Annotated in this window: 51 protein-coding genes (1 of these 51 cut by a window edge); 24 read left to right on the top strand and 27 right to left on the bottom strand. The window is 73.4% G+C overall.

Annotation, left to right across the window (positions count from 1 at the left end; all coding sequences use genetic code 11):
- Positions 1 to 255: 255 nt before the first annotated feature.
- The 4 genes from ppk2 (BMW85_RS26255) to BMW85_RS26240 form a co-directional block, all read right to left on the bottom strand.
- On the bottom strand, positions 256 to 1,182 hold the full coding sequence (ppk2, locus tag BMW85_RS26255; RefSeq protein ID WP_091086297.1) for a polyphosphate kinase 2: 927 nt from the start codon (positions 1,180 to 1,182) through the stop codon (positions 256 to 258).
- 74 nt (positions 1,183 to 1,256) lie between these two features.
- Positions 1,257 to 2,498 carry an MFS transporter gene (locus BMW85_RS26250; RefSeq protein WP_091086295.1) on the bottom strand — a complete coding sequence of 414 codons (1,242 nt, stop codon included), beginning with the start codon at positions 2,496 to 2,498 and terminating at the stop codon, positions 1,257 to 1,259.
- 169 nt (positions 2,499 to 2,667) lie between these two features.
- Positions 2,668 to 3,321 (bottom strand): GntR family transcriptional regulator, encoded by a 654-nt coding sequence (locus BMW85_RS26245; protein WP_091086292.1) that lies wholly within the window; start codon positions 3,319 to 3,321, stop codon positions 2,668 to 2,670.
- A 50-nt stretch (positions 3,322 to 3,371) separates the two neighbouring features.
- The gene (locus BMW85_RS26240; protein WP_091086291.1) at positions 3,372 to 4,052 is read right to left on the bottom strand and encodes a TetR/AcrR family transcriptional regulator; all 681 of its coding nucleotides are present in this window, start codon (positions 4,050 to 4,052) and stop codon (positions 3,372 to 3,374) included.
- A gap of 78 nt (positions 4,053 to 4,130) precedes the next feature.
- Between BMW85_RS26240 and BMW85_RS26235 the strand changes: the two genes are divergently transcribed.
- Entirely contained in the window at positions 4,131 to 5,549 is a 1,419-nt protein-coding gene (locus BMW85_RS26235; protein ID WP_177240891.1) for an MFS transporter, read from the top strand.
- Positions 5,550 to 5,893: 344 nt separating this feature from the next.
- A complete protein-coding gene (locus BMW85_RS49735; RefSeq protein ID WP_091086286.1) occupies positions 5,894 to 6,130 on the top strand; it encodes a hypothetical protein in 237 nt (78 codons plus the stop codon).
- A 31-nt stretch (positions 6,131 to 6,161) separates the two neighbouring features.
- Here BMW85_RS49735 and BMW85_RS26225 read toward each other — a convergent pair whose 3' ends face one another.
- The 3 genes from BMW85_RS26225 to BMW85_RS26215 all read right to left on the bottom strand — a co-directional run bounded on the left by BMW85_RS26225 (position 6,162) and on the right by BMW85_RS26215 (position 7,885).
- Positions 6,162 to 6,893, bottom strand: coding sequence for a dienelactone hydrolase family protein (locus tag BMW85_RS26225; protein WP_091086284.1), 732 nt, complete (start codon positions 6,891 to 6,893; stop codon positions 6,162 to 6,164).
- Between the two features lie 222 nt (positions 6,894 to 7,115).
- Positions 7,116 to 7,409: a TraR/DksA C4-type zinc finger protein gene (locus BMW85_RS26220; protein WP_091086282.1), complete on the bottom strand. Its 294-nt coding sequence runs from the start codon at positions 7,407 to 7,409 to the stop codon at positions 7,116 to 7,118.
- A gap of 104 nt (positions 7,410 to 7,513) precedes the next feature.
- Positions 7,514 to 7,885, bottom strand: coding sequence for a hypothetical protein (locus tag BMW85_RS26215; protein ID WP_143082407.1), 372 nt, complete (start codon positions 7,883 to 7,885; stop codon positions 7,514 to 7,516).
- A 116-nt stretch (positions 7,886 to 8,001) separates the two neighbouring features.
- On the opposite strand from BMW85_RS26215, the gene BMW85_RS26210 reads away from it, so the two are divergent.
- The 6 genes from BMW85_RS26210 (at position 8,002) to BMW85_RS26185 (ending at position 14,051) form a co-directional block, all read left to right on the top strand.
- Positions 8,002 to 8,502, top strand: coding sequence for a SigE family RNA polymerase sigma factor (locus tag BMW85_RS26210; protein ID WP_091086276.1), 501 nt, complete (start codon positions 8,002 to 8,004; stop codon positions 8,500 to 8,502).
- A complete protein-coding gene (locus BMW85_RS26205) occupies positions 8,499 to 9,260 on the top strand; it encodes a hypothetical protein (RefSeq protein ID WP_091086274.1) in 762 nt (253 codons plus the stop codon). The genes BMW85_RS26210 and BMW85_RS26205 overlap by 4 nt, the downstream gene beginning before the upstream one ends.
- 99 nt (positions 9,261 to 9,359) lie before the next feature.
- Complete coding sequence (locus tag BMW85_RS26200; RefSeq protein ID WP_091086272.1) at positions 9,360 to 11,159, top strand: SpoIIE family protein phosphatase; 1,800 nt, start codon at positions 9,360 to 9,362, stop codon at positions 11,157 to 11,159.
- A 167-nt stretch (positions 11,160 to 11,326) separates the two neighbouring features.
- Positions 11,327 to 11,638 (top strand): STAS domain-containing protein, encoded by a 312-nt coding sequence (locus BMW85_RS26195; protein ID WP_091086269.1) that lies wholly within the window; start codon positions 11,327 to 11,329, stop codon positions 11,636 to 11,638.
- Entirely contained in the window at positions 11,635 to 13,647 is a 2,013-nt protein-coding gene (locus BMW85_RS26190) for a SpoIIE family protein phosphatase (RefSeq protein WP_091086268.1), read from the top strand. The genes BMW85_RS26195 and BMW85_RS26190 overlap by 4 nt, the downstream gene beginning before the upstream one ends.
- Complete coding sequence (locus BMW85_RS26185; RefSeq protein ID WP_091086265.1) at positions 13,644 to 14,051, top strand: ATP-binding protein; 408 nt, start codon at positions 13,644 to 13,646, stop codon at positions 14,049 to 14,051. Before BMW85_RS26190 ends, BMW85_RS26185 begins: the two co-directional genes overlap by 4 nt.
- On the opposite strand, the gene BMW85_RS26180 is transcribed toward BMW85_RS26185, so the two are convergent.
- The gene (locus BMW85_RS26180; RefSeq protein ID WP_091086263.1) at positions 14,046 to 14,648 is read right to left on the bottom strand and encodes a TetR/AcrR family transcriptional regulator; all 603 of its coding nucleotides are present in this window, start codon (positions 14,646 to 14,648) and stop codon (positions 14,046 to 14,048) included. The genes BMW85_RS26185 and BMW85_RS26180 overlap by 6 nt on opposite strands.
- Positions 14,649 to 14,742: 94 nt before the next feature.
- On the opposite strand from BMW85_RS26180, the gene BMW85_RS26175 reads away from it, so the two are divergent.
- Positions 14,743 to 15,777, top strand: coding sequence for a glycoside hydrolase family 113 protein (locus BMW85_RS26175; protein ID WP_091086260.1), 1,035 nt, complete (start codon positions 14,743 to 14,745; stop codon positions 15,775 to 15,777).
- On the opposite strand, the gene BMW85_RS26170 is transcribed toward BMW85_RS26175, so the two are convergent.
- Positions 15,778 to 16,434 carry a helix-turn-helix domain-containing protein gene (locus BMW85_RS26170; RefSeq protein WP_091086258.1) on the bottom strand — a complete coding sequence of 219 codons (657 nt, stop codon included), beginning with the start codon at positions 16,432 to 16,434 and terminating at the stop codon, positions 15,778 to 15,780.
- A 224-nt stretch (positions 16,435 to 16,658) separates the two neighbouring features.
- Between BMW85_RS26170 and BMW85_RS26165 the strand changes: the two genes are divergently transcribed.
- Together BMW85_RS26165 and ppk2 (BMW85_RS26160) are read left to right on the top strand one after the other, a co-directional pair.
- Positions 16,659 to 17,498: a universal stress protein gene (locus tag BMW85_RS26165; protein WP_091086255.1), complete on the top strand. Its 840-nt coding sequence runs from the start codon at positions 16,659 to 16,661 to the stop codon at positions 17,496 to 17,498.
- 38 nt (positions 17,499 to 17,536) lie between these two features.
- Complete coding sequence (gene ppk2, locus BMW85_RS26160) at positions 17,537 to 18,346, top strand: polyphosphate kinase 2 (protein WP_091086253.1); 810 nt, start codon at positions 17,537 to 17,539, stop codon at positions 18,344 to 18,346.
- Here the strand turns inward: ppk2 (BMW85_RS26160) and BMW85_RS26155 are convergent.
- From BMW85_RS26155 to BMW85_RS26145, 3 genes are all read right to left on the bottom strand, one after another.
- On the bottom strand, positions 18,324 to 19,082 hold the full coding sequence (locus BMW85_RS26155; RefSeq protein ID WP_091086251.1) for a hypothetical protein: 759 nt from the start codon (positions 19,080 to 19,082) through the stop codon (positions 18,324 to 18,326). The two genes, ppk2 (BMW85_RS26160) and BMW85_RS26155, sit on opposite strands and share 23 nt — an antisense overlap.
- Before the next feature lie 80 nt (positions 19,083 to 19,162).
- Positions 19,163 to 19,789, bottom strand: a complete 627-nt coding sequence (locus tag BMW85_RS26150; RefSeq protein ID WP_143082406.1) for a CBS domain-containing protein — start codon at positions 19,787 to 19,789, stop codon at positions 19,163 to 19,165.
- Positions 19,774 to 20,454 carry a CBS domain-containing protein gene (locus BMW85_RS26145; RefSeq protein WP_177240890.1) on the bottom strand — a complete coding sequence of 227 codons (681 nt, stop codon included), beginning with the start codon at positions 20,452 to 20,454 and terminating at the stop codon, positions 19,774 to 19,776. The genes BMW85_RS26150 and BMW85_RS26145 overlap by 16 nt, the downstream gene beginning before the upstream one ends.
- 210 nt (positions 20,455 to 20,664) lie before the next feature.
- On the opposite strand from BMW85_RS26145, the gene BMW85_RS26140 reads away from it, so the two are divergent.
- The 6 genes from BMW85_RS26140 (at position 20,665) to BMW85_RS26115 (ending at position 26,542) form a co-directional block, all read left to right on the top strand.
- On the top strand, positions 20,665 to 21,639 hold the full coding sequence (locus BMW85_RS26140) for an Acg family FMN-binding oxidoreductase (RefSeq protein ID WP_091086244.1): 975 nt from the start codon (positions 20,665 to 20,667) through the stop codon (positions 21,637 to 21,639).
- A gap of 106 nt (positions 21,640 to 21,745) precedes the next feature.
- Complete coding sequence (locus tag BMW85_RS26135) at positions 21,746 to 23,119, top strand: cytochrome ubiquinol oxidase subunit I (protein WP_091086242.1); 1,374 nt, start codon at positions 21,746 to 21,748, stop codon at positions 23,117 to 23,119.
- A gap of 14 nt (positions 23,120 to 23,133) precedes the next feature.
- Positions 23,134 to 24,105, top strand: coding sequence for a cytochrome d ubiquinol oxidase subunit II (gene cydB, locus BMW85_RS26130; RefSeq protein ID WP_091086240.1), 972 nt, complete (start codon positions 23,134 to 23,136; stop codon positions 24,103 to 24,105).
- Between the two features lie 83 nt (positions 24,106 to 24,188).
- Positions 24,189 to 25,001 carry a hypothetical protein gene (locus tag BMW85_RS26125; RefSeq protein WP_143082405.1) on the top strand — a complete coding sequence of 271 codons (813 nt, stop codon included), beginning with the start codon at positions 24,189 to 24,191 and terminating at the stop codon, positions 24,999 to 25,001.
- 93 nt (positions 25,002 to 25,094) lie between these two features.
- The gene (locus BMW85_RS26120; protein ID WP_091086237.1) at positions 25,095 to 25,988 is read left to right on the top strand and encodes an ABC transporter permease; all 894 of its coding nucleotides are present in this window, start codon (positions 25,095 to 25,097) and stop codon (positions 25,986 to 25,988) included.
- Between the two features lie 83 nt (positions 25,989 to 26,071).
- Positions 26,072 to 26,542, top strand: a complete 471-nt coding sequence (locus BMW85_RS26115) for a VOC family protein (protein ID WP_218155930.1) — start codon at positions 26,072 to 26,074, stop codon at positions 26,540 to 26,542.
- A gap of 13 nt (positions 26,543 to 26,555) precedes the next feature.
- On the opposite strand, the gene BMW85_RS26110 is transcribed toward BMW85_RS26115, so the two are convergent.
- Positions 26,556 to 27,137 carry a helix-turn-helix domain-containing protein gene (locus BMW85_RS26110; RefSeq protein WP_177240889.1) on the bottom strand — a complete coding sequence of 194 codons (582 nt, stop codon included), beginning with the start codon at positions 27,135 to 27,137 and terminating at the stop codon, positions 26,556 to 26,558.
- A 92-nt stretch (positions 27,138 to 27,229) separates the two neighbouring features.
- On the opposite strand from BMW85_RS26110, the gene BMW85_RS52355 reads away from it, so the two are divergent.
- Together BMW85_RS52355 and BMW85_RS26100 are read left to right on the top strand one after the other, a co-directional pair.
- Positions 27,230 to 28,885 (top strand): bifunctional NAD(P)/FAD-dependent oxidoreductase/class I SAM-dependent methyltransferase, encoded by a 1,656-nt coding sequence (locus BMW85_RS52355; RefSeq protein ID WP_342743437.1) that lies wholly within the window; start codon positions 27,230 to 27,232, stop codon positions 28,883 to 28,885.
- Between the two features lie 57 nt (positions 28,886 to 28,942).
- Positions 28,943 to 30,253: an FG-GAP repeat domain-containing protein gene (locus BMW85_RS26100; protein WP_091086232.1), complete on the top strand. Its 1,311-nt coding sequence runs from the start codon at positions 28,943 to 28,945 to the stop codon at positions 30,251 to 30,253.
- On the opposite strand, the gene BMW85_RS26095 is transcribed toward BMW85_RS26100, so the two are convergent.
- From BMW85_RS26095 to BMW85_RS26045, 11 genes are all read right to left on the bottom strand, one after another.
- Positions 30,243 to 31,097 carry an alpha/beta fold hydrolase gene (locus BMW85_RS26095; protein ID WP_091086230.1) on the bottom strand — a complete coding sequence of 285 codons (855 nt, stop codon included), beginning with the start codon at positions 31,095 to 31,097 and terminating at the stop codon, positions 30,243 to 30,245. The two genes, BMW85_RS26100 and BMW85_RS26095, sit on opposite strands and share 11 nt — an antisense overlap.
- Positions 31,094 to 31,717 carry a PadR family transcriptional regulator gene (locus BMW85_RS26090; RefSeq protein WP_091086228.1) on the bottom strand — a complete coding sequence of 208 codons (624 nt, stop codon included), beginning with the start codon at positions 31,715 to 31,717 and terminating at the stop codon, positions 31,094 to 31,096. Before BMW85_RS26090 ends, BMW85_RS26095 begins: the two co-directional genes overlap by 4 nt.
- 46 nt (positions 31,718 to 31,763) lie before the next feature.
- Positions 31,764 to 31,961: a hypothetical protein gene (locus BMW85_RS26085; RefSeq protein WP_143082404.1), complete on the bottom strand. Its 198-nt coding sequence runs from the start codon at positions 31,959 to 31,961 to the stop codon at positions 31,764 to 31,766.
- Between the two features lie 143 nt (positions 31,962 to 32,104).
- Positions 32,105 to 33,277, bottom strand: coding sequence for a mannose-6-phosphate isomerase, class I (manA, locus tag BMW85_RS26080; protein ID WP_245775068.1), 1,173 nt, complete (start codon positions 33,275 to 33,277; stop codon positions 32,105 to 32,107).
- 88 nt (positions 33,278 to 33,365) lie between these two features.
- Positions 33,366 to 34,592 (bottom strand): cytochrome P450 family protein, encoded by a 1,227-nt coding sequence (locus BMW85_RS26075; protein WP_091086221.1) that lies wholly within the window; start codon positions 34,590 to 34,592, stop codon positions 33,366 to 33,368.
- 3 nt (positions 34,593 to 34,595) lie between these two features.
- Positions 34,596 to 35,687, bottom strand: a complete 1,092-nt coding sequence (locus BMW85_RS26070) for an NAD(P)/FAD-dependent oxidoreductase (protein WP_091086219.1) — start codon at positions 35,685 to 35,687, stop codon at positions 34,596 to 34,598.
- Positions 35,684 to 36,625 (bottom strand): cucumopine synthase-related protein, encoded by a 942-nt coding sequence (locus BMW85_RS26065; RefSeq protein ID WP_091086216.1) that lies wholly within the window; start codon positions 36,623 to 36,625, stop codon positions 35,684 to 35,686. The genes BMW85_RS26070 and BMW85_RS26065 overlap by 4 nt, the downstream gene beginning before the upstream one ends.
- Positions 36,626 to 36,715: 90 nt before the next feature.
- The gene (locus tag BMW85_RS26060) at positions 36,716 to 38,131 is read right to left on the bottom strand and encodes an RICIN domain-containing protein (protein ID WP_091086214.1); all 1,416 of its coding nucleotides are present in this window, start codon (positions 38,129 to 38,131) and stop codon (positions 36,716 to 36,718) included.
- A gap of 24 nt (positions 38,132 to 38,155) precedes the next feature.
- Positions 38,156 to 38,977 (bottom strand): carbohydrate ABC transporter permease, encoded by an 822-nt coding sequence (locus BMW85_RS26055; RefSeq protein WP_218155929.1) that lies wholly within the window; start codon positions 38,975 to 38,977, stop codon positions 38,156 to 38,158.
- Between the two features lie 20 nt (positions 38,978 to 38,997).
- Positions 38,998 to 39,948, bottom strand: coding sequence for a carbohydrate ABC transporter permease (locus BMW85_RS26050; RefSeq protein WP_091086211.1), 951 nt, complete (start codon positions 39,946 to 39,948; stop codon positions 38,998 to 39,000).
- Positions 39,945 to 41,231, bottom strand: a complete 1,287-nt coding sequence (locus BMW85_RS26045) for an ABC transporter substrate-binding protein (RefSeq protein ID WP_091086210.1) — start codon at positions 41,229 to 41,231, stop codon at positions 39,945 to 39,947. Before BMW85_RS26045 ends, BMW85_RS26050 begins: the two co-directional genes overlap by 4 nt.
- A 216-nt stretch (positions 41,232 to 41,447) precedes the next feature.
- Between BMW85_RS26045 and BMW85_RS26040 the strand changes: the two genes are divergently transcribed.
- The 4 genes from BMW85_RS26040 to BMW85_RS26025 all read left to right on the top strand — a co-directional run bounded on the left by BMW85_RS26040 (position 41,448) and on the right by BMW85_RS26025 (position 46,221).
- Positions 41,448 to 42,524 carry a LacI family DNA-binding transcriptional regulator gene (locus tag BMW85_RS26040; RefSeq protein ID WP_091086207.1) on the top strand — a complete coding sequence of 359 codons (1,077 nt, stop codon included), beginning with the start codon at positions 41,448 to 41,450 and terminating at the stop codon, positions 42,522 to 42,524.
- A gap of 33 nt (positions 42,525 to 42,557) precedes the next feature.
- Entirely contained in the window at positions 42,558 to 43,550 is a 993-nt protein-coding gene (locus BMW85_RS26035; RefSeq protein ID WP_091086387.1) for a hydroxyacid dehydrogenase, read from the top strand.
- Complete coding sequence (locus BMW85_RS52050) at positions 43,550 to 45,193, top strand: heparinase II/III domain-containing protein (protein ID WP_091086205.1); 1,644 nt, start codon at positions 43,550 to 43,552, stop codon at positions 45,191 to 45,193. The genes BMW85_RS26035 and BMW85_RS52050 overlap by 1 nt, the downstream gene beginning before the upstream one ends.
- Before the next feature lie 116 nt (positions 45,194 to 45,309).
- The gene (locus tag BMW85_RS26025; protein WP_177240887.1) at positions 45,310 to 46,221 is read left to right on the top strand and encodes an ornithine carbamoyltransferase; all 912 of its coding nucleotides are present in this window, start codon (positions 45,310 to 45,312) and stop codon (positions 46,219 to 46,221) included.
- 2 nt (positions 46,222 to 46,223) lie between these two features.
- Here BMW85_RS26025 and BMW85_RS26020 read toward each other — a convergent pair whose 3' ends face one another.
- The 3 genes from BMW85_RS26020 to BMW85_RS26010 are packed head-to-tail and all read right to left on the bottom strand — an operon-like array spanning position 46,224 to position 48,648.
- Positions 46,224 to 46,904: a GvpL/GvpF family gas vesicle protein gene (locus tag BMW85_RS26020; protein ID WP_091086201.1), complete on the bottom strand. Its 681-nt coding sequence runs from the start codon at positions 46,902 to 46,904 to the stop codon at positions 46,224 to 46,226.
- 2 nt (positions 46,905 to 46,906) lie between these two features.
- Entirely contained in the window at positions 46,907 to 48,127 is a 1,221-nt protein-coding gene (locus tag BMW85_RS26015; protein ID WP_245775067.1) for an SRPBCC family protein, read from the bottom strand.
- A gap of 5 nt (positions 48,128 to 48,132) precedes the next feature.
- Positions 48,133 to 48,648 (bottom strand): hypothetical protein, encoded by a 516-nt coding sequence (locus BMW85_RS26010; protein WP_091086195.1) that lies wholly within the window; start codon positions 48,646 to 48,648, stop codon positions 48,133 to 48,135.
- 184 nt (positions 48,649 to 48,832) lie between these two features.
- Between BMW85_RS26010 and BMW85_RS26005 the strand changes: the two genes are divergently transcribed.
- Positions 48,833 to 49,181 carry the 5' portion of an SRPBCC family protein gene (locus BMW85_RS26005; RefSeq protein ID WP_091086192.1) on the top strand. 815 nt of this gene lie beyond the right edge of the window, so the window shows 349 of its 1,164 coding nt (coding positions 1-349); its start codon is at positions 48,833 to 48,835; its stop codon lies off the right edge, out of view.

The following is a 49,181-nucleotide window of genomic DNA, read 5'->3' as shown; positions in this document are numbered from 1 at the left end:
GGAGGGGGAGGGGGAGGGGGCCGGGGTCGGTGGCGTCGCGGGCCGGGTCGCCGGGGCGGAGGTGGAGTCGCCGGCGGGCCAGGTGATGCGTCCGGGGACGGCGGCGCAGCCGGCCAGGCTCCCGACCAGAGCCGCGATCAGCAGCGTTCCGCGCACCGGCATCGACCCTCCGGGAGTGAGCAAAGGCATGGCCGAAAGAGAACTTATCGGACATCCAGCATCGGCCGGACACTCGGCTCGACGGGCCGATGGGGGCTACGGGGAGTCCGGCAGGGTGTGGTCCTCGTCGAAGATGTCCCCGGCCGAGATCACGATGAGCGGGTCCGGGGTGCCGACGACCTCGCGGTCCTTGCCCTCGTAGTCGAAGAGGCTGAGCACGTGCCGCATGGCCTCCAGCCGGGCGCGTTTCTTGTCGTTGCTCTTGATGACCGTCCACGGGGCGCGCTCGGTGTCGGTGTGCAGGAACATGTCCTCCTTCGCCCGGGTGTAGTCGTCCCACTTGTGCAGCGAGGCGAGGTCCATCGACGACAGTTTCCACTGCCTGACCGGGTCCACCTGCCGGATGATGAAGCGGGTGCGCTGCTCGGCCCGCGACACCGAGAACCACAGCTTGACCAGGTGCAGCCCCGACTCCACCAGCAGGTCCTCCAGCCGCGGCGTCTGCTCGATGAACTCCAGGTACTCCTCCTCGGTGCAGAACCCCATGACCCGCTCCACGCCCGCCCGGTTGTACCAGGAACGGTCGAACAGCACGATCTCCCCCCTGGCCGGGAGGTGGGCGATGTACCGCTGGAAGTACCACTGGGCGCGCTCGCGCTCGCTCGGCTTCTCCAGGGCGACGACGGTCGCGCCGCGCGGGTTGAGGTGCTCCGTGAACCGCTTGATCGTGCCGCCCTTGCCGGCCGCGTCGCGTCCCTCGAAGAGGATCACCAGCCGTTGCCCGGTGTCCTTGATCCAGTACTGCAGCTTGACCAGTTCGATCTGCAGCAGCCGCTTGTCGCGCTCGTACTCGTCGCGGGACAGGCGGGAGCCGTACGGATAGTGCTGGCGCCAGGTGTCGACCGGGCGGCCGTCGGCGCGCAGCAGCACCGGGTCGTCCTCCTCGCGGTCGTCCACCCACAGGCCGGGGGTGGCGTCGAGCAGGTCCGGCAGCGGAGTGTCGCCGCGGGGGCTGGTGTCCATGGCGCTTCTCTTCACGTAAAGCGTGCAATGTATGCGCGTCCGCAGGTGGAGACCGGAAATCCGGGCCGCCTGTCCTACCCGCTCGTCCCTGCGGGCGCGGTCACCCGGGCGCCGGTCGCGACCAGGGCGAGGCAGAGCAGCGCCGCACCGGCCACCGCGGTCAGCATGACCGGGTACGACAGCCACGCCGACAGGGAGGCGAGCAGGGCGGGCAGCAGGAATCCGGCGTAGGCGAGCGTGTAGTAGACGCCGGTCAGCCCGGCGGGGTCGTCCGGGCCGGCCATGCGCTGGATCTCCAGCAGGCCGGAGACCACCGCGATGCCGTAGGCCGCGCCCAGGACGGCCGCCGCCGCGGCGGCGAGCCAGGCGGACAGCAGCACCGCGTTCGCCGCGCACAGCGCCGTGCCGGCGAGCATCGCCGTCATCGCCGCCACCGGCGCGCGTCCGGCGCGGGCCGCGGCGTGCAGCTTCTTGGCCACGGGCTGCACGGCCAGGCCCATGCCGAGGGTCAGGACGGTGAGGCCGGTCGCGTACGCGAGGCCCCAGTCGCCCACGCGGAAGCCGACGAGCTGCGGCATGACGGCGTAGGCGAGTCCCGCCGAGCCGAACACCCACGGCGCCATCGGCAGCACCACCAGCCTGAACCGCCTCCTGGCCGGGGCGGGGACACGCAGATCCGCCGGCAGCGCCCGCAGCAGGCCCCGCCGCGGGGAGACCGCGCCCCGGAGCGGCGGCCGAGTTTCCGGCACCCTCAGGAGCAGCACCGGCACCGCCGCGGTGAGCAGGACGTGGACCGCGTACGGGGTCACCATCGGCCACGGCCCCCACTGCGCCAGCGCGCCCGCCACCCCCGCGCCGAGCGCGAACCCGGCCGTCTGGCAGAGCGAGGCGCGGCGGGCCGGCAGCGCCCGGTCGGCTCCGCTGGACAGCTCCTTGACCCAGCTCGTGCCCACAGCCATGGCGATGCCGACGGCGACGCCGGTGAGCAGCCGGCCCGCGTAGATGGGCCAGGCGCTCCCGCCGCCGAAGCAGAGCACCAGGCTCGCGACGGCCGAGGCGGCGGTGCCCGCCACCAGCACCGGACGGCGTCCGCGCCGGTCCGACACCGGCCCGGCGAGCAGGAGGCCGGGGACGAGGCCCACGACGTACGCGCCGAGGAAGGCATCGACGCTGAGCGCCGAGTAGCCGCCCAGCCGGCGGTACATGAGCAGGAGCGGCGTGAACTGGTTGCCGCCCCAGCCGCAGACGAACATCGCCAGCGCGACGGCCCGCCAGGCGGTCGGCCGGGGCGGTACGGACGAAGGGTTACGGAGCATGCGAGAAAGGGCTTTCACGGGAACGAGCGGACGGCCGGGCCGGAAAGGGAGTAAGCGGTCGGCCGGGCCGAAAGAGGGACGGGCGGACCGCCGGTCTGGAAAGAGGGCAAGCGGATGGCCGGGCCGGCAGGGGGACGGGCGGGCGGCTGGGTCCGGAGGGGGACGGGCGTCAGCCGGTGGTGGGGGAGCCGTGGGTGGCGGTGAGGTGGGCGAGCAGTGCCGCGCCGAAGGCGGCGGCGTCGCCGTCCACCAGGTGGCCGAGCAGGGTCTCGTGCTCGTCGGCCAGCAGCGACAGCCGCTCCGGCCTGGGCCCCAGCGCGGACACGCTCATCCGGCGCTGCCGATCGCCCAGCGTGGCGTAGAACCGGCCGGCCAGCCGGTTCCCCGACGCCTCCACGACGCACCGGTGGAACGCCTCGTCGGCGGCGGCGAACCCGCCGACGTCCGCCGCCGTGGCGAGGGCGCGCTGCCGCCGCAGCAGCTCGCGCATCCGGTCGAGGTGCCCGGCGGCCAGGCCGGTGCGGGCGATGCGCTCGGCGGCGGAACGTTCCAGCGCCAGCCGCAGCTCCAGCACGTCCGCCGCCTCGCCCGGCGGCACCGGCACGACCACGGCGCCGCGCTTGGGGTGCAGCGCCAGCAGCTCCTCCGACTCCAGCCGCAGGAACGCCTCGCGCACCGGGGTCCTGCTCACCTGGACCCGGCCGGCGATCTCGCCCTCGCTGATGAGGCTGCCGCCGGGCAGCTCGCCGGAGAGGATCAGCTCCTTGGTCAGTGTGTACGCGGCCTCGGCGGCGGAGGGGCGTTTGGCGACGGCATCAGGCATACGCCCAGCGTACCGGCATGTATACATGCTTGTATCTATGATGCCAAGGGTCAGGGTGCCGTCGCGGTGGCCTGGGCGAGGAGCCCGTCGACGAAGGCGCGCAGCGCCTCCCGGTAGGTGTCGCGCGCGGCGAGCGCCGGCCACTGATCGCCCAGGGCGGCGAGGCGCGGCAGCCGCGACAGGTCGGCGCCGGCGAAGAAGGCGGGCCGCCCGTCGCCGGCCGGCCGCCGCCCCTCCGAGTGGGTGCGGACCAGGATCTCGCCCACGGTGTAGTACCAGATGGCGCGGAAGACGTGCACGGCCTGCTCCGGCGTGCACCCGTGGTCGACGGCGCCGGCCACGACCGCCTCCACCATCCGCAGCGCTGATTCGCCGAGGCGGCCGAGGAAGCCGTCGGTGGTGAGGACCTCCGCCGCCCACGGCCAGGCGGCGAGGGAGTCGTGGATGGCGACGGCCGCCGCCACGATCCGCTCGCGCGGCTCGGCGGGCAGGTCGGGGCTCAGGGTCTGGTCGGCGTGCTGGTTGAGGAGCTGGATCAGCAGGTCCTCGCGGTCGCGTACGTGGTGGTAGACGGTCGTCGCGCCGATGCCCAGCTCGGCGGCCAGCCGGCGGACGGTCAGCTTCTCCCAGCCGTCCCTGTCGATGATGCGGCGGGCCGCGGCCAGGATCTGCTCGCGGGAGGTGAGCGGCGGCCGGCCGGTGCGGCCGCGCGACGATTCGGTTCCGGACACCGTCCCATTCTGGCGTCCCGTTCTGGTGTCCCCGTTCGCGTGTCGACGGCGGGGCGCCTGCGGTGCTACTTTCGGAACATGTTCCAAAAGTCCATGAGAAGAGCCGGGCCGGGGATCACCCTGGCCGCGGTGGCCGTCGTGCAGTTCATGGTGTCCCTGGACCTGTCCGTCGTGAACGTCGGGCTGCCGAGCATCGCGGCCGGTCTCGGCTTCAGCGGCGTGGGCCTGACCTGGGTGATCCACGCCTACGCGCTCACCTTCGGCGGCCTGCTGCTCCTCGGCGGCAAGGCCGCCGACCGGTACGGCAGGAAGCGGGTCCTGCTGTCGGGGCTCGTCCTGTTCGGCCTCGCCTCGTTGCTCGGCGGTCTCGCCCAGGCGCCCGGCCACCTGGTGGCCGCCCGCGCCGCGCAGGGCGTCGGGGCCGCCGCGCTGGCCCCGGCCGCCCTCGCGCTGCTGACGGCGGCGTTCCCCGCCGGACGCGCGCGGGTGCGGGCCTTCGGGGTGTGGAGCGCCACGAACGCCGCCGGCGGCGCGCTCGGCGTGCTCATCGGCGGCCTGCTCACCGAGTACGCCGGTTGGCGCTGGGTGATGTTCGTGAACGTGCCCATGGCGGCGGTCGCGCTCGCCCTGGCCTGGCGGGTCGCGGCCGGCCCCGCCCCGGTGCGCGGCGGGCGGCCGGACGTCCTCGGCGCGGTCCTGGTCACGGCGGGCATGACGCTGCTGGTGTTCGGGGTCGTACGCACAGGGGAGCACGGGTGGGCCTCGCCGGTCACCGTGGTGACGCTGGCCGTCGCCGTGGCGCTGCTGGCCGCGTTCGCGCACGTCGAGCGGACCACCGCCCGCGAGCCGCTGATCCGGCTCGGCCTGTTCGCCAACCGCTCGGTCGCCGCCGCGAACGCCTACAACCTCCTGCTCGGCGCGGCCATGGCCGCCGCCTTCTACTTCGTCTCCCTCTACCTGCAGCGGGTGCTCGGCACCGGGCCGGCCCTGACCGGGCTGCAGTTCCTGCCGTTCGCGCTCGCCGTGGCCGCGGGCGCCGCCCTCGGCGTGCGGCTCGGTTACCGGCTCGCGCCGCGGGCCCTCATGGTGTTCGGCGGGCTGCTCACCGCGGCCGGGTTCGCCTGGTTCGGCCTGATCAGCCCGGACGGCGCCTTCCTCACCGATGTCCTCGGGCCCTCGGTGGTCGCCGGCGCCGGGTTCGGGCTCTGTCTCGGGCCGGTCGTCTCCACCGCCACGGCCGGCGTCGCGGCCCACGAGAGCGGCACCGCGTCGGGCCTGCTGAACAGCTCACGTCAGCTCGGCGCCGCGCTCGGGCTGGCCGGCCTCGGGACCGTCGCGTACGGCCGCGCCGGCGGGGCGGCCGGTCCCGCGGCGCTCGCGGAGGGGTACGCGATCGGGCTCACCCTGGCCGCCGGGCTGCTGCTCGCCGCCGTGCTCATCGCCGGGGCCGTCCTGCCGCGCACGGCCCCGGCAGCGGCCGAGCCGTCCCCGTCGTGACGGCCGGACGCTAGGTCCGTTTTCACGGCGAATCTCAGTAATTGGTACGGCTTGTCGGAGTTGAGATGAATATCACCTTGGCGGCGCCGACCCCCCGCCCCACGGGAGAAGTTGTCCCTCGTGGGATGTAAGGAAACGTACTCACGGGATGACGATCCTTAGCCGCCCCGCGCCCCGCGCGCCGCGCAAGGCCGGCTCGCGGGGCATACTGCGAGGTGGCGCGCCTCCCGAACGCGCTGGGACGGCGACGGATGCGGAAGCGCCGGGTGTGACCCGACGTGTCCTGGGCAAAAGCCCTCCTGATCGCATGCCCGTACGACGATTCCCTCACCGAAAGGGCCACCATGACCGCCGACCAGCCCCTCGTCTGCCCCACCTGTCAGGGCGTGCTCATCGCTCCCGACAACAGCGCCTACACCGCCGCGCGCGGCCGGCTGATCGTCAGCAACGGCTACTGCCAGGGGCACCGCGCCGAGCCGCAGCAGCCCCCGGCGCCGGCCGAGACCCCCGCGAGCACCACCGCCACCGTGCACCTGCGGCGGCCGGCGCCGGTGCCGGCCTCCGCCACCCCCGCCCCCTGACGCCCGCGTCCGGAGGCGGGGCCGGAAGGCCCTACGTCAGGTGCCGGGCGAAGAACCGCAGCGCGCTGCCGGTCTCCGGCTCGGGGATCTCCCCGTGCCCGCCGGGGTTCGCGTGCAGCGTCTTGCCGGGCGAGGCCAGGGCGTCGAACAGCGCCAGGCCCTGGTCCCGTGGCACCCTGTCGTCGTCCCACTGGAGCAGGAACAGCACCGGGACGGCGACCTTCGCGGCGTTCTCGGCCAGCCCGTCCGCGCCGAGCAGACCCAGCACCGCGGCGCCGATCCGCGGCTCGGCGGCGACGAGGGGGACGCCGAGCGCGCAGCCCATCGACATGCCCCAGTAGCCCGCCGGCCCGTCGCCGACGGCGTCGAGCTCCCGCAGGGCGGTGAGGACCGCCCGCCATTCGGGCACCGCCTGCCCGGCCAGGAACGTGTGCATCGTGGCGAGATGCCCGCTCACGTCCTCGCCCGCGGCCATGCCGGCCCGCAGCCCGGCCGTGATCCGGGCGAACTCCTCCGTCTTCGGCCGCTCGCCGTGGTGGGGCGCGTCGATCGCGGCCGCCGCGAAGCCGCCCTCGGCGGCGAAGCGCCGCGCGCGGGCCACGACGCCCGGAGCCTTCTTGTGCTGCCCGCCGCCGTGCCCGATCAGGATCAGGGGACGGGGGCCGGTGGCGTCCTGCGGCGTCCAGAGCACGCCGGGGATCTCGCCGAGGGTGAACGATCGTTCGGTGACGCCGTCCGACGACGTCGCAGGAGTGAAGCGCAAAGCGGTTCATGCCTTTCGGGATGACTGCTGCGGGCGCTCCCTAGGCCATGCGAGGGAGGGAGCCCCGATCTGTCACAACGTTGATCGGTCTCACCTCCTCAGGTCGCGGGCGATGCACGGCGACGCCGAACGTATCACGATCTTTCCGGCGGCTGTACTCGGGACGGGCGCGCGAGACGAGCGCGACGGTCCCGAGTACAGCCGCCGGTCACCGGCGGGCCGTCAGGCGGCCCGGGTCGGGGTCTCGGCGCAGCCGTCGCAGTGGCGGCGCTGGGGCCGCCGCATGAGCTGCTCGAACGGGATCAGCGCGCCGCATCGCAGGCAGGTGCCGTAGCATCCGCGGTCCATGCGCTCCAGCGCCGCCTCGATGGCGGCCGCCCGTCGCGCCGACCGGGAGTCCCGGAGGCGTCCCGCGGCGGCGAGCTGGTCGTGCAGCAGGGTACGCAGACTCTCCAGCCGCTCCAGGTGCTGGTCGTAGTGCCGCATGAGGTCGTGAAGGGATCCAACGCCGGCCATGACGAAGATCGGCTCCTTCTCGGAAGGGGAAACCACGGGGAAGGGCCACGACCCGCGAACGGCGGGCGGCCCGGAAGGAACGCAGAACGTAGGGCGGGAACCGGTCAGATCAGGGGCGGACTGCGCGAGCCTGCGGCGCAGTGGCCGAGCTGCTGGGGGCCGCGCAGGGCGGCCGCCTCGGCGCACGGCCCGGGCAGCAGCGCCATGTGCGCGTCGGCGGCGCGGTCACCGCGCGGCCAGAGCGACAGCATGTGGAGCTCGCGGGCGGTGACGTGATGCATGGGCGGCAGGCTCGACAGGCGGGCGTCCAGCCCGTCGGGGGTCCAGCCGGAGTGGGAGACCGACGCCGACGCGTGCGCGGCGCCCGCGGGAGAGCCGGCGTTCGTGCAGACCATGAGCACCATGGCCAGCAGAACCAGGCCCATCACGCCGAGACGTGCGATGGCCCCGGGTGCACTCCGCCACGGTCCCGTCATACCGGTGACCATAGCCCAGAAGGCCCTAAAAGGCATGTACATCCGCGAGTCGCTGTCAACCGAAACGCCGTCCCGGCCGGTAGTCATCGGCGGAACCGACAAGACGGAGCTGACTGATGGACGACGGGTTCGCCGAGTACGTGGCGCAGCGTCACCTGCGCCTGTGCCGGATGGCATACCTCCTCGCCCGGGACTGGGGCACGGCCGAGGACCTGGTGCAGACGGCGCTGGCCAAGGCGTGGCTCGCCTGGCGGCGGATCGAGGGCAACCCCGATCCGTACGTCTACCGCATCATCGTGAACACCCACTCCTCCTGGTGGAGACGGCGCTGGCGGGGCGAGATCCCGGCCGCCACGCTGCCCGACACGGCGGACCCGTACGACCCGGCCGCCCTGCTGGAGGACCGGGCCGCGCTGTGGAACGCGATCGGCACGTTGTCGCCGCGCCAGCGCGCGGTGATCGTCCTGCACTACTTCGAGGGCCGGACGCTCGCCCAGGTCGCCGAGATCGTCGGCTGCTCGCTGGGAGCGGTGAAGAGCCAGCTCGGCCGGGCGCTCACCCGGCTGCGCGTCGATCCGGACATCCAGACCATGACGTTGGAGAGGACCTCGCGATGAGCCACACGGAAAGCGACCTGCGCGCGCTGCTCGACGAGCGCGGCCACCACCCGGCGGGAGGCGAGCCGGCCGTGAGCCTCGACGCGATCGTCCGGCGGGGCCGCCGCATCCGCCGGGTCCGCCGGGCGCTGGCCGCGGGCGGCGCGCTCGCCGCCGCCGTCACGCTGGTGTTCACCCTCCCGATCGTCCGGCAGGAAGCGCCGCCGGTCTCGATGACCGCGAGCCGGCCTGCGGACACGGCCAGGATGGGCCGCGTTCCCGAGCCGCCCCCGACGTACAAGGTGGTGCTGTTCACCGAACGGTTCGAGCTGCCGCTCATCCACACCGAGCGGTTCTCCACGGTCGGCGCCTCCCGGACCGTCACCTTCTCCCCGGTCAGCAAGTACACCGCGTACAGGGTGGTCTGCGAAGACCCGCGGGCCTGGGTCGTCACGATCATCGCCACCAAGAGCGGGGAGCCGGGCGGCACGACCGGACGGTGCGGGGAGAGGGGCGGCGGCGGGCACCACGACGAGCTGTCGGCGCCGTCCGGCTGGCTGAAGCGCCCCCAGTCCCTGGAGATCTGGGTCTTCCCCGCGGACGCCCCGATCAGGAAGGTGATGAAGCCGGCCGCCGGCTGCGACCCGACCGGCTGCGCCGAGATCGACCAGGCACGGGCGCTGATGGATCCCGAGGTGCGCGACCGCCTGGCCGCCGAGGTGAGGGAGCAGCCGGGCGCCTGGGCCGTCGGCGTCTACGACGCTCCACGGAAGAAGTAGCGCCACGGCGACACCGCGTCACGCGGGCGCAGCCGACGGTAATGGGCTCAGGCCGGGCGGGTAGTGGAAGCGGGAGGTGAGCCGAAGGAGATCCGGACCATGGACGGTGCCGGCGACAGGAGCGGCCCGCGGGCCACGCACACGGAGGACGTACGGACAGACGGCGGGCAGGCGGAGGACGGGCAGGCGGAGGACGAGCGCGTGGAGAGCGGTCGGGCGCCGGGCCGGACGGCCTCGGACTGGCCGGCCTGGCGGCTGCCCGAGCTCGCCGATGCCGGCATGTACGTCGTGGACGACCGGGGCCTCATCGTCGCGGTCAACGCCCAGGCCGAGCGGCTGGTCGGCCGCAGGGCCACCGACCTGCTCGGCCGCGACGCCCACGAGCTGCTGCACCGCGACAGCCGCGGCGGGTCGATCCCCCGTATCCGGTGCATGGTGCGGCAGGCGTTCCTGTCCGGGCGCACCCTGCACAGCGAGCTCGCGTGGTTCGAGCGCGGCGACGGCTCCCTGCTGCCGATGGCCTGGACCGTCGCACCCTGCGAGCTCGCGCCGGGGGAGCGGGGCGCGCTGGTGATCTTCCACCAGGTCGACCCGGCCGCGCTCCCCGGCCCGTGGGCGGCCGACGCCGAGGGGCCGATGTCGGAGCTGGACCGGCTCGCCCTGCTCGCGGAGACGACGGCCACCCTCACCTCCACCCTCGACGTCCAGGAGATCCTGCGCCAGCTCGTCCGGCTGGTGGTGCCGCTGCTCGCCGACTGGGCGGTCGTGGACCTGCTCACCGAGGAGGGCGGCGTGGTGCGGCAGCTCGTCGTACACCACGAGAACGGCGAGCTGGTCCACCACGAGGACCTGGAGAGGGCCATGCCGCCCGTGCCGGAGGCGTCCTCGATGCCGCTGTCGCGGGCGCTGCGCGGGGTCACCGGGGCCCTGGCCGGGCCCGGGACCTACCGGGGACGGCCCGACTCGGCCCTCGCGGTCGTCCAGCAGGAGCTGTTCCAGGCGACCGGCATGCACTCGGCGAGCATCGCGCCGATCCGCGGCGTCAGGGAGACGGTCGGGGCGCTGACCCTCGGCCGCGCCTCCCAGGCCGAGGCGTTCACCCGGAGCGAGCTGCTGCTGGTGGAGGACATCGCGCGCCGGGCCGGCCTCGCGCTGGACAACGCCCGCCTGTACGAGCGGCAGCGCCGGGTCGCCGAGACCATGCAACGTCACCTGCTGCCGCAGCTCCCGTCGGTGCCCGGCCTGCGGATGACCGCCTGCTACCGGCCCGCGCCGCGCGCCTCGCAGGTCGGCGGCGACTGGTACGACGCCTTCCCCCTCCCCGGCGGCGCGACCGCCCTGGTGATCGGCGACGTCGTCGGCCACGACCTCGACGCCGCCGCCGGCATGGCGCAGGTCTGCAACATGCTGCGCGCGTACGCCGGCGGCCAGGACGAGCCGCCGCACGCCATCGTGGACCGGCTCGACCAGGCCGTGACGCGGATGGTCCAGCCCGTCATGGCCACCATGGTCCTCGCCCGGCTAGAGCCCGGGCCGTCCGGCCGCTGGACGCTGCGCTGGACCAACGCGGGCCATCCGCCGCCGCTGCTGGTGGGGCACGACGGGCGGGCCCGCTACCTGGAGGACGGCAACGGCCTCCTGCTCGGCACCGGCTTGCGCGAGCCGCGGCCGGAGGCCGCCGTCGAGCTGCCGCCCGGCTCCACGCTGCTGCTCTACACCGACGGGCTGATCGAGTCGCCGGGCCGCATCCTCGACGAAGGGCTCGACAAGCTGGCCGCCTACGCCGCCGGGCTGGTCGGGCGGCCCCTGGACTCCCTCTGCGACCTGCTGCTGTCGGGGGTGCGGCCGGGCGACAACGACGACGACGTCGCCATGCTCGTCCTGCGCCTGCCCCGCTGAGCCGGCGCCCCGCGGGCCCTGCGCTGCGACGTACCACTGACAGAGGGCGATGGTTGCGGAAGAATACGCCTGGTGCAACCCGTGTGAGACGCAGAGTCGCGGAGTCGGTAGGTCGTGGCGTTCATGCCGGTTTCATCTCTCGAACGGTATTGGAGGGGGTAAACGCCATGCATGAGGCGTCGGTCGACACCAACGACGACGGCGCGCTGCGCGTGACGCTGCGCGGCGAGATCGACTTCACGAACTCGACCGAGATCCACAAGATCATCACGGACGCCGTGTCCGAGCGGCGGCCCGCGGCGGTCCGCGTCGACCTGGCCGGGGTGACGTTCATGGACTCCACGGGGATCGGCGTGCTCGTCGACGCCATGCGCGTGGCCCTGGCCGCGCAGGCCGACTTCCGCGTCGAGAACCCCACCCGCCGCATGCTGGACCAACTGCGCACCACGGGGCTGCTGACGGCGTTCGGCCTCGAATGATGGACCCGCTTGAGGGCTACCGCGGGCGGCTGGCCGACCTCGACGCCCGCCTCGCGCGGGCGCGCTCCCACCCCGAGGTGCTGCTGGCGCGGGCGAGCGGCCTGCTCGCCGGGCGGACCGGCTGCCGGGTGGGGGAGGCCCACGCCTACCTGGTGCGGCTGGCCGCCGAGCGGCGGCGGCCCGTCCACGAGCTGGCCGCCGAGGTGCTGGCGGCGCTGGAACGCGTGCCGCCGCGCGGCGAGGCCGGGCTGGCCGCCACCGTGGAGGCGGCCCTGCCGTCCCGCCGCGGCCCCGCCCGCCACGCCACCCTGCCACCCGCCCCGCCCCCCACACTGTCCCCGGCCCTGCCGCCCACGTCGCCGCCCACGTCGCCGTCCGCCCCGCCGTCCGCCCTGCCGTCCACCGGGCCGTCCGCCCTGCCGTCCACCGGGCCGTCCGCGCTGCCGCGGCGGGCGTGGGTCGAGGCCGTGCGGCAGGTGCTCGACGCCCTCCCCGAGCGCCACATCCTGATCCTCCCCGAGTACGACGCGACGGGCCAGGTCGCCGACTACGTCATCGCCGCCGCCGCCCCGTCCGTGGTGGACCTGTCGGGGCGCGGCGGCGCGGAGATCCTCGGCCGCCGGATGAGCGAGATCTACCCGTCGGTGGTCGGCGGCCCCATCTGGGACGCCTGGCGCGAGACGCTGCGCGACGGCAGGCCGCGCGAGGTCGGCCCCGTCCCCTACACCAGCTCGGCGGAGCGCGCGCCCGCCGAGGTGCTGCTCACCGTGAAGGTGTGGCCGGTCGGCGGCGGCCTGCTGCAGAGCTGGGTCCGCCACGACGAGGAGACGCGGCTGGCCGAGCGCATCGCCCAGACCGAGCGTCTGGGCAACATGGGCTGGGCGGAATGGGACCTGGTCGCCGGGCAGACCCGCTGGTCGGCCGGGCTCTACCAGATCTACGAGCGCGACCCCGCCGCCGGGCCGCTGCCCCGCGAGGAGAGCGAGGCGCTGGTCCTGCCCGAGGACCTGCCCGTGCGCCGCGAGGCGGCGGAGGCGTTCGGGCGTGGCGAGGCCGTGGACGCCACCTTCCGTATCGGGGTGGCGGGCCGCGTCAAGCACGTCCGCATGGTCGTGGACGCGGTCCGCGACGCGGCGGGCGTCCCGGTCAAGGTGTACGGGATCCTCCAGGACGTCACCGCCCGCGAGACCAGCCGGCTCAGGCTGACCGAGGTCGAGGAGCAGCTCCGCGAGCACCAGCGCATCCTCGCCGCCGAGCACGAGCTGGCCGGGCGGCTCCAGCAGATCGTGCTGCCGATGCCGCGCGAGCCGATCGACCTGCCCGGCCTGCGGGTCGCGGTCCGCTACCTGCCGGCCGAGCAGGCCAGCAGGGTCGGCGGCGACTGGTATCACGCCGCGCCCGCCGGCGACGGCGCCGTCCTGCTGGCCGTGGGCGACGTGGCCGGGCACGGGATCGAGGCGGCCGCCGCGATGGCCCGGCTCCGCCACGCCCTGGCCGCGCTGTCCGTCACCACCACCCGCGACCCGGCCCGGCTGCTCGCCGCGCTCAACCGGCTGCTGTTCGCGGGCGACCCGACCGGCCCGCCGCGCGGCGGGGTGCCCGTGACGGCCACCGCCGTCGTGGCCCGCTACGAGCCGGCCACCGGCCGCCTGGTGTGGGCCCGCGCCGGGCATCCTCCGCCGTTGCTGGCCCGCGCCGGCCGGACCGTCGAGCTGGACCGGCCCGGCGGGCCGCTGCTCGGCGCCTTCCCCGACGCCCGCTACTCCACCACCTCCACCCGTATGCGCCCCGGCGACGTGCTGCTGCTCTACACGGACGGCCTCGTCGAGCACCGCCGGCGCAACCTCGACGAAGGGCTCGCCCCTGTGCTGGCCGTCCTCGACCGGATCACCGCCGAGCCGGCCCCGCACCCGCTGGCCGACCTGCTGAAGCAGCTCCGGCACGCCAACCCCGACGACGACACCTGCATCCTGGCCGCGCGCCCGCTCCTTCCTGGAGAGGCGCGATGAACGAGCAAGGGCACTCCGAGACGCAGCCGTCCGGCCCACAGGACCTGCTGGCGCGCGAGTTCGACCGTCACACGCTGGTCCGGCTCCGGCACGAGGTGGAGCGCGCCTGCCGTGGATGGGGGCTGACCGGCCTGACGTTGTACCGCTTCGTCGTCGCGGTCAACGAGATCACCACCAACGCGGTACGCCACGGCGGCGGGCACGGCCGGCTGAGCCTGTGGCAGCAGGGCCCCCGGCTCTTTTGCAGGGTCGACGACCAGGGGCCGGGCGGCGCGGCCGAGCCCCGCCTGCCGCCGCCGGACCATCCGCGTGGCCGGGGCCTCTGGCTGGCGAGGAACAACGTCGAGCGCTTCACCCTGCGCTCCGACGCCCAGGGCACCTCCATCGTGATGGAGACGTCATGAGCCGGCCGGGCCGCGCCTCGCCACCAGCGGCAGGAACACCTCGTCGACGATCTCGACGAGGACGTCGTCGGGCGCGGTAGGGACGCCGCGCACCACGAACTCGTTGCGCAGCAGCACGATGGCCACGGTGGCGACCCGCGGGTGCAGCGCCTCCGGGGCGGCCTCGCCGCGGGCGACCGCGCGCCCGAGTATGGTCAGCCAGGTGGCGGCCGTCGTGTCGGTGGACTGGTCGGGCAGGCGGGTCAGGAGCTCGCTCGCGCCCCCGGCCGCCGCCATCAGCTCGCGCAGGATCATGCCGAGCGGTGAGCTCCAGTGCCGGTTGGCCCGGCGCAGCATCTCCAGGGCGTCCTCGCGCAGGTCGCCGGTGTCGGGAGGCTGGACGGTCGCGGTCAGCAGGCGGTAGGCGTCCACGCCGAGGGCGAGGCGGTTGGGCCAGCGGCGGTAGAGGGCGTTCTTGTTGGTGCCGGCGCGGGCGGCGACGCGGTCCATCGTGAAGCCGGCGTAGCCGGACGCGGCCAGCTCGTCGGCCGCGGCGCGCAGGATCGCCTCCTCGAGCGCGGCGCCGCGGCGGCGCGGCCGCTTCGTCGAATCGCTCACGTCCGTACCTTAGCGGAACGGGGTTGTGTCCTGTGCCGCTTGGGTCTACGGTACTGGCCGTACCCTAAAAATGAGCAGAGAGGGGTGTGCGGTCATGCGCGCCAAAGGCATCAGCTACGAGACCGGCTTCCTGCACAAGGGCAAGCTCTCCCGCCGGGAGTTCGACCACGACATGGTCCGTCGCGAGCTGCGGATCATCCGCGACGACCTGCACTGCACCGCCGTACGCGTGATCGGCGGCGATCCCGACCGGCTGGAGTTCGCCGCCACCTGCGCCGCCGAGCTCGGCCTGGAGGTCTGGTTCTCGCCCTACCCGCTGGAGCTGACCACGGCGGAGTGCCTGAAGCTGTTCGCCGACTGCGCCGAGCGGGCGGAGCGCGTCAGGCGGCGCGGCGCCGAGGTCGTCTTCGTCACCGGCGCCGAGCTCAGCCTGATGAACCCCGGCTTCCTGCCCGGCGGCAGCCTCAGGGAACGGCTCGACGGGCTCCTGGGCGGCGAGGACCTGCCGCAGCGCGTCGCCGAGGTGAGCATCCGGGTCAACGACTTCCTCGGCGAGGCCGTGACGCTGGTCCGCGAACGGTTCGGCGGCCGGGTCACCTACGCCTCCATCCCGCTCGAACGCGTCGACTGGACGCCGTTCGACTTCGTCTCCGTGGACCTCTACCGGTCGGCCGAGGTCGCCGACCGCTTCGAGGACGGCGTGCGCGCCCTGGTCGCGCAGGGCAGGCCGGTCGCCGTCACCGAGTTCGGCGCGGCCGGCTACCGGGGCGCGGGCGACCTGGGCGCGACCGCGCTGGAGGCCGTCGAGTACGACGACGAGCGCGGCCCGATCCGGCTGCGCGGCACGTACGAGCGCGACGAGCCCGGCCAGGCCGCGTACGTGCGCGAGCTGCTGGAGGTGTTCGACGCCGCGGGCGTGGACAGCGCGTTCGTGTTCATCCTGGCCCTCTACGACCACGTGCACCGCCCGGACGGCGACCCGCGCGACGACCTCGACCTGGCCAGCTACGGCATCGTCAAGGTGCTGGCCGACGGCCGCGGCACGACCTACCCGGACCTGCCCTGGGAGCCGAAGGAGGCGTTCGCCGCCGTCGCCGCCCACTACGGCGCCCGGCCGGAGGCCGAGTGATCACAGCCCCTGGATGCGCCGCCCGCTGATCTGCTGCGGGACGATCCTGACGTAGAGGTGGCGCTCGCCGCCCGCCCACGGCGTCACCTCGCATCCGGCCGCCTCGGCCGCCTCCTCCTCCGGCACGTGGTGCGCGGCCCCCTGCACCAGCACGCTCCACCCCTCCCGGCGGGCCTCGTCGATGTGGTCCACCTCGAAGGCGATCTTGATCTCGACGCCCGCCACCCCGGACCGCAGGTCCTGGTCCATCGGTCCGCCGTAGGCGGTGCGGAAGACGACCGCGCCGCCGTACATCCGGAAGTTCACCGGCAGCACCGTCGGCCCGTGCGAGCCGGAGAAGGCCACCCGCCCGATCCCGCCCGGCTCGATCAGCCGCCGGCACTCCTCCTCGCCCATCACCTCCAGCGAGGGATGGGCCATCGCCGGGCCGCGCCCGGGAGGCCGATCGAGGCCCCCGCCGAGCAGCTCGTCCATCGTCGTGCCCAGGGCGTTGGCCAGCCGGTGCAGCGACCCGGTCTCCGTCATGTCGGCGTGCTCCTCCAGGTACTGGACGTAGCCCGCCGACATCTCGGCGCGTGCGGCGACCTGCTCGCGGGTCAGGCCGAGGCGCTCGCGGTGATGGATCAGGCGCCGGCCCAGATCGCCGGTTCCGGTCATGATGGTTCCCTCCGTTCCTGGGCCGCCCGGTGGTCGGTGTCGGATGAAGCTCCGCCGAAAGCGGTGACCATCTCCTGGAACGCTACCCCCGAGGCTCCTGGCCAGCCATCGCGGGGCCCGCCCATGGGCCGTTGGACCCGGCGCCCCGGGACCTCCGGCCCTGCATCCGCCACCGCCCGTGCGGTCGACTTGGAGTGTCAGCCGGAGCGGCCAAGGAGGAAGTCATGATCGTTGTGGGCGTCGACGGGTCGGTGGCGGCGCGCGCGGCCGTGGAATGGGCCGCCGCTGACGCGCTGCGGACGCGGGAGCCGCTGCGGCTCGTGCACGCCGTGGACCGCACGCCGTACCAGATCGGCAGGTTCCCCACCCCGACCCTGCCCGACGTGCTGCTGCGCGAGGGCCGCAGGATCCTGGACGAGGCCGTCGCCCTGGTACGCGAGCGGCAGCCGCAGGTGGAGGTGGAGACGCGCGAGGTGGAGGGCGCCCCCGCCCTCGTGCTGCGCGAGGAGGCCGAGGGCGCGAGCGGGATCGTGGTCGGCAGCCGAGGGCTCGGCGGCTTCGCCGGGGCGTTGCTCGGCTCCGTCAGCACCCACGTGGCCGGGCACGTCCGCTGCCCCGTCGTCGTGGTACGCGCCCAGCGGCAGCCCGTCTCCGGCGAGATCGTGGTCGGCGTCGACGACTCGCCCGAGTGCCGGCCCGCCCTCGCCTACGCCTTCCGCCAGGCCGAGCTGCGCGGCGCCAAGCTGCGGGCGGTGCACGCCTGGCAGCTCCCCGTGCACGCGTTCGCGCCGGAGATCGCCTACGACGTGGACGAGATCCGCGTCGCCCAGCAGCAGCTCCTCACCGGCGCGCTGGAGTCCTTCCGCGCGGAGCACCCGGCCGTCGAGATCATCGAGGAGACGCACTCCGGGCACCCCGTGGACGTGCTGACGGCGGCCGGCGCGCAGGCCGACCTCGTGGTGGTCGGCTCGCACGGCCGTGGCGCGATGGGCTCGGCCCTGCTCGGCTCGGTCAGCCGCGGCGTCCTCCACCACGCCCGCTGCGCCGTCGCCGTGGTGCGCTGATCCTTGCCCGGCGGGCCGGGAACCGGTTGGCTGCCAGGATGAGCACCGATCCGCGTACCGGCCGGTTGAAGCGCAAGGCGTACGAGAAGGAGCTGCTTCGCCTGCAAGGGGAGCTGGTCAAGCTGCAGGAGTGGGTGAAGGCCGGCGGCCACCGGGTCGTCGTGATCTTCGAGGGCAGGGACGCCGCCGGGAAGGGCAGCACGATCAAGCGCGTGGCCGAGTACCTCAACCCGCGCGTGGCCCGCATCGCGGCCCTGCCCGCCCCCACCGAGCGGGAGCGCACGCAGTGGTACTTCCAGCGCTACGTGGCGCACCTGCCGGCGGCCGGGGAGATCGTGCTGTTCGACCGGAGCTGGTACAACCGGGCCGGGGTGGAGCGGGTCATGGGTTTCTGCACCCAGGAGGAGTACACCCGGTTCCTGCACCAGTGCCCGATCTTCGAGCGGCTGCTGATCGAGGACGGCATCCTGCTGCGCAAGTACTGGTTCTCGGTGAGCGACGCCGAGCAGGAGCGGCGCTTCCGCGCCCGGCTCGAGGACCCGATGCGGCGCTGGAAGCTGTCGGAGATCGACCTGGAGTCGATCAACCGCTGGGAGGACTACTCGCGGGCCAAGGACGAGATGATGGTGCACACCCACATCCCCGAGGCCCCCTGGTACGACGTGGAGAGCGAGGACAAACGGCGGGCCCGTGTCAACATGATCGCCCACCTGCTGGCCTCGATCCCGTACCACGAGGTGCGGCGCGCGCCGCTGGAGATCCCCGAGCGGCCGGCTCCCACCGGCTACCGCCGCCCGCCCCGCGTCGGGTCCCGCGTCCCCGACGTCACCCGCGGTCTGCTGGAGTGACGTCCCGCGCGGCCCTGGCCGCCATCACGCCGATGGCCGCCGCGGCCACGTACGGCCATCCGACCAGGTCCGAGCAGTCGTGCGCCGCGCCTGACAGCACCGTGGCGAGCGGCGTGTAAAGCGCCGGGACGAGCAGCGCCACGGCGGCGGCCGTCGCGCCCCGCCCGCTGACGAGGACGGAGCCGAGCGCCGCCACGGCCACCCAGAGGCCCACCATCTCGGCGGAGTCCAGGCGGATCCACCACGTCGCCCATTCGTACGTCAGGTCAGGAAAGCACTTCCGGTCGTCCTCCGTGAGGGAGCCGGCGAGCGCGAGGCAGAGGACAGTGGTCCAGGCCGCCGTCACAGCCGCAGGGATTCGGCGCGGGCCGGTGTCGAGGCGCGCGAGGAGGCAGGCCGCCGTCGCCGCCGCCGCGCACCCGGTCACGAACCCGAGGCCCTGCGTCGTCCCGCATATGTTGACGTACGGCACCAAAAATGTCAGCCCGCCCAGCAGCAGAACCAGCCCGGAGAGCGCCGCCCCGAGCACGGGGAAGCGGCGCGGCAGCCACAGCCCGGTGAGCGCCAGCGCCACGGGCAGCAGGTCGACTCCCCACCCGGCGGCGGAGTAGACCGCCACGGCGAGCGCGGAGGGCTCCGGCATCCGGTAGCCGAAGTACCCGCACGTCTCGCCGGGAAGGACCGACGCGAGCACGGCGGGCATGCCGGCCGCCAGCACGGCCAGGAGACGGAACACCGGCGGTCCTTCCACGACGAGGGGACGCCGAAGGCTACCGCACCAAGATCATCAAACGGAAGGCCGGGCGGTCGTGGAGATCACCTCGGATGCCTGACCCGGACGATGCCGGGGACGGTGCGGGCGAGCACGTCGGCGATCTTGTCCGCGTGCTCGTGCCGGGGCCCGCTCAGCTCGGCGACGCCGTCGTGCACGGCGACCGTCCAGCGCGGGCCGAAGGGGTACTGCTCGCGCAGCGCGGCCTCGACCGCCGCGCGCAGCTCCTCGTCCGTACGGGCCAGCATCGCCGTGAGGTCGCGGCGGCTGACCATGCCCACGATCTCCTCGCCCCGCAGCACGGGCAGGCTCTTGATCTTCCTGCCCACCATGAGCTCGATCGCGGTGGTGACGTCGGTGGTCTCGGTGACGGTGACGACCCCGCCCGCGTCGGCGCCGGTCATGACGTCCTGAACCTGGCGGGGCGGCGGCGCCTCCGGGAGCGGCAGGCGGCGCGCGGTGGCGCGCGGGTCGGGGCCGAACTCGCCGCGCAGCAGGTCCAGCTCGCTGACGACGCCCACCAGCCGGCCGCCGTCGTCCACGACGGGGGCGGCCGTGATGTCGTTGCCGTGGAGCACCCGGACGGCGTGCCGCACCGGATCGGTACGGCGCACCGTGATCGCCGGGGTGCTCATGACCTCGCGCACCAGCATGGCTACTGCGCCTCCCACCTCGTGTCGTCCTGCTTCCAGGTCAGCTTGTCGACCACGCCGACCACGCCGTTGACCCGGCCGGTCATGCGCACCGCGATCGCCGCCTCGGTGCGGCGGTCCATCCAGCCGGTGAGCGTGACGACGCCCTGGTGCACCTCCACGTGGACGCCCGCGGTGTCCACCCACAGCGCCTGGTCCAGGATCTCGTCGCGGACCTCTGTGGCGATCTCCTCGTCCGGGCGCAGGAACACCTTGACCAGGTCGCGCCGGCTGACGACGCCGGTCAGGCGGCCGTTGTGGTCCACCACGGCCAGCCGCTTGACGTCGTGGGCGTCCATGAGCCGGGCGGCCGAGACGGCCGAGGCCTCGCCGGTGATCGTGACGGCGGGACGGGTCATGAGCTCCGCGGCCGTGTCGCCCTCGGCCTTCTGCCGGCCCTTGGGGTGGCGCAGCCGGGCGCGGAGCGGGGGACGGTAACCCTCGCGGTAGAACTCCTCGCGGAACTCCTCCTTGCGCAGCAGGTCGGCCTCGGACACCACGCCGACCACGTGCCGGTCGCCGTCGACGACCGGCACGGCGCTGATGCCGTGCTCGATGAGGGCCTGGGCGATGTCCTTGAACGGCGTCTCCTCGGTGACGGAGACCACCTCGCCGGTCATGACGTCCGCTACGGTCATTCGCATGCCTGCCTCCTTTGCGGTCGCCTCCATCACATCGCCCGGCGGGCCGGGGGAGTAGGGACGGAAGTCCCGGGGCAGGCGGTCCTTGGTCAGGCCGGGTGCCCGGACGGCCGCGCGCGAGGCCCGACGCCTCTGCCCCGAGGGGACCTTCGGCCCTCACCTGCCGCCATACCCCGTGATGAACTGGACGTATCGTCCGCTGGAGGTGGAGACATGAGCATCCGTACGGCGAGCGACGCCGTCCAGGCCGCGCTGGAAGCCGCGCGCTGGGCCCCGTCCGTGCACAACACCCAGCCCTGGTCGTTCGCCGTGTCCGGCGACGAGATCGGCCTGCGCGCCGACACCGAGCGCCGGCTGCGCGTCGGCGACCCGGCCGGCCGGGAGCTGCTCATCAGCTGCGGCGCGGCGCTGTTCAACCTCCGTACGGCGATCCGCCGCGCGGGCTTCGAGCCCGTCGTGCGCGTCCTGCCCGACCCCGACCGCCCGTCGCTGCTCGCCCTCGTCCGGCCCGGCGCCGAGGTCGAGCCCGACGAGCACACGCGGGTGCTGGCCGGGGAGTTCGAGCGGCGGCGTACGCACCGGTCCGGGTTCACCACCCTGCCGGTGCCGGACCGGCTGGTCCAGGCGCTGGCGAGGACCGCGGGGGAGGAGGGCGCCGCGCTGCTCGTGCTGGCCCCGCCGGCCGCCGAGGCGGTCGCCGCGCTGACCCGGGCCGCCCAGATCGTGCAGAGCGAGGACCGGCCGCGCCACCTGGAGGTCGTCCGCTGGGCCCGGCCGCCGGGCAGCGCCCGCAAGGACGGCGTGCCCGCCGGGGCCTACCCGCACGACGAGCCGCGCACCGACCCCGCCTTCGCGCAGCGCGACTACGCCTGGCGCCACGACTGGGGCAACCCCGCCGACCAGGCCGGCTCGACCTCGCCCGGCGTCGTGACGGTGCTCACCACCGCGGACGACACCAGGCAGGACTGGCTGAACGCCGGCCAGGCGCTGCAGCACGTGCTGCTGAAGGCCAGCGCGTACGGCGTGTCGGCGGCCTTCCACACCCAGGCGCTGGAGATGGACCACCTGCGCGCGTTCCTGCGCGAGGAGCTGTGCGCGGGCGCCCGCCCGCAGATGATCATGCGGCTCGGGATCACCTTCGACGACGCCGAGACGGTCCGCCGCCCCGTGGGTGACCTGCTCGAATAGGCGGCCCGGAATGGCGTAGGTCCCCGGAGGGAGAGGACCAAGGTCCCGCCTCGCAGGGCCCCCGGTCCCTAGGTGAGGCCCGAGATCATGCAAGACGCTGATCCGCATGGACGTCCTCGACCTCTCCCGATGGCAGTTCGGGATCACCACCGTCTACCACTTCCTGTTCGTGCCGCTGACCATCGGCCTGTCGGTGATCGTGGCCGGGCTCCAGACCGCCTGGTACCGCACCGGCAAGCAGGAGTACCTGCGCATGACCCGGTTCTGGGGGCGGCTGTTCCTCATCAACTTCGCGATGGGCGTGGTGACCGGCATCGTGCAGGAGTTCCAGTTCGGGATGAACTGGAGCGACTACTCGCGCTTCGTCGGGGACGTCTTCGGGGCTCCGCTCGCCATGGAGGGGCTGATCGCGTTCTTCATGGAGTCGACGTTCCTCGGCCTGTGGATCTTCGGCTGGGACAAGCTGCCCAAGAAGGTGCACCTGGCCACGATCTGGCTGGCCGCCATCGGCACCAACATCTCCGCGTACTTCATCCTCGCGGCCAACTCCTGGATGCAGCACCCGGTCGGCTACCGCATCAACAACGGCCGCGCCGAGCTGACCGACATCTGGGCGGTGCTCACCAACTCCACCACGCTCGTCACCTTCCCGCACGTCATCGCCGGCGGGTTCCTCGTGGCGGGCGCCTTCGTGCTCGGCGTCAGCGCCTGGTTCCTCATGCGCCGGCGCGAGGTGGACGTCTTCCGCCCCGCCGCCCGGCTCGCCATGGTCGTCAGCCTGGTCGCCGCGGTCGGCGTGTCGCTGTCCGGCCACTGGCAGGCGCAGATCATGACCGAGCAGCAGCCGATGAAGATGGCCGCCGCCGAGGCGCTGTGGGACGACGAGAGCTCGGCCGGGTTCTCGCTGTTCGCGATCGGCGACGTCGAGAACGGCCGCAACCACGTCAACCTGCAGATCCCCTACGGCCTCAGCCTCCTCGCCACCAACACCCTGGACGGCAAGGTCGAGGGCATCAACGACATCCAGGAGCGATACCAGGCCCTGTACGGCCCCGGCGACTACCGGCCGGTCGTCGGCCTCGCGTACTGGTCGTTCCGGCTCATGATCGGCTTCGGCATGCTGTCCGCGCTGCTGGCCCTCGCCGGGCTCTGGCTCACCCGGCGCGGCCGGCTGCCCGCGGGCAAGTGGGCCTACCGCCTGGCCATGCTCGGCATCGGGCTGCCGTTCGTCGCCAACTCGCTCGGCTGGATCTTCACCGAGATGGGCCGCCAGCCGTGGACGGTGTTCGGCCTCATGCGCACCGCCGCCGCCGTCTCGCCCGGCGCCGACGTCCCCTCCGTCGCGATCACCCTGGTCGGATTCACCCTCGTGTACGCGGTCCTCGCCGTGATCGAGGTGCGGCTGCTGCTCAAGTTCATCAAGCGCGGCGCGCAGGAGGAGCTCGAACCCGAAGCTCCCGTGCCCGCCCTGTCCTACTAAGGAACTAACCGGCCATGGAACTCACCACCGTCTGGTTCTTGCTCATCGCCGTGCTGTGGACCGGCTACTTCGTCCTGGAGGGCTTCGACTTCGGCGTCGGCATCCTGCTGCCCTTCCTCGGCGGCGGCGACGGGGAGCGCCGCACCATCGTCAAGACGATCGGCCCCGTCTGGGACGGCAACGAGGTGTGGCTGCTCGTCGCCGGCGGCGCCACCTTCGCCGCCTTCCCCGAGTGGTACGCCACCCTCTTCAGCGGCTTCTACCTGCCGCTGTTCCTCATCCTGCTGGCGCTGATCGTGCGGGGCGTGGCCCTGGAGTACCGCGGCAAGAGCGACAGCACCAAGGGCTGGGACCGCGCCTTCTTCTGGGGCTCGCTCGGCCCCGCCCTGCTGTGGGGCGTCGCCTTCGCCAACATGGTGCGGGGCGTGCCGCTCGACGCCGACCACGAGTACACCGGGACGCTGTTCACCCTGCTCAACCCGTTCGCGCTGCTCGGCGGCCTGGCCATGCTGCTGCTCTGCACCCAGCACGGCGCGGTCTTCCTCGCCCTGCGCACCACCGGCGAGCTGCGCAAGGGCGCGGCCAGGATCGCCGCCGCGCTCGCGCCGGCCACCGTCGTCGTGGTCCTCGTCTTCCTCCTCATGGCGCGGGCCGGCGTCCTGTCCTGGGTGGCGGTCGCCGTGGCCGCGGTCGGGCTCGCCGTCGCGCTGATCGCCACGCTGCGCGGGCGCGACGGGTGGGCCTTCACCGGCAGCGCTGTGGCCATCGCCGCGTTCGTCGCCACCCTGTTCACCAGCATGTGGCCGAACGTGCTGCCCGCCCTCGACCCGGCCAACAGCCTCACCGTGACGAACGCGGCCTCCTCGCCGTACACGCTGACCGTGATGACCTGGGTGGCGGCCGTCTTCACGCCCGTGGTGCTGGGATACCAGGCGTGGACGTACTGGGTGTTCCGCCGCCGGCTGACGGGGGCGTATTCCGCCTGAAGTCCCGGCACGGTGGGGCTTCAGGCTGGCAGGGTAGGACCCCCGACGGCAGGCGTTGAACCCCCACCCCCAGGAGGCATGACATGACAGCACGCACCGGCCGCGCCGTGGTCCTGCTGATCGCGCTGGGGTCGGCCGTGGCGGGCTGTGGCGGCGAGCCGGGCCGCACCTCGTCCCCTGCCGTCTCGTCCCCCGCCCCTCCCTCCACGACCCCGCCCTCGGCGACGTCACCCTCGGCGGGCTCGCCCGCCGGGACCTCCCCGCCGCCGACGTCCCGTGACCTCGTGGCCGGGCGCTACCAGCCGCTGTGGCCGTTCGCCGACGCCGCGGCGGCGGAGGCGTGGCGGAGCCGCCACCGCGAGGACGGCGCCGGCGCCTGGCACCTCGACCCGGCTCGGACCGCGGTCCGGTTCGCCCGCGACCACCTCGGCTTCAGCGAGATCGACCGCGCGGTGAAGACGAACCTCGACGGGGCCCACGCCCGCGTGCACGTCGGCCTGGCCGCCGAGGATGGCCCGCGCCCGATGGTCGCCGCCGTCGTCCACCTGGTCCGCTACGGGGAAGGCGCGGACGCCCCCTGGGAGGTCGTCGGCACCGACGACACCACCTTCTCCCTCACCACCCCCGAGTACGGCGCCTCCGTCGGCTCCCCGATGACGGTCGGCGGCCGGATCACCGGCGTGGACGAGAGCATCCGCGTCCAGGTGCGCCGTCCCGGCGGCGACAAGGCGCTCGGCGAGCACTGCTGCGTGGGCGCGGGCGGCGAGAAATCCCCTTGGTCGGCCAGGCTCACCTTCAGACCGGCGCCCGGCACGACGCTGACCGTCGTGGCCTCCACCGGCGGCCACGTCGCCGAGGTGGAGCGCTTCGCCATCACCGGCGTGACCGTCCCCTGACGCCGCGCCGCCCGTCCACGGCCATAAGCAGGGAAGACACGCGAGTCCCTTGCTAGCATCCCCGGTTGTCGGACCGTCGCGACCGAGGTGCCCATGAGCCAACTGGAAGAGACCGCGCCCGAGAGCGGGTCGCTCGCCGAGCTCGCCAGGAAGCACGGGCTGCGCCCCGCCATCGCGCGCCCCCGCTTCCCCGCCTACCTGCGCCAGCTCTGGGAACGCCGCCATTTCATCCTGACCTACGCCACCTCGCGCAACGTCTCGAAATACTCGGGGTCGGCGCTGGGGCAGTTGTGGCAGGTCCTCACGCCGCTGCTGAACGCGGCCATCTACTATGTGATGTTCGGCCTCATCCTGGGCGGCAGCAAGAACATCCCGAACTATCCGGCGTTCCTGCTGACCGGGATGTTCGTGTTCACCTACACGCAGCGCACGGTCACCGCGGGGGCCAGATCCATCTCCGGGAACCTGTCCCTCATCCGGGCGCTGCACTTCCCGCGGGCCTCGCTGCCGCTGGCGTACACGATCCAGGAGCTGCAGCAGCTCGCCGTCTCGATGGGGGTGCTGCTGGTCATCGTGCTCATCACCGGGGAGCCGATCAGCTGGTTCTGGCTGATGGTCCCGGTGGTCCTGCTGCTGCAGACGATGTTCAACATCGGGGCGGGGCTGGTCATGGCCCGGCTCGGGGCGTCCCTCCGCGACCTCGGCCAGCTCCTGCCGTTCATCATGCGCACCTGGCTGTACGCCTCGGGCGTGTTCTTCGCCATCCACGACAAGGTCGTCGGCTCGGCCGGGCTGCCCGAGTGGGTCGCCACGGCGATGTACCTCAATCCGGCGGCCTCGTTCATCGAGTTCATGCGCGACCTGCTCCTCGACCGTCACACGCCCCCGTCCATGGTGTGGCTGTCGTGCCTGTGCTGGGCGGTGGTCACTCTTGTCGGCGGGTTCTGGTACTTCTGGCGGGCCGAGGACCGCTACGGACGCGGCTGACCGGCCCGCCGGGGATGATCGCGCGGCCCGCGCGGGTTGCCGAGGGGGAAGCATCCGCACACTCGCCCACTGAGGAGCACGCATTGAGCACGCACGCCGAGGACCGCGGCCCCGTCCGCCAGCTTCGCCTGGTCGTCGAGGTCGAGGACTACGATGCCGCGCTGGCCTTCTACCGCGACGTCCTGGGGCTGCCCGAGGAGGCGGCCTTCTCCACCGGCGACGGCGCCCGGGTGGCGATCCTCGACGCCGGCCGGGCCACCCTGGAGATCGCCAACCCGGCGCAGAAGAAGATGATCGACGAGGTCGAGGTGGGGCGGCAGGTCGCGCCCAAGTTCCGGGTGGCGTTCGAGGTGGACGACTCGCGCGGCACGACCGAGCGGCTGGTCGAGGCCGGCGCGAGCGAGGTGGCGCCGCCGACCGTCACCCCGTGGCAGTCGCTGAACGCCCGTCTCGACGCGCCCGGCGGCATGCACATCACCATTTTCCAGGAGCTGCAGGCCGCCGAGGAGCGCCAGGCGCTGGACGGCTTCGGCACCGACGACACCCGCGGCTGACCCCGCACCGGGGCTATTTGGGGGCAGGACGGGCGCGTACGTGCATGCGCTCGCCCTGCGGCCCGAACAGGGCCAGCACCTCGGCCGGCTCGTCGCCCGGGTTGTGGAAGGCGTGCGGGGTGCGGGTGTCGAACTCCGCCGCCTCGCCCGCCTTCAGCACCACCTCGTGCGGGCCGAGCAGCAGCCGCAGCCGCCCCGAGAGCATGTAAAGCCAGTCGTAACCCTCGTGGACCCGCTGCTCGGGCACGAAGCCCGGCCAGCCGGGCGGGTAGATCAGCTTGACCGCCTGCAGCCCGCCCGGACTGCGGCTCAGCGGGATCCAGGTCACGCCGTTGCGCTTGACCGGCCGCATGGTCACCCGCGGATCGCCCGTGACGGGCGCGCCCACCAGCTCGTCGAGCTGCACCTGGTGGGCGCGGGCCAGCGGCAGCAGCAGCTCCAGAGTGGGCTTGCGGTGCCCGGACTCCAGCCGCGACAGCGTGCTGACCGAGATGCCGGTGCTCTTGGACAGCTCCGCCAGCGTCACGTCGCGCTCCTGGCGCAGGGCACGCAACCGCGGCCCCACCGACTGCAGCGTCTCGTCTAGGTCCTCCACCCTCTCGATTTTGCCATTCCGGCAACGAAGTTTGTCAATTCGGCCGCTGATCGCGGACAGTGGCGTCACGACGCGACGCGGAAGGAACCGAAGTGGTGGACACGAAGTACGACGTGGTGATCGTGGGCGGCGGGGCCGCCGGGCTGAGCGGGGCGCTGACCCTGGGGCGGGCGCGGCGCAAGGTGCTGGTCGTGGACGCGGGCCGGCCGCGCAACGCCCCCGCCCAGGGCGTGCACACCTTCCTGACCAGGGAGGGCGTGCCGCCGCACGAGCTGCTGGCCATCGGCCGCGAGGAGGTCACCGGGTACGGCGGCGAGATCGTCACCGGGACCGTCGTCGCGGCCGAGCGCCTGGGCGGCGAGGAGCCGGGCCCGTTCCGGGTGACGCTGGCGGACGGATCGACGGTCGTGGCCGAGCGGCTGCTGCTGGCCACCGGCCTGGTGGACGAGCTGCCGGACGTGCCGGGCCTCGCCGAGCGGTGGGGGAAGGACGTGCTGCACTGCCCGTACTGCCATGGGTGGGAGGTGCGCGACCGGGCCATCGGGGTGCTGTCCACCGGGCCGCTGGGGGTGCACCAGGCGCTGCTGTGGCGGCAGTGGAGCGAGCGGGTGACGTTCTTCCTGCACGACGGGCCCCGGCCGGACGACGAGCAGCGCGAGAAGCTGGCCGCGCGGGGCGTCACCGTGGTCGAGGAGCGGGTGGCCGGCCTGGAGAACGGCGAGGGCGGGCTGACCGGGGTGCGGCTGGACGGCGGGCGGGTGGTGGCGTGCGAGGCGCTCGCCGTCGGCACCCGGCTCAGCGTCCGCGCCGACCTGCTGCCCGGTCTGGGGCTGGAGACGGCGGAGCTGGTCATGGCCGGGCACGTCATCGGCACCCACGTGCCCGCGGACGCGACCGGCGCCACCGGCGTGCCGGGCGTGTGGGTGGCGGGCAACGCCGTCAACGTGACCGACCAGGTCATCGCGGCGGCGGCGGGCGGCGTACGGGCGGGGGCGGCCATCAACGCCGACCTGATCGAGCAGGAGACCCGCCGCGCCGTCGCCGCCCGCCGCGCGGCCGGCCATGACCCGAAGAACCAGCACGGTCACGGTCACGGGCACGGGCACAGCGGCTTCGAGGTGCCCGAAGGGGTCACGGCGGAGGAGTTCTGGGACGGCCGCTACGGCGAGCAGGACCGTATCTGGAGCGGCGCGCCCAACGTCGCCCTCGTCCGCGAGGTCACCGGCCTGCCGCCCGGCCGCGCCCTCGACCTCGGCTGCGGCGAGGGAGCCGACGCCGTCTGGCTGGCCCAGCGCGGCTGGCGGGTCACCGCCGCCGACATCTCCCAGGTGGCGCTGGACCGCGCCGCCGAGGAGGCGGAGCGGGCGGGCGTGGCCGACCGGATCGAGTGGCGCCGCCACGACCTGGCGACGTCCTTCCCCGACGGCTCCTACGACCTGGTCAGCGCGAGCTACCTGCACTCCCCGGTGCAGTTGCCGCGCGAGGAGGTGCTGCGCAAGGCCGCGGCGGCCGTCGTGCCCGGCGGGACACTGCTGATCACCGGTCACCTGGGCTGGCCGTCCTGGATGGAGCAGCCACCCGTCGAGGTCGCCTTCCCGACGCCGGGCGACGTCCTCGACGCGGTCGAGCTGACCGGGCCCGGGTGGGAGGTGCTGACCTGCGAGGAGTTCACCCGCGAGCGCAGCGCGCCCGACGGCACCCCCGGCACCCACGCGGACTACGTGATCAGGGCCCGCCGGCGCCCTTGAGCGCCGTTCCCTCGACGGGGGAGCGTGACGTCCTGGATTGCGGCATAGTGGGCCGACATGGTGAGGAAGCTGGGCGTCGCCCTCGTGGCGTTGACGCTCGCCGGCTGCGCCGCCTCCCGCCCTGCCGCGTCACCGGCCCCGTCCGCGGCCGGCGCGTCCTCCCCGGTCATGGTCACCCCGGCCGCCTCGCCGTACCCGCGGCCGGAGCCGCGGTGCGGCGGTGACGGGGTGCCCGGCGACCTCGACGGCGACGGCTACGCCGACCTCGCCTTCGTCTGGCGGGGCGCCACGGGCGAGCCGCTGGAGCGGGGGCAGCTCGTGGTGGTGCGGGGATCGCCGCGCGGGCTCGATCCGTCCACGGCGCGGGTCGAGGGCGACGGGAGCATGTCCGGTGAGGCGGTCCCGCAGCTCGCGGATCTCGACGGCGACGGCTGCGCCGACGTCGTCATCAGCGACGCCGCGTTGTCGATCTTCTGGGGCGGGCAGGGTCCGGCCACCGTCCTGGCCTTCGACGGCGGCTCCGGCGTGGCCGACCTCGACGGCGACGACGCGATCGACCTCATGGCGGTCGACAAGGGCGACGGCGCGGACCGCTCGCGGCTCGTCCTCCTCCACGGCCCGTTCACCAGGTCCGGCCGACCGGCCCGCGAGACGAGCCGGCCGCTGCCCGAAGGCGAGTGGCCGGGCCGGCTGGTCACCGACCCGCACGGGCCGGGCGCGGTCCTGTACGGACCCGACGACGGCGAGCAGGCCCGCGCCTGGCTCCTCGCCGGCGGCGAGTTCCGCGAGGTGGCCACGGGCAGTTCGGCCGTGTTCGGCGACTTCGACGGCGACGGCCGCCGCGACGTGGCGATCGGCGACAGCGGAGCGCGCAACGACGAGCCCGGCTTCGAGACGGAGGCCCCGTCCGTCGACGGCGTCACCCGCGTCTTCCACGGCCGCGGCGGCGAACCGCAGATCCTCACCGGCCTGCGCGGCGGCCTCGCCTCCGGAGACCTGAACGGTGACGGCCGGGACGACCTCGTCTCCGGCGAGGTCGCCGCCTCCGCCCGCGCCACCGGCCGGGCGGAGATCCTGACCGGCTCCCCGCAAGGACTGCGCCGCCCCGGCCTGGTCGTCACCCACCGGGGCCCCGACCGGACCCCCGAGGGGAAGCGACTCAAGGAATGGCGGTCAGGCGTGGTGACGACCTGGTCGGTGGCCGACCATGACGGCGACGGCAAGGCCGAGCTGCTCCGCGTCTGGCGCGGCGGCCTGGGCTTCGCCCGCTTCTGGCGGATCGACGCCGAGGGCAGGACCCTGCAGACGTTCGACCTCGCGGGCAGGGGCGAGGAGACCCGGCACAGGGAAGGCGGGATCAGGCAGTAGTGCCGACGTCCCCCGTCAGGGAGGCGTCCAGGACGTCGCGCAGCGCGCGGGCGAACCCCGTGGGATGGGTGACGTAGCCCGCGTGCCCGCCGGGAAAGGTGACCGCCCGCAGGCCCAGCCGCCCGGCCAGGGCGAGCGCGGCGTCGTGGGCGAGCTGCCCGGCCGACTGCTCGCCCGCGGCGAGCACGATCCGGGCCGCGCCGCCCCGCAGGGCGGCCACGTCGGGCAGGTACGTGGCGGTCGCCGACGCGTGACGGGCGAAGAAGAAGTCGGCGTTCGCCTGCATGCGGCCCAGTTTGGATCCCATGTCCGCGGCGGCCTCCGCGCTCTCGGCGGCCGGTCCCTCGGGCATCCGGTCCAGCCCGGAGCCGGCGACATAGGTGGCCAGCGCCGCCGCGACGCCGCCCGCCCGGTAGCTCTCGCCGACCTCGCGGGCCAGGTCGCGGCGCGGGTCGCCGTCCGGCAGGGCGTTCAGCGCGGGCGGCTCGTGCGCGACCACGGTGTCCACCAGGTCCGGCGCCGCCGCCGTCAACGCGAGAGCGACCTGGGCGCCGGCGCTCGTGCCGAACACCCGTACGCGCCCGTCCCCCGTAAGGGCCAGGAGCAGCCGCAGGGCGTCATCGGCGTGGGTCTCGACCGTGACGTCCGCCGGAGGACCGTCGAGCGCGCTGCGGGAGTTGCCCCGCGGGTCGTAGGAGATGACGGTGTATTTGGCGGTCAGGTGAGGCAGGAGGCCGGCGAAGTCGCGGGCGTCGTCGGTGCCGCCGGGGATCAGCAGCAGCGCCGGGCCCGAGCCCGCCACCTCGTAGTGGAGTCCCACGCCGGGCAGGCGCAGCTCGCTCATCGGTCACCGTCCTCGGCCACGAACGCGCTCCGCACGGCCAGCCGCCACGGCTCGTCCCAGGTGAGACGGCCGGCGCGCAGGTCCTCCACGACGCCGCGCACCCACTCCAGCTCGGTGCGCAGCAGCAGGCGGCGGCACTCCTCCTCCAGCAGGAACAGCCGCGGCGGGCGCGGCTCGGCGGTCATGAGCGCCTCGGTGGCGGCGAGGTCGGCGGCCAGGTGGTCGGCCCGGACCCGCAGGTGGTGGAGGGCGTCGTCGGGGGTGAGGCCCGCGAGCACGGACAGCGCGGCGAAGAACTCGGGGAACTCGGCGCCGGTCGTGGTGAGCATCTCGCGCAGCCAGCGGGCGCTGGTCTCGCGGCCTTCGTCGGTGATGGCGTAGACGATGCGGTCGGGGGCGCCTTCGCCGCTGACGGACTCGCGTGCCTCCACGAGCCCGTGCCGGGCGAGGCGTTCCACGCTCTGGTAGAGGCTGGCCCGGCGGCGGACGTTGACCACGCGGGCCTTGCCGTACTGCTCGATGAGTTTCTGCATGCGGTAGACGTGCATCGGCTCCTCGTTGAGGAGCCCGAGCACGATCAGTCCCAGCGCGGAGCGCGGGACGGTCTCCCTGGGCGGCATAGCCATAGTATGGCTAGCCATGATCTGACTAGCAAGAGCGGGACGTTCAGAGGGTGGGGGCCAAGGGCCGGTCGTCCTCGCGGGCGCGTACGCGCTCGTCGAGCCCTTCCATCGCGCGGACGAGGGCCAGGTTCGCCGCGCTGAGCGTGCGCACCTGCTCCTCCAGCTCGGAGAGCCGCTTCTTGACCGCCAGCAGTTCGACGTCGAGAGCGGGCGTGTCCATGAGCATGCGACCACCAACCATGATCGGTTCACCTCCGGGAAACGGGGACACCATGATGATGGCCGGGCGGTGGAACCTGGGGGTAGCGGCGAAGGGCCGCAGGCACCGGGACTTACGGCACTGTTCGCCGCGGATGAAGCTGCATCGTCGAGATGCCCGGTTTGTCAAGCTCCTGGGGTCGCCCGGTAGGTCGTCCCCTTACCCTCTAGGAGGGTGTTCGAAACCTCCGCCGGGAGGAAAGCCGACTCTCCGGGGCGCAGCGCCGCGACGCCGTCCAGCCGGGCCTCGCCCTCGACGCAGACCACGATCTGCGGCACGCCGCCGGGCAGCTCGTGCGCCCGCTCGCCGTCGAGCTCGTGCCGGGCCAGCGCGAACTCCGGCGCGGGCGGCAGATAGCGGTGCTCGCCGGGACCGCCCCGCTCGGCGGCCACGCGGTGCGGCTCGCCGGGCGCGAAGCCGACCACCCGCATCAGCTCGGGCACGTCGATGTGCTTGGAGGTCAGGCCGCAGCGCAGCACGTTGTCGGAGTTGGCCATGATCTCGACGGCGACGCCGCCGAGGTAGGCGTGCGGCACGCCGGCCCCCAGGTAGAGGGCCTCGCCGGGGGCCAGCTCCACGTGGTGCAGCAGCAGGGCGGCGGTCACGCCGCGGTCGCCGGGGCAGGCGCGGGCGATCTCCGCGTACGGGGCCAGCTCAGGATCGCCGGCGGCGAGCAGCGCGCGCTCCACCTCCGCACGCAGCGGCGCGGCGGCGTCGCCGAGCATCTCGGCGAAGACCGTCCGCAGGGCCGCGGCCGGCTCGCCGTCACGCAGCGCGCCGATCCAGGGTCGCAGGCCGGGCACGCCGAGCCGGTCGAGCAGGCCGGCGGTGGCGGCGGGGGAGCGGAAGCCGCACAGCCCGTGGAACGGCGTGACGGCGCACACCATCTCCGGCTTGTGCGAGTCGTCCTTGTAAGTGCGCTCGCGCGCGTCGAGCGGGATGCCCCGCGCGTTCTCCGCGGCGTAGCCGGCGCGTGCCTGCTCGGCGCTGGGATGCACCTGCAGCGACAGCGGGCGGGCCACGGCCAGGATCTTGAGCAGGTAGGGGAGCCGCCCGCCGAAGCGCCCGGCGGTGCCGGGGCCGAGGGCGGCGGCCGGGTCGGCGGCGATGACGGCGTCGAGCGGGACGCCCCCGACGGTGGAGGGCGCGCCGGGATGGGCGCCCATCCAGAGCTCGGCCTGCGGCTGTCCGGTCGGCTCCGTGCCGAACAACTCCGGCAGAGCGGTCACCGATCCCCAGTCGTAGGGGCGGATGGTGGTCGCCAGGCGCATCGGAGCGCGCAGATCGGGCTGAGACACGGTAAGAGGCTATCGCCCTCGGCCGGCCGGGGCGCCGGAGGAACCCGTTCCTCCGGCGCCGCTGCCGCCCGGTAGGCGCCGCTGCCGTCTACCGGGCGCGGGGCCCGAGGACGACCGGCATCGTACGGGTGCTGTTGCCGAGCAACGTGTCGATCTGCCGCAACTCGTCCCGCGGCCCGGCGGCCCTGATCGCCGGGAAGGCCGTGAACAGGGCCCGCAACGCGATCTCCGCCTCCAGCCGGGCCAGCGGCGCGCCCAGGCAGAAGTGCGGCCCGTGCCCGAAGGCCAGGTGCGAGGCCGGCGGATCGGTGACGTCGAAGCGGTCGGCGTCCGCGCCGAACTGCTCCGGGTCCCGCCCGGAGGAGGCGAAGCAGGCCAGCACGGCCTCGCCCGCCCGCAGGTGCACGCCGTCGATCTCGACGTCGCGCTTGGCGTACCGGAACGGGAAGTAGGCGATCGGCGAGTCCCAGCGCAGCGTCTCCTCCACGGCCGCGCTGAACGGGCACCGGCCCGAGCGCACCAGGGCGAGCTGGCCGGGCGTGTGCAGCAGCGCGCCGACGGCGTTGGTGATGAGGTTGACGGTCGTCACGTGGCCGGCGATGAACAGCAGGTCGATGGTGGCGATCAGCTCGTCCTCCGAGAGCCTGCCGCCGTCCTGCTCGCGCAGCCTGATCAGGTCGGTGATGATGTCCTCGCCGGGCGAGCGCCGCCGCTCCTCGATGATGCGGTGCAGCAGCGCGTGCAGCTCCTCGCGCACCCGCGGGCCGTCCGTCAGGTCCGCGCTGACGTGCGCGACCGCGTCGGTCAGCTCGTGCATCCGCTCCTGATGGGCCGGCGGGATGCCGATCATCTCGGAGATGACGTCACGCGGCAGCGGATAGGCGAAGCGCGCCCGCAGGTCCACCGGCTCGTGCGCGGGCAGGGTGGCGAGGTCGTCGATCAGCGCGCCGGTCAGCGCCTCGATCTTGGGCCGCAGGCCCTGCACCCGGCGCGGGGTGAAGCCGGCGGCGAGCGGCGTGCGCAGCCGCCGGTGCTCCTCGCCGTCGGCGTTCAGCATGGAGATGTCGGTGACGATGCGGTCGATGGCGGTGCCCGGCGGCAGTTTGGAACGTTCCAGCGGGTCCCAGTACTGGATCTCTCTCGTGAGGTCGGGATGGGTGAGGACGGTCATCAGGGTGGCGTACCTGGTGGCCGCCCAGGCGTCCACGCCCTCGGCGGTCACCGGCACGAGCGGTCCTGCCGCGCGCAGCCGCTCGTTGTCGGCGTGCGGGTCCTGGGCCGCGGGATCGATGATGAAACGCACGAGCTCGGTCATAGGTCATCCCGTTCGTTGTCTGCCGACCGCGAAGGCGGTCACGTCGATGCCGGGGTCCTGGTCGAGGTAGAGGTCGCGGACGAGCTCGCCGGCGGCCGGCGCGTTGCACAGGCCGTGGCCGGAGAAGCCGGTGGCGTACAGGAACGCCGGGGGCCCCGGCAGGTGGCCGATGAAGGCGCGCCGGTCCGGGCTGGCGTCGCGCAGCCCGGTGACGGCCGGGTGCAGGGCCGGCTCCGACAGTCCCGGGTACGTCTCCGCGAACCGCTCCGCCACCTCGCGCCGCCACGCCTCCCGGTCGGGACCCGGATACCCCATCCCGACCAGCAGCCGGTCGCCGCGGGTCCGCGACAGCAGGCCGCTCGCCGCGTGCAGGGTGCACGGGATCTCCGGCGTGCCGGGCGGCAGCGGATCGGTGACCAGCAGCTCCTGCTCGATGGGTTCGGTCATCGGCAGGTCCACGCCCGCGCCGCGGACGAGGGCGGGCGACCAGGCGCCGGCGGCACAGATGACCGCCTCGGCCGTCAGCTCGCCGCCGTCCTCGGTGAACACCCGCCCGGCCGAGGAGTCGATCCTGGAGACCGGGCGGTCGGTGATGAGCGTGGCGCCGGAGCGCCGGGCCGCCTCGGCGTAGGCCGTGACGATGGCGGCGGTGTCGGAGACGTACGCCTGCGGCGACCAGGCGGCGGCCACCAGCGGGAGGTCGCCGAGGAGCGGGTTGCGCTCCCTGGCCTCCTCCACGTCGATGAGCCGCACGTCCACGCCCGCCCGCCGCTGCGCGGGCAGGTCGGCCTCGAAGGCGGCGACCTGCTCGGGCGTGGAGAACAGGACGAGGTAGCCGACCTGCCGCAGCGGCAGGTCGGCCCCCGGCCGGACCGGGAAGGCCCGGTAGGCGTCCAGGCTCCGTACGGCCAGCGCCGAGCTGACGGGGTTGCCGGCGAAGTACGACCGGACCACGTCGGCGGTGGCGCGCGAGGCGCCGGAGCCGAGCGCGCCGCGTTCGAGCAGCGTCGTCTCGACTCCGGCCTCCGCGAGATGGTAGGCGATCGACAGGCCGATGACGCCGCCGCCGATCACCGCCACGCGCGTGTCGGTCATACGTGGGCCTCCACGCGGCGCAGGCTGTCGCCCGCCTCCCACGGGAACAGGTGCAGGTTCCACCCGCCGAGGCAGTTGCAGTAGAGGGCCATGGTGGCCATCACCGACATGAAGTCGACGTGGTCGTTGACGCGGTCGAGGTTGTCCAGGAGCCGCCGGGTGAATCCCCACAGCGTGTCCAGGCCGCAGTAGCCGAGGAACTCCGCCGGGGTGTGGGCCAGCAGCCGGGTCATCTGCCGCAGCCACGGCATCGGCATGCCCTCGATGGCGGCGCGGACGAGGCCGCCGTAGCAGCTGTAGCCGAGCGGGCGGGTCTCGCCGTTGACGAACAGCAGCGTGGTCAGGACCGTCTCGTAGCTCCCGGCGCGGGAGGCGATGCGGCCCTGGTGCAGGTCCACCAGCTCGCGCGGCGGGTCGAGCCAGATGCGCTCGGTCTCGGCGTGCACGTCGGAGATGAGCGCGTTGACCTGCGGGTCGCCGACCGGGAGCCGGGGCAGCCGGTGCCCGCCGGTCTCTCCGGCGCGGCGCACCTCGGCGATGACGGGCTCCTTGGTGGTGTAGACGGCCCGCCAGACCTCGCGGCCCGCCTCGATCAGGCCGTCCAGGTGCTCGGGCAGCACCTGGCCGATGGGTGTGGCGGTCATGGGTTCGGTGAGCTCGCCGTACTTGATGCCGAGGTGCTGCAGGCGCGAGCAGAACAGGGTCCCGTCCGGGACGGTGCGCCGGTCCACGCGGTGCTCCGCGGGCGCGTGCAGCAGCGAGTGGACCGGTGCGACGTGGTAGAGGTGGTGGCCGGCGACCAGGGCGTGGCCCTGAAGGCTCCGGTACGGCAGCGCGTCCCAGAAGCACTGGGCGAGGGCCGGGTTCCGCTGGTCGAGTTCGGCGGCGACGGTGATACCGAGGCCGGGCCAGGCTATTTCCACGAGCTTCTCGTTCACAATTTGTCACTCTAACGTCACAAATTGTGCCGATTCGGGCGGGGGTGGGCCTTTTACCAGGTCATGACCGCCTCCTGGGACGAGCCGCCCCTACAACGGGGTGCGCAGGAACTGCTGGTTCTGGCCGCCGTTGCACGGATACTGCTTGAACTGCACGTCGTCGGCCTGCGACGAGGACGGCAGGTCCGCGCACTTGCCCGAATGCCTGGCCACCAGCCGCACGTACCCGCCGCCCGCGTCCTGCGGCGACCACTGCTGGTTGGCGCCCGAGCCGCAGGTGTACTGCTGGATCGCGGCCCCGTCGGCGGTGCTCTGCCCGTTCACGTCCAGGCACTTGCCCGAGTGCCTGGCGACGACCTGCACGTAGCCGCCGCTCACCGACTGGATCCGCCACTGCTGGTTGAAGCCGCCGCCGCAGGTGTACTGGATGACCGCGGTCAGGTTCGCGCCGGAGGCGTTGCGCACGTCGGCGCACTTGCCCGAGTGGCGCACGGTCAGCCGGTCGTGGCCGGAGCCGACCGCGGTGATCGTGCCGGCCGCCGCGTCCACGGTCAGCTCCCGCGCGTACGACAGGCTCATCGACATGGCCGAGGGGAACTGGATCGGCAGCCACACGTACCGCGAGTCGTTGACCGGCCCGCCCCACGCCCCGGCCCACCGGTCGCCCAGATACAGGTAGGAGGTGCCGGACGTGCCCTGCACCGGCAGCACGTACGCCGGCTGCGAGCCGAAGGTGGTGGCGTCGCCGACGTCCTGCCAGGCGCTCCAGGAGCCGGTGATGGCGGTGGCGGTGGCGTACCTGGCCTGGTTGGGCTGCCAGCCGGTGGCGCCCGAGGTCAGCATGAAGTACACGCCGCCCCGCTTGAACAGCGCCGGGGCCTCCCGGTGGTCGCCGTCCCACATCCGTACGAGCGACGCGACGTCGGTGAAGTCGGCGGTCAGCCGGTAGACGTGCAGGTCGTAGTTCTCGTTTGCGGCCGAGATCATGTAACCCGCGCCGTCGGTGTCGGTGAAGGTCGTGATGTCGCGCGACATGTGCCCGAGCGGCCGGAAACTCCGCAGGTAGGTGTAGTTCCCGTCCACCGTGTCCGACACGGCGACCGCGGCCCGTGCCTCGCCGTAGTCGCTGCCGTTCTCCTTGTGCATCCACATGACGAACCGGCCGGTCGCCGCGTTGTACATCACCTTCGGCCGCTCGATGTTGGCCACCCGCAGCTCGGCCGCGCTGGACTGGGTGAGCACGTGGTTCCTGAACTCCCAGCTCCGCAGGTCGGCCGACCGGTAGGCGGAGACGTAGCGGAAGGTGCCGTCGGCGTTGCGGTTCTCGCCGAACCAGTAGTAGTACGAGCCGACCTTGAGCACCCCGCCGCCGTGCGCGTGCAGCGCGCCGCCCGAGGTGTCGGTGAAGGCCGCGCCGACCGGCACCGTCACGGGTGCGGCACGGGCGGGCGGCGCGGGCAGCAGGATCAGTAACAGCCCGGCCAGCAGGGGCAGCACACGGGACATGGGAAGCTCCTTCGAAAAGGGGAGTCAGCCTTTGACGCCGGTGAGCAGGACGCCCCGCACGATCCAGCGCTGGGCGACGAGGAAGAGCACGACGAGCGGCAGGATCGCCACCAGCGCGCCGGCGAACAGCGCGGGCAGGTTGAGCGCCTGCTGGTTGAGGTTGGTGGACAGCGCCACCTGGACCGTCCAGTACTCCGGGTCCTGGCCGATCACCAGCGGCCACAGGAACGCGTTCCAGTGCTCGATGAACGACAGGATGCCGAGCGAGGCGAACAGCGCCCCCGAGTTCGGCAGCGCCAGCCGGACGTACAGCCCTATGTAGCCGAGGCCGTCCACCCGCCCCGCGTCCTCCAGCTCGCGCGGGAAGCGCAGGTAGAAGCCGCGGAACAGCAGCACCGCGAACGCGCTGAACAGACCGGGCGCGATCAGCCCCCACAGCGTGTTGACCCCGCCCATCGACCCGACCACGACGAACGTCGGGATGAACGTGGCCGCCCCCGGCACCATCATGGTGGCGATGATGAAGAAGAACACCGGCCGCGCCGCCGCCACCGGGATGCGGGCCAGCCCGTACCCGGCCATCGAGGCCAGCAGCGTGGCGAGCGGCGCGGAGATCGCCGAGATCAGCGTGGAGTTCCCGAGCGCGTGCGCGAGCGGCACCGCGTCGTTGCCGAAGGCGTCGGCGAACCCCTGGAACGTCACCGTCTCCGGCCACCAGTGCCAGTCGAGCGAGCCCAGCTCCCGCCGGGTCATCAGCGCGTTGCGGACCAGCAGGTAGAACGGCAGCAGGAACGGCACCGCGAAGACCACCACCGCCGCGTACGAGCCCAGCCGCAGCCTCCTCACCGGGCCTCCTCCTCGGCCGCTCACCGGGCCTCCTCCTCGGCCGTCCTGCCGAACCCGGCGAAGCGCCCCTGCAGCAGCGTGAACGCCACGATCAGCGCCGTCACCACGAACGCGCCCGCCGACCCCGCACCGTAGTTCTGCTCGCCGAGCGCGGTCTGGAACAGGTAGATCAGCGGCGTGCGGCCGTCCGCGCCGCCCAGCCCCGACAGGTTGGAGGCCAGGATGTTGTAGAACTCGTCGAACGCCTGGAACGCGTTGATGATCAGCAGCAGCGTGACCGCCACCGACGTGTTGCGCAGCATGGGCCAGGTGATGTGCCGGAACAGCGTCCACTCGGAGTGGGCGCCGTCCACCCGCGCGGCCTCGTAGAGCTGGGCGGGCACCTGCTGGATCCCGGCCAGGAACAGGATCATGTAGAAGCCGGTCTGCAGCCACAGCCGCACGGTGACCAGCACGATCCAGTACAGCGGCGGATCGACGGTGGCGACCCAGCCGATGGCGTCCTCGTGGCCCAGCAGGTAGGCCAGGCTGTTCGCCACCCCCGACGGCGTGCCGTTGAACAGGCTCATCTTCCAGATCAGCGCGCCCACCACGTACGACACCGCCGCCGGCACGAAGAACGTGGTGCGGAACAGCGCCCGCCCCCGCCGCAGCCGGTTCACCAGCACCGCCAGCCCGAGCGCCAGCGCGAACGTCACCGGCACGATGAACAGCGTGAACAGCAGGATCGTCACCAGCGACCGGGTGAAGGCCGGGTCCGACAGCAGCCGCCGGTAGTTCTCCAGCCCGTTCCAGGAGCCCAGGCTGATCGTGCCCCGGGCGTCGTTGAAGCTGAGCAGCAGCCCCCAGCCGATGGCGACGTACTTGAACAGGAACAGCCCCGCCACCATCGGCAGCGTGAGCAGGACGAACGCGCGCCAGGCCGGCCAGCGGCCGGTGCGGAGCCTGGCGAGGCCGGCCGTGGTCGTCATAGCACGGGCACCTTGTCCAGGATGTCCTGCGAGCGTCTGGCCGCCTCGGCGAGCGTCTTCGCCGGGTCGGCGCCCTTCTTGACGATCGCGGTGACGGCGTCGGTGTAGGGCTGGCGCACCTCGGCGGTCCAGAGCGCCGGCTGCTTGACGCCGTGCGCGGCGACCGCGTCCATCACGGTCTTGGCCGGACCGCTGGTCAGTTTGTCCGCCTTGGCGGCGGCGCTGACGCGGGGCGGGACGTGGAAGCCGTAGGCGAGGCTCCAGTCGGTCTGCGCGGCGGTGTTCTCCACCCACAGCCAGCGCACGTACCTCTTGGCCGCGTCCAGGTTGCTGCTCTTGCCGTTGACGACCTGCACCCAGCCGCCCATGTTCACCACCGGGCGCCCGCCCGGCCCGAACGCCGGCAGCGCGAAGGCGTCGAAGTCGTCGCCCAGGGCCTCGGTCATGCCGGGCACCGCCCACAGGCCCACCCACTGCATGGCCGCCGCACCGTTGATCAGCGCGCCCGGGTCCCACCAGTCGGTCGAGTAGCCCTGCAGCGTCGTCTTCGCGTCGTAGAGCTCCTTCAGCCCGATCAGCGCCTCGACCACCTTGGGGTCGTCGTAGGTGATCTTCCGGTCGTCGATCAGCAGGTTGCCGTTCGACCAGGGCACCATCGTGTTGAGCGCGCCGACGCCGTCGTTGCCGGCGAACAACCCCTTCTGCTTGCCCGCCGTCAGCTTCTTCGCCGCCGCGACCAGCTCGGGGAAGCTGCCCGGCACCGCCACCCCCGCCTTCTGGAACAGGGACTTGCGGTAGAACAGCAACATCGGGTCGATGATCATGGGCACCGCGTAGACCTTGCCGCCCCACGTGTACGGCGCCAGCACCTTCGGGTCGAAGTCGGACTTCTCCGCGCCCAGCACCTCGTCCAGCGGCGTCACCTGGCCGGCCTTGACCATGTTGGGGCTGACGTCGTTGACCTCGTACACGTCCGGGCCGTCGGCGGTCAGCACGGCGGCGGTCCACTTGGTGGCGTAGTCGCCGGGGATCCACGAGACCTTGACCGCGATGTCGGGGTTGGCCTTGGTGAAGTCGGCCGCGTACCGCATCGCCGCCTGCTGGGTGCCCTCCTCGCCGTACTCGTGGTACCAGTGGTTGAGCGTGATCTTCGGGGCGCCCCCGGCGGCGGGGGTGGACTTCGTCTTGGCGAGAGGATCACCGCCGCAGGCGGCGACGGCGGCGCCGGCGACGAAGAGCACGGATCCTCTGAGCAGTCCGCGCCGGGTGAGTGGTCCGTCCATCGAGGCCACCTCTCTGGGGGGAAGGATCGGGGCCGATGCCAGGTAACCGGTTACTTCAGACGTCGTGAGCCGGACGGTAAACGCGATCGACGCGGCGAGTCAACACGCTGTTAACTTTTCGTTACAAACGCGCCGCACGTGGGGTTGACGGCGGAAAGCGGATCTCTTACCGTCCAGGACAGCGATCAGGTAACCGGTTACCAGCAGGAGGCCCGCATGACCGCTTCCAACCGCGTCACCATCAGGGACGTGGCCAAGCGGGCCGGCGTCTCGGTGGCCACGGTGTCCCGCGTGCTCGGCGGCGAGTACCCGGTGCTCGCCGCCACCCGCAACAAAGTCGTCCGGGCCGTGCGCGAGCTCGACTACGTCCCCAACGCCCACGCCCGCGCCCTGTCCGCCGCCCGCCCCGGCGCCATCGCCATCGTCGTCAACAGCGTCGCCGTCCCCTACTACGCGCTCATCGCCCAGGGCGTCGAGGAACAGGCCGCCCAGGAGGGACGGCTCTCGCTCATCTGCACCACCGGCGGCGACACCGGCCGCGAGCTGTCCATCGTGCGGCTCCTGCGCGAGCAGCGGGCCGAGGCCGTCATCCTCGTCGGCAGCGTGGTCGTCGACGACGAGTACCGCGAGCGCATGACCGAGTACGCCCACGCGCTCGCCGCCGCCGGCTCCCGCCTGGTGCTGTGCGGCCGGCCGCCGCTGGGGGAGGGGGTGCCGGCGCTCGTCGTCGGCTTCGACAACACCGGCGGCGCGCACGCCGTCACCGCCCACCTGCTGTCGGCCGGCCACCGCAGGATCCTCTACCTCGGGCTGCGGCCCGGCCACACCACCTCCGACAGCCGCGTGGCCGGCTACCGCGCCGCCCTCGCCGAGCACGGCGTCCCCGCCGACCCGGATCTGGAGGTGGAGGCCGAGTTCGACCGCGAGGCCGGCTACGCCGCCATGCGCCGCCGCCTCGCCGCCGGCCCGCCGTCCTTCACCGCCGTCTTCGCCGGCAACGACCTGGTGGCCGCCGGCGCCATCCAGGCGCTGCGCGAGCACGGGCTGCGCGTGCCCGATGACATCTCGATCGTCGGCTACGACGACGTCCCCCCGGCGCAGGACCTCGACCTGACCACGGTGCACCTGCCCCACGACGAGCTTGGGCGCACCGCGGTCCGGCTGGCGCTCGGCCGCCTCACCCCCGGACCGCCCTCCTCCGGTCCCATGGACGGCGCCGGCTCCGCCCGCGTCCTCACGCTCGGCACACACATCGTGGTCCGCGGCTCCGTACGACGCCTCGGACCCCGGTGATCCCGCGATGACGGCCTGGGCGGCGGGGCGATGATGCCGCGTGTGGCGTTCGCCATGCAGCCGCTTCTGCTGCCCGAGCTGTTCCCCCTCGACCTGATGCGCCGGCTGGCCGCGGTCGCCGGGATCGCCGGCGGCGTGATCGACTCCTTCGACGGCCCGCTCGACGCCGACATCCTCATCACCGGCTGGGGCTGTCCGCGCATCGACGCCGCCGTGCTCGCGTCCGCGCCGCGCCTGCGCGCGGTCGTGCACGCCGCCGGCAGCGTCAAAGGGCACCTGACGCCGGCCGTCTTCGAACGCGGCATCGCGGTCTCCTCGGCGGCGGCGGCCAACGCGGTGCCGGTCGCCGACTACACCCTCGCCATGCTCGTCCTGGCCGCCAAGCAGGCGTTCGCGCGGGCGCGGGCGTACGCGGCGGCCGGCTGGTCCGGCGACGCCCTGCCCGGCGTGGCCACCCCCGGCGACGGAGGCGGGCTGACCGGGGCGACCGTCGGCGTCGTCGGCGCCTCCCGGGTGGGCCGGCTGGTCATCGCACGGCTGCGCGGGCACGGGGCCGACATCCTGCTCAGCGACCCGTACGTCGGCCCGGACGAGGCCGCCGCGCTCGGCGCCCGGCACGTGCCGCTCGACGAACTGTGCCGGCGGGCCGAACTGGTCACCCTGCACGCGCCGGAACTGCCGGAGACCCGTCACCTGCTCGACGGGCGCCGCCTCGGGCTGCTGCGGGACGGCGCGGTCGTGGTCAACACCGCCCGTGGCGCGCTCATCGACACCGCCGCCCTGGTCCGCCACTGCGCGAGCGGGCGTATCAGCGCCGTGCTCGACGTGACCGAGCCCGAGCCGCTGCCCCATGGGCATCCGCTGCTCGGGCTGCCCAACGTGCTCGTCACCCCGCACATCAGCGGGGCGCGGGGGCGGGAGCTGCGGCGGCTCGGGGAGTTCGCGGTCGCCGAGGTCGAGCGCCTCGCCCACGGCCACCCCCTCCACGGCGCCGTCCACCCCTCCGACCTCCCCCACATCGCCTGATGCCCACCCCGTTCCCCTTGCCTGCCGGCCTGGAGCGGTTCGTACGGGAGGTGCGGGTGGAGGCGGTGCGGGCGCGGGAGACGGAGGCGCCTGCGCTGACCTCCGCCCTGTGGCGGCGCTTCGCCGAGTCCGGCGACCGGCTGGCGTACGAGGCCGTCTACTTCGAGCGGCGCCGCCGCCTGGCCGCCCTCCTCCTGGCCGCCCACCTGGACGGCCGCCCCGACCCGGCGCTCGACGACCTCCTCGGGTCCGTCTGCGACGAGCACACCTGGATCCTGCCCGCCCACGCCCCGGACGGCGACGACCCGGCGGACCGGGAGCGGCACGTGGACCTGTTCGCCGCCGAGACCGCCCACACCCTGGCCGAGGCGGTCGCCCTCCTGGGAGACCGGATCGCGCCGGCCGTACGCGCCCGCGTCCGTGACGAGGTGGACCGGCGCGTGCTCGCGCCCGTGCAGGACCGCCGCTGGTGGTGGGAGACGTGCGCGCACAACTGGGCCGCCGTCTGCGCCGGCGCGGCCGGGATGGCCGCCCTGGCCCTGGACTCCGGCCGGCTGTCCGCCCTGCTGCCGCGCGTCGAGGCGGCCCTGGCCTCGTACCTTTCAGGGGCCGCGCCCGACGGCGCCTGCCTGGAGGGCCCCGACTACTGGGCCTATGGTTTCGGGTATTTCGTCTACTTCGCCGAGGCGCTGCGCGCACGCACCGGCCGCGACCTGCTGGACGACCCCCACGTACGCGCCATGGCCGCCTACCCGGCGGCCATCGACCTCGGCGGCGGCCACCGCCCGGCCTTCGCCGACGCGAGCGGGCGTGGGACGTACCCGGCCGGGCTGCTCGACCGGCTGGCCGGACGCCTGGACGTCCCCGTGCCCGCCCGGCCGGGGGACGGGCCGTCCTTCCACGACGACCCCTGCTACCGCTGGGCGCACCTCAGCCGAACGCTCTGGTGGACGACCGGAGCGGTCCGTCGCGCGCCGGCCCCGCAGGCGTTCCTCCCGCACGCGGGGATCGTCGCCGCCCGCGCCGCGGGGAGCGCGTTCGCCGCGAAAGGCGGCCACAACGACGAGCCGCACAACCACCTCGACCTCGGCCACTTCGTCCTGTACGCGGACGGCGAGCCGATCCTGGACGACCTCGGCGCGCCCGAGTACACCCGCGACTACTTCGGCCCGCTCCGCTACCGCACCCCGCAGGCCGCCGCGGACTGGCACTCGGTCCCCCTGATCGACGGGGCGGCCCAGCTCCCGGGACGCGAGCGCGCCGCGCGGGTCGTCGCGCACGTCCCCGGCGACCCGCTGCTGCTCGCCCTCGACCTCACCGCCGCGTACGGCACGCCGCGCCTGGCCCGCCTCGTCCGCACCTTCACCTGGCGTCCCGGCCGGCTCGACGTCGCCGACGACTTCGCCTTCCACGGCGGGGAGTGCCGGGTGGAGGAGGTGTTCGTCTCGCGCCGCCGCCCCGTCGTGGGCCGGGGAACGGTCTCGTGGGGGCCGGTGACGCTCCGCGTGCCGGAACCGTGGCGGGCGTCGCCGGAGGAACTGGAGGTGCGCGGCCACGACGGCCGCCCGGAGACCGTCCATCGGGTCCGCCTGACCGCTTCCATCCCCACCGGCACCTGCGTTTTCACCTTCCGGCTGCCGTAGGGACGAAAGTCCGTCCATTTGGTTTCCTTAGCCTCCGTACTGGTGGGTAGTTCCAGTGGTGCGCTGGGATGGCGAACCCTCTTCGCCCGCGTCGCCCGCCGAGAGGAGCGGCCCCTGTGAGGCACCTGCTGCGCATCGCCGACCTGGACCGGCACGAGCTGAGGTTCCTGCTCGACCGTGCCGACCACTTCAAGGCCCGGCCGCTCGCGGCGCCAGGGCTGCTGCGCCGGCGTACCGTGCTGATGTACTGCACGCGGCCGTGCGCCCGCATCCGCGTCCCGATCGAGACGGCCGTCTCCCGGCTGGGAGGGACCCCGTTGCACGCCGCACCGGGCCGGGGGCGGCCTGGCCATGCGGGGCGCCTGGGGGAGCCGTCCCAGATGATCGGCGCGTACACCGCGCTCGTGGTGCTGCAGATCTGCGACGACGCCGAGGCGGTCAGGTTCGCGCGGGCGGCGCACGTGCCGGTGCTCAACGCGCTGACCGACGCCCACCACCCGCTCCAGACCCTCGCCGACCTCATGACCCTCCGCGAGCACCTCGGCGACCTGCGGGGCCGCAAGCTCGCCTGCGTCGGCCCGGCCTCGAACGTCACCCACAGCCTCATCGAGGCCGTCGCCCTGACCGGCCTGACCCTGGCCGTCGCGGCCCCCGAAAACGAAGGGCCGGACCCCGCCGTCCTGGCCAGGGCCGAGGAGGCCGCCTCCGGCGGCGGGAAGGTGATCGTCACCCCCGACCCGTACGAGGCGGTCAAGGAGGCCGACGCCGTCTGCACCGGCGCCTGGCCCGTCTCCGCGGCGGCGACGGCGGCGCTCATCCCTTACCGGGTGACCGCCGACCTGCTCTCCGCGGCCGGGCCCGACCCGATCTTCCTGCACCACCTGCCGCTCCGCCGCGGGGCCGAGGTCGAGGCCGCCGTCGTCGACGGGCCCGCCTCGCGGGTGCTCGCGCAGGCCGGCAACCTGCTGCCCGCCGCGCAGGCCGTCATGGAGGCGCTGCTCACCAACCGCCTGGCCGCCTCCCGCTGACCTCAGCCGGACGGCTTGTGATCGGACTTGTGATCGGCCTGGTGATCGGAGGGTGTGAAGTCGTACGGGGCCAGCGGGCCGAACAGGCGCAGCTCGATCCGGCCCGCCCAGCCTTCGGCCAGGGTGTCCAGGGCGCTCTCCAGCTCGCCGGCCCGGCGGGTCTCGGCGAGGACCGCCAGCCGGGCCGTGTCCCGCCTGCCGGTCGGCCGGCCCGGCGACAGGCGTACCGAGACCGGGGTCAGCGCCTCGACCAGGGCGCGTACGTCGGGCTCGCGCGGCCGTTCCTGGTCGGGGTAGCGCAGCTCGACGAGGTACTCGGCCCGTCCCTCCAGCTCCCGGAGGGTGTGGGCGAACTCGTCGTGACGCGGCTTCAGCAGGTCGTCCAGGATCGCCGTCCGGTCCGGGACGACCGTCCCGCAGGGGAGCGGGAACACGGGGACCTCGGCGGCGACGGCGTCCAGCAGGTCCTCGTGCGCTGCCCCGTCGGCAGGCCGGGGAGTGGTCCGGTCCGTCTCGCTCACGAGGGCGGCGATCTCGCGGTGGCGGATCACCCGCATGGTGCCGGGCTCGCCGACGCCCTGCGCGTGCTCGTCCACCTCGACGTCGGCGGGGACGATGCCGTACACGTAGAGGGCGGGCGCCCGAAGGCGCGCGCCCTGGCTCTGCTCACCCGGCACCGGCATGGTCAGGACCTGCGGCGGAGCGGGCGCATCGACTCTCTGGGCTTGCCCGCCCTGCGCGGCTCCGCCCGCACCCCGCGCTTCTGCTCAGCAGCGGGCCGCTCCTCGGGCTCCTCCGGCTCCTCCGGCTCCTCGGCCTCTTCGTAGTCCTCAGGCTCCTCGGGCTCCTCGCCCGACGGCTCTTCCTCCTCGGGTCCTTCTTCTTCCTCGCCCTCCTCGGGCTCTTCCTCCTCGCCGCCTTCCTCCTCTTCAGCGCCTTCTTCCTCGGGGCCTTCCTCCTCCCCGGGGGCGCCTTCCTCTTCTTCCTCCGGCGGGATCACCTCGCCGTCGTGGATCTTGCCCCGCCAGCCGTCCTCGGCGATCTCCTCGGGATTCAGCATCACGTGGGACATGACGTGCCGGGCGAAATGCTTCAGCTCCAGCCGTACCCGCCGTCCCTGGGCCCGCCAGAGGTTGCCGGTCTGCTCGAACAGCCCCTTCGGGTAGTACTCCAGGATCACCACGACGCGGGTCAGATCGGGCGTGAGCTCGTGGAAGGTCACCGAACCGTCCACGTGCCCCTTGTCGCCCTCCGACCGCCAGATGATCCGCTCGTCCGGCGCCTGCTCCAGGATCTTCGCGCGCCAGTTACGGTGCGACCAGAAGACCTGCGCCTTCCAGACCAGCCTTTCGTCGGACTGCTGGTCGATGTTCTCGACCTTCTTCATGAACGTCGGGAAGTCCCGGAACTGCGTCCACTGGTTGTAGACCACCCGGCGCGGCGCCCCGATGTCGATCGCCTCGACGATGTTGGTGACCTTGAGCGACTTGCCGCCCGCGCCTTTACCGCGCTTGAAGATCTTGCCGATCTTGCCGAACACGCCCTTGATGGCGCCCTTCGCCGCTCCGGCCAGCGTCGATCCGCCGATCGAGCCGCCTTCCGATCCGCCGAGCAGCCCTTTGGCGCCGCTGAGCAGCCCGCCTCCCGAGCCGCCCTCAGAGCCGCCCTCCGAGCCGCCGCCCGAGCCGCCCGGCGTGAGGTTGTTCAGCCGCCCGTTCATGCCCTCGACCTTGCCGATCGCCGACGTCAGCGCCCGCCCGGCCGCGGCCATCCCCAGCCGCTTCAGGGCGGAACTGAGCTCTCCCGTCGGCAGCTTCGAGGTCGCCTTGCCGGCCACCGGGGTCTTGTCCAGGGTCTCCTTGCCCTTGCCGACGCCCTTCGCCGCCGCCTTCAGCGCTTCGGTCATCGCGCTCACTCCCTCGTCTTGTCCCGATCGGAGGACCGGCGGCGGGCCACGCCCGACGCGGCCGCTCTCACCCGATCGGCGGCCCTGGGCACGTGCGGCTTCGGCGCGCGCGGCTTCGGGAGGCGGGATTTCGCGCTGCGGGGCTCCTCCTCCTCCTCGGCCTCCTCGCCGCCGCCCTCCTGGTCAGCGTTCTCATCGGCGCCCTCGTCAGTGCCCTCTTCAGCGCCCTCTTCGCTGCCCTTCTCTGCCTGCCCGGCCTGCTCCAGCCGGTCGGCCAGGGCCTCTATCTGCCGGACCGCGGCCGTCATGGCGGCGGACTTGGTCAGATCGAGGAGTTCACCGCGCAGCCGTCCGGTCAGCTCACCCAGCTCGGGGGAGGCGCTCAGCAGGTCGCCTCCGTTCCGTTTGAGCCGGCGGAAGAGCACCGTCGCCGCCATGGCCGTGGCCATGCGCAACTTGTGCCGTCTGCCGAGGTAGTAGCCGGCGACGAGGGCCAGCGCGACTTTGCCCGTTTCGTTCATTGGCCCGCTCCTTTGCGCGTACGCGGCCGGTCGGAATCCGTCCCTCCATGCCCGAACCCTCCACCGAAAAACGACATATGCCGACAAAAGGGACTTATTTTGGGCCGGTGCGATGAACAGCGATGACGCATGACAGGGGCCGGGGGCGGGTAGCCGCTGATCGAGGGGCACCAGGGGGGACACCATGCGCGTGAGCACGGACGACAGAGCCGCCGGAGGGCGGAGCGGGCCTGGAAGGGCCGTCACGGCGGCGGGGGCGTTCTGCGCCGGGGCCGCGGTGGCGTACCTCTTCGACCCGGTACGGGGACGCAGCCGCCGGGCCAGAGCGCGGGACAAGGCCGCCCACGCCACGCACAAGCTGCGCGACGGCCTCGGCGTCCTGAGCCGGGACCTGAGCAACCGCAGCCGGGGGCTGGGCGCGGCGGTCCGTTACCGCTTCAGTGGCCGGTCCGTCGACGACCGGGTGCTGCACGAGCGCGTACGCGCCGAACTGGGCCGCCACGTCAGCCACTCGCACGCCGTGGACGTCCTGG

The organism is Nonomuraea wenchangensis, from assembly GCF_900111685.1.
Taxonomy (GTDB): Bacteria; Actinomycetota; Actinomycetes; order Streptosporangiales; family Streptosporangiaceae; genus Nonomuraea; species Nonomuraea wenchangensis.
Note: the sequence above shows the minus strand (reverse complement) of the source record. Positions and strands in the feature narration are given on the sequence as shown.

Excerpts from the sequence above, each read along its gene's own strand:
- ppk2 (WP_091086297.1), bottom strand. The coding sequence starts at position 1,182 with ATGGACACCAGCCCCCGCGGCGACACTCCGCTGCCGGACCTGCTCGAC.
- BMW85_RS26250 (WP_091086295.1), bottom strand. The coding sequence starts at position 2,498 with ATGCTCCGTAACCCTTCGTCCGTACCGCCCCGGCCGACCGCCTGGCGG.
- BMW85_RS26245 (WP_091086292.1), bottom strand. The coding sequence starts at position 3,321 with ATGCCTGATGCCGTCGCCAAACGCCCCTCCGCCGCCGAGGCCGCGTAC.
- BMW85_RS26235 (WP_177240891.1), top strand. The coding sequence starts at position 4,131 with ATGTTCCAAAAGTCCATGAGAAGAGCCGGGCCGGGGATCACCCTGGCC.
- BMW85_RS49735 (WP_091086286.1), top strand. The coding sequence starts at position 5,894 with ATGACCGCCGACCAGCCCCTCGTCTGCCCCACCTGTCAGGGCGTGCTC.
- BMW85_RS26220 (WP_091086282.1), bottom strand. The coding sequence starts at position 7,409 with ATGGCCGGCGTTGGATCCCTTCACGACCTCATGCGGCACTACGACCAG.
- BMW85_RS26215 (WP_143082407.1), bottom strand. The coding sequence starts at position 7,885 with ATGACGGGACCGTGGCGGAGTGCACCCGGGGCCATCGCACGTCTCGGC.
- BMW85_RS26210 (WP_091086276.1), top strand. The coding sequence starts at position 8,002 with ATGGACGACGGGTTCGCCGAGTACGTGGCGCAGCGTCACCTGCGCCTG.
- BMW85_RS26205 (WP_091086274.1), top strand. The coding sequence starts at position 8,499 with ATGAGCCACACGGAAAGCGACCTGCGCGCGCTGCTCGACGAGCGCGGC.
- BMW85_RS26200 (WP_091086272.1), top strand. The coding sequence starts at position 9,360 with ATGGACGGTGCCGGCGACAGGAGCGGCCCGCGGGCCACGCACACGGAG.
- BMW85_RS26195 (WP_091086269.1), top strand. The coding sequence starts at position 11,327 with ATGCATGAGGCGTCGGTCGACACCAACGACGACGGCGCGCTGCGCGTG.
- BMW85_RS26190 (WP_091086268.1), top strand. The coding sequence starts at position 11,635 with ATGATGGACCCGCTTGAGGGCTACCGCGGGCGGCTGGCCGACCTCGAC.
- BMW85_RS26185 (WP_091086265.1), top strand. The coding sequence starts at position 13,644 with ATGAACGAGCAAGGGCACTCCGAGACGCAGCCGTCCGGCCCACAGGAC.
- BMW85_RS26175 (WP_091086260.1), top strand. The coding sequence starts at position 14,743 with ATGCGCGCCAAAGGCATCAGCTACGAGACCGGCTTCCTGCACAAGGGC.
- BMW85_RS26170 (WP_091086258.1), bottom strand. The coding sequence starts at position 16,434 with ATGACCGGAACCGGCGATCTGGGCCGGCGCCTGATCCATCACCGCGAG.
- BMW85_RS26165 (WP_091086255.1), top strand. The coding sequence starts at position 16,659 with ATGATCGTTGTGGGCGTCGACGGGTCGGTGGCGGCGCGCGCGGCCGTG.
- ppk2 (WP_091086253.1), top strand. The coding sequence starts at position 17,537 with ATGAGCACCGATCCGCGTACCGGCCGGTTGAAGCGCAAGGCGTACGAG.
- BMW85_RS26145 (WP_177240890.1), bottom strand. The coding sequence starts at position 20,454 with ATGCGAATGACCGTAGCGGACGTCATGACCGGCGAGGTGGTCTCCGTC.
- BMW85_RS26140 (WP_091086244.1), top strand. The coding sequence starts at position 20,665 with ATGAGCATCCGTACGGCGAGCGACGCCGTCCAGGCCGCGCTGGAAGCC.
- BMW85_RS26135 (WP_091086242.1), top strand. The coding sequence starts at position 21,746 with ATGGACGTCCTCGACCTCTCCCGATGGCAGTTCGGGATCACCACCGTC.
- cydB (WP_091086240.1), top strand. The coding sequence starts at position 23,134 with ATGGAACTCACCACCGTCTGGTTCTTGCTCATCGCCGTGCTGTGGACC.
- BMW85_RS26125 (WP_143082405.1), top strand. The coding sequence starts at position 24,189 with ATGACAGCACGCACCGGCCGCGCCGTGGTCCTGCTGATCGCGCTGGGG.
- BMW85_RS26120 (WP_091086237.1), top strand. The coding sequence starts at position 25,095 with ATGAGCCAACTGGAAGAGACCGCGCCCGAGAGCGGGTCGCTCGCCGAG.
- BMW85_RS26100 (WP_091086232.1), top strand. The coding sequence starts at position 28,943 with ATGGTGAGGAAGCTGGGCGTCGCCCTCGTGGCGTTGACGCTCGCCGGC.
- BMW85_RS26095 (WP_091086230.1), bottom strand. The coding sequence starts at position 31,097 with ATGAGCGAGCTGCGCCTGCCCGGCGTGGGACTCCACTACGAGGTGGCG.
- BMW85_RS26090 (WP_091086228.1), bottom strand. The coding sequence starts at position 31,717 with ATGCCGCCCAGGGAGACCGTCCCGCGCTCCGCGCTGGGACTGATCGTG.
- BMW85_RS26085 (WP_143082404.1), bottom strand. The coding sequence starts at position 31,961 with ATGGTTGGTGGTCGCATGCTCATGGACACGCCCGCTCTCGACGTCGAA.
- BMW85_RS26075 (WP_091086221.1), bottom strand. The coding sequence starts at position 34,592 with ATGACCGAGCTCGTGCGTTTCATCATCGATCCCGCGGCCCAGGACCCG.
- BMW85_RS26070 (WP_091086219.1), bottom strand. The coding sequence starts at position 35,687 with ATGACCGACACGCGCGTGGCGGTGATCGGCGGCGGCGTCATCGGCCTG.
- BMW85_RS26060 (WP_091086214.1), bottom strand. The coding sequence starts at position 38,131 with ATGTCCCGTGTGCTGCCCCTGCTGGCCGGGCTGTTACTGATCCTGCTG.
- BMW85_RS26050 (WP_091086211.1), bottom strand. The coding sequence starts at position 39,948 with ATGACGACCACGGCCGGCCTCGCCAGGCTCCGCACCGGCCGCTGGCCG.
- BMW85_RS26045 (WP_091086210.1), bottom strand. The coding sequence starts at position 41,231 with ATGGACGGACCACTCACCCGGCGCGGACTGCTCAGAGGATCCGTGCTC.
- BMW85_RS26040 (WP_091086207.1), top strand. The coding sequence starts at position 41,448 with ATGACCGCTTCCAACCGCGTCACCATCAGGGACGTGGCCAAGCGGGCC.
- BMW85_RS26035 (WP_091086387.1), top strand. The coding sequence starts at position 42,558 with ATGCCGCGTGTGGCGTTCGCCATGCAGCCGCTTCTGCTGCCCGAGCTG.
- BMW85_RS52050 (WP_091086205.1), top strand. The coding sequence starts at position 43,550 with ATGCCCACCCCGTTCCCCTTGCCTGCCGGCCTGGAGCGGTTCGTACGG.
- BMW85_RS26020 (WP_091086201.1), bottom strand. The coding sequence starts at position 46,904 with ATGCCGGTGCCGGGTGAGCAGAGCCAGGGCGCGCGCCTTCGGGCGCCC.
- BMW85_RS26015 (WP_245775067.1), bottom strand. The coding sequence starts at position 48,127 with ATGACCGAAGCGCTGAAGGCGGCGGCGAAGGGCGTCGGCAAGGGCAAG.
- BMW85_RS26010 (WP_091086195.1), bottom strand. The coding sequence starts at position 48,648 with ATGAACGAAACGGGCAAAGTCGCGCTGGCCCTCGTCGCCGGCTACTAC.